Source organism: Dysgonomonas termitidis, from assembly GCF_042654545.1.
GTDB classification, from domain to species: Bacteria; Bacteroidota; Bacteroidia; order Bacteroidales; family Dysgonomonadaceae; genus Dysgonomonas; species Dysgonomonas termitidis.
Genome location: NZ_JBHSGN010000095.1, coordinates 1 through 57,671, shown reverse-complemented (window position 1 = coordinate 57,671; position 57,671 = coordinate 1). Strand labels below are relative to the sequence as shown.

Genomic DNA, 57,671 nt, shown 5'->3' with positions numbered 1-57,671 from the left:
ATTGCTGCCGGTAATACCGATAACAGGTATTTCAAACTGACTGCGATGATATGCCGCAATACGCTGCAACGCAGCCAAGGTATTCGTTACCACAAGGAAGTTCGCATCCTGATAATTCTCCCAATCGGGAAGTATCTGCGAAACAACAAAATTACGGACACCCAGCTCGTACAGTTCATTGATGTATTTGTGCCCGTCGTTATTCTTTGTGGATAAGGCAAAGAATAATGTTTCAGCCGGATAAAACACCTGTCTGCTATCAGTCAGTAATATGCTTATATCCGCATCATTCAGGTCGGAAGCAATAGCGTCAAGTATTTTGGCTATTTTATGAATGGAATATTTCATTTCTCTCTTCTTTCTATTTATAGTCGACTCTCTAATTCAGAGGCTTCGGCACTACAGCAAATGTATGGATATTTCTCGTTGAAGGCTTTAATCTTTAACAAAGTTTGCCTTAAAAAATGCTTATACTCATGGGTTTCAGCATTGAAAGGCCGATGATTGAGAGCAAGATATATCTTGTTCCATTCTTCTATTACCGGATGGGCTTCGGCACTAAAATATGTATAGGAAAACCGTTCCCATATATATTTAATCGCCATCGTATTCGGATGTGTCATATCGTCATTGTAGAAGCGGTAATCACGCAGTTCATCAAGGACAATTTCGTAGGAGGGAAAGTAGTGTAATCCATCCATTTTTTCTCTTAGCTTGTCAATAGCAAGAAGTAAGACCGACTTACTAAGCTGGTTCTCATGCGCTCCATCTTTCATATGACGAATGGGGCTTACCGTAAATATAATCTGGAGGGCCGGGTTTATCTGCTTCAATTCACCTATCAAAGATTCCCAGTCACCCGCAATATCATCAACAGAAAGACGGTATCTGTCAAAATCCGATGCGGGCAGTTTATGACAATTACCTACAATCATATTATATTTCTTCGAACGGAAGACGTATGCCGTACCGAATGTGATGAACAGAATATCTGTCTGCCGTAAATCAGCAGAAGATTTTTCGATTTTTGTGTTTATTTCCCCAATACATTTATCTATATCTATATTAGAAAATACACTATGATGGTAAAAGCTATGATAAAGTCCTTTGTATTCGAAAACATCGTTTACGGTGAATTTCTTTTTTTCGATGAGCAGCCTCAAAGCCTGACTGATCGATTTGGGATTGTAAAGTACACCGAACGGATTGAGATTTACATTGAATTTATTGTCGATAAGCAATTTTCCGATATTTTCTATAAAGCAGGAGCCAAACATTAACATACTGCTTTTATGAGAAATAGCCAATCCGGATTTGAGTATCTCTATTTTTGTCCTGAATTCCATTTTTTAGATAAGATAATGGTTGTACAAAAATAAGAAAAAGGAAATTAAGAAACGGGTATAATCTTACGATATATTTTATATCTTGATATTTTCAATACAGAATCCCGTATGGCTTTAAGTCCAGGATCTTTTTCAGAATACCCTTTTGGAAACGGTCATATGGTATAACAGTGCCTAGCGTTCTTTGAAATCATTTTTATGTAAAACTCGCAGAACCATCTCTCGCCGCTGGCGGGATATCGTAATACCCGAACCATCTTTCATCAGAATATATCCCCCATCGGTTTTCACAAAGCTTTTTACTTCATTCAGGTTTATCAGATGGGATTGATGTACCCGAAGGAAATTTATAGGAGAGAGTAATTCGTCGTATTCTTTCAGAGTCTTTGAGATCAATAATTTCTCACCACTCTTGAGATAGAAGAATGTATAATTCCCGTCCGATTCGCACCGGATAATATTCATAATCTCAACGAATTCAATTTTATCGGACAGAGGCAGGGCAATCATTTTCTTATTATCCTGTTTACTCCTGTTATTCAACAAATTAAGCATTCGTGTATTATTTTGTTTACCGCGTATTGTTTCTATTGCCTTATCCACTGCTTTCAATAACTCCATCGTATCTATTGGTTTTACAATGTAATCCAATGCCGATATCTTTATTGCTTTAACTGCATAACTGGTAAATGCTGTCACAAAAATCACTTCGAAATCAAATTTGGAAAGACTCTCCAGCATCGAGAAACCATCTCCGCCTGGCATCTCGACATCAAGAAAGACCAGATCGGGTTTTAATTCTACGATATTCTGCCGGCCTTCAAGCGCCGACGAACATAGAGCAACTATCTCAACTGCAGGACAGTATTCTGAAAGAAGCCGCTGTAGGTTTTCACGATTATTTTGCTCGTCTTCTACGATAATTGCTCGTATAGGAGTATTTGTCATTAATATTTTAAGTTTTAAACCGGTATTGATATTGTAACCTTGCACCCGGTGATTTTGCGATCTGTTTCAATATTCTCTATTTGCAAGCCGATCTCCAGTTTCAGCTCCTTGTTTAACAGCTTCAGCCGTTCACGTATTGCCTGTAGACCAAATCCTGCTTTCGCCGCATCTTCCGACACAAAATAACCATTTCCCGTATCTGTTACAGTTACATACAGCACTTGTCCAGTCATGGTAAAGGTCAACTTTATATGCCCACCTCCCTCAGGAACAACCCCGTGTTTCACGGCATTTTCAACAATCGGCTGAATCAACATCCCAGGTATTTCCTCGTTCTCCACGTCGATGCTTTCATCTATATCAATAGTATACCTGAAAGGTACACGCAACTGTTCGAGGCGAAGGTATAATTCCAGTTGCTCTATTTCTTCCGACAGAGTAATCAGTCTCTTCTCCGATGTTGATAATACCAGACGAAGCAGTTTTGCAAAGTTAACCAAATAGTCATTCGCTTCTTTATCCTTCTTCTGATTTATAAGATTCTGAATGGAACCTAGAGCATTGAAAGTAAAGTGTGGATTCATCTGGGCACGGATAGCCTTCAGTTCAAGTTCTGAAATATGCCTTTTGATACGTTCTCGGCGTTGGATTACCAGCCGTACTATGAAAAATGTAAGTATTACAGAGAAAAGCGAAGATAAAATAATAGGCGCCAGAATACCGCTCGAAGCGGTACTCTGATTCTTTTGTTTTTGAATATCTTCTTCTATTACCGATAAGATAAGAATACCTGAGTCGTTATAGTTACCCAGTACCCTATCCAAAATAGTCCCATCACTTCTCATTATGATATAACATCCTTTTCGAGTAATAACTTTATCATAATAATCGCGTAATTTATCATCGGGTACAAAAGTAATATGCTCCTGCACATTGTTATTTTTTTCAAAAAGGGATTTTCTTGATTCGGAAGTTATTACGCAGGATGTTATTTTATCCCGCAGATAATCATTTTCCTTATCCGATTCTTTATAGGGATTCTTCAGTTTAAGGCTAAAGGATTCTGTTAATCCTTCATCGACAAGCAATACGATATAACTATCAGATGCATTTTTCAATGGTATATAGTTCTGAATTGCCAGATCAAGATTCTTAATATTAGCTCCGGGTTCTACTTTTTCCACCTGTTCATGCATAGAGGTTACGCTTTTACGCAACTCGGGTTCAGTGCATTTTCTCAGAAAATCGTCATATTCTCTTTGGCTATCCTCCAGATGAAAGCCTGTCATCAGATATTTCAGTGTCTCAGAGGTCAGATAAAACCGTGGATATCCCCAGAATATGGCATCAGCAAAGTAATATCTGGGAATATGTTCTTGAAGAGACCTCATTCCGGTAAGCACATCATCATTTGTTTGCCAAGCTTTGTAGCTATAGTAGCTGTCCAGGAACTCTCCATAGGTATAAGGCTGGTACAGATAGTCGGTAGTAGGAAATATACTCCCAAATTCTTTACTCGTCCAGTCTATCTGATACTGTGGAGGCATTGGTCTCATAAAGTCCCCGATATTCTGCTGCGTTATAACATTATGCATGTTCACTTTTTCGGACAAATACCAATAGTTGTATGATAGCTCTGCCGATCTTATCCAATAAGCATTCATTTCTTTGTAATAAGTTTGCAGCAGGGCCTGATGTTTGGCTTTTCCTTTGTCTAAAAAGTCGTCTATCTGTTGCTGAGTAATTTTCCATATTTCACCATAGTTCCGCAACCCTTTTTCCTCCTTATAGAACTTTACGATTTGGTGAGTATAGGCAGAATTGGCTCCGCCCCTGCCTGTAAATGAATAGTCATTTTTTACAGTATTATATTCTATCTGTATTGAATCATCAGGTGTGACGTCCAGTAAAAGGCTATTAAGTTCCATCCTTTTTGGTGAGGGCAGGAAGAACTCAAAAGTGTATGAACCATCAGATGATTTCTTTACGGGCCTGATTCTTTCGCCATCATTGGTTATAAAGACCCGATCTCCGGCTACATCTTTAGGGGGTGTATATACCAGATGTATATTCGGTTGAAGATAGAATGAAGCAGAAACTATTTGTACAAATGTAGGGGCTTGAGCATTCTGGGTAGTGACCGAATCTCTTAAATCGACAAACCACGACATCAGATTGCCTTCTCTGCTCTTTTCGATCCAATTGTGAAAGAATCCTTGAGCCGCAGTTCTCAGAACTGCCTCAAAATCTAATGTCAAATCTTTCGGAATACCACCTCCTCTGATTTTCACCCCCGTTGTTATCTGTAGTAAATCGCTATACCACCTTTTTCTGTCACGTGTGAATATTCCGCTTTCTTCGGGAATAGGGAGGAAGTTTGTACTTACTCTTCCATCCTTTATACTTGCGGAAAGGATAACGTTATTATCTCTAAATAAATAGAATATGCTTTCACCATTTGCATAACGACTAAAGAAATAAGAGTCGTAATAATTATATGTTTTAAATGGGCTGTATGAATTTGGATCATATTGATCCTTATCCTGAAAATGCGCAAACCAATTGGTAGGTTTGATTCCAAATCTGACAGAATCTTTATCTACAGAAAACACATTGAATTGTACTTCTAACTTTTGTACCTGGTCGAAATCCCATATCGAATTATGGCCGGCAACTCCATCCGATACAGTTACTTTGAGAGTGAATGAGTCACCTTGTTTCAAGTCGTTTAAAGTCCGGACCTCTCTGGCATGGATAAATGCAGGGATTAACGCTAACAGTACAATCAATAGTCTTGTTTTCATAATAACAAATTTAATTAATAACTTAAATCTCAAGTCAAATCTATGATTTAATATTATTCTGGAATGTTGTTATTATTATATAGCTATCCGGAGTTATTAAATGGTTATAAGAAGTTATTATCCGAAACAAGTCCCTCCGCATGGTCATACCAGTCAATATAGCGATGAATAAACCTTATTTATAAAGTCTTGAAAATGTTTTCATATCGTAGGTTTATGGGATTTATGTGTTTCCGGAGTAATGGTATTTATTTATCAAACAGCTATAAAAAAGAAAAGGTTGTCATCCCGACAACCAATCTTCATTGTTAACCTTAAATCTAATACTATGAAAAACACATTACAAAGATAAGAGGCGTTTGGGAATATTCCAAATAATCTCAAGTGTTATTTTAACAGTTTAAATTTGTTTAACGGAGACCTTCGGAATACCAGCCGAATTGTTAAATAACCTTGCTTATTATAAACAAATAAAAACGACCCATAACTGAGCCGTTTTTATATAATATACTGATAATAAACCTCAAACACTATCTATTCACAATATCCATAGTATCTGAAGCAATCATAAATTCTTCATCAGTTGGCACAACCATTACCTTTATTTTAGAATCCGGTGAGGTGATTACCGCCTCTTCTCCGTAAATCTTCAGATTTTTCTCCCTGTCGAGTTTTATTCCCATAAACTCTAAATCAAGACAGATTTCTTCTCTAAGATAAACGGCATTTTCCCCTATACCTCCGGTAAAAAGCAAAATATCAAGACCACCCAAAGCTGCAGTATACGCCCCGATATACTTCTTGATACGGTAGAGGAACATATCATAAGCTAATTTGGCCTTTTCGTTTCCTTCTGCAATAGCTGCCCGGATCTCGCGCATATCGGATGAAACACCTGAAACGCCGAGTAATCCGCTATGTTTATTTACCAGAGTAGAGATAGCCTGTGTACCAATATTTTCTTTTTCCATTACGAATGAGATAATACCAGCATCTACATCACCCGAGCGTGTACCCATCAATAAGCCTTCCACCGGAGTCATACCCATGGAGGTATCTATGGAAACACCCCCTTTAATAGCAGCCAGGGAGCCGCCATTACCGATATGCGCCGAAATAATCCGTTGCCCCTCATAGGGAACATCCAGTATTTCGCATGCTTTACGGGAAACATAACGATGGCTTGTGCCATGGAAGCCATAGCGGCGAATAGCGTATTTCTGATAAAGCGAGTACGGCAGACCATACATATAAGCCTTAGGCGGCATTGTCTGGTGAAAAGCAGTATCGAATACCCCAACCTGAGGAATATCTCCCATCAGTTCCTTAACAGCATAAATACCTGCAAGGTTAGGCGGATTATGCAACGGGGCAAGTTCGATACATTCCTCCATCTTCTTAATCACTTCATCCGTAATGTACACACTGCTGTTGAATTCTTCTCCGCCGTGTACTACGCGGTGACCTACGGCATCTATTTCACTTAATGATTTTATACAGCCATATTTTTCACTGAGAAGGACTCCGAGGATATATTCTATACCGGCCTGATGTTCGAGTATTTCTCCTTCAAGGACAACTTTATCTCCATTGTCTGCGGGAAATTTAAGGAATGAACCTTTCAGCCCTATTTTCTCTACACCTCCCTGAGCCAAAACTTCCTTGCTTTCCATATCGAAAAGCTTATATTTTATAGATGAACTACCACAGTTCAATACTAATATCTTCATACTGTTAAATTAAATTGTTTGGACCAAGTTGTTTTCCTGCTTCATCATAGATGTAGAATCCCCTACCCGAAGATATGCCTAACTGCTTAGAGCGATACAGACGCCATAGAATAGGAGCAGCCTTATATTTTTTATCACCGTACTCATGGAACATATCCTCCATCATCATTACCAGTTTCTCTATACCTATTATATCGGCAATATGGAAAATACCATACCGCTGGCCGTAGATAATAGTAAATTCCTTGTCGATATCTTCGATAGAAGCCACGTTCTCCATCCATATCTGGCATGCCTCATTGAGCATTATAATCAACAGGCGGAAACTCACCAGACCGCTACTTTCATGAACCGGAATCGGAAGATACTTTATCATATTGGCAAACAGATAGATCTTATCTATTGCCTCCTGTGATGTAAATGTACCTCTTACTACTTCAAGCAAGCGGGCCTCTGTATGGGTAATAGGAAAGTGAAGACTTATACAGCGTTCTTTGTGCGTCAGTTCGGCCGCCAGCTCACTAATAATAACCGTAGTGGCGTTCGTAGCAATAATCGCATCGGGCGCAAGCACCAGTTCCAGATTTCTGAAAACCTCCTTACGAAGTTCTGTACTGCGTTCTCCGTTTGCTTCGTAACGGATACATTCTATCACAAAGTCACATCCTTTAAGGTCACTGTAGTTGAGTGTGCCTTTTATACGCCCCATAGTAGCGCGTTTTTCACTCTGAGTCAACCCCCAGTTTTCAATCTTGGTATCCAGTCCATGACCTATATCTTTGAGGGCTTCCTGAATTCTGTCTTCCGAAACTTCAATGAAGACAACCTCCATCCCCGACAATGCCGTAAGGCTAACAATATGCCTGCCATCACGACCACAGCCGACAACTCCGATTTTGGAGAAAAGAGACCGTTTTTTATGTTTATTGCTTAACCCGTATTCTTCAATAGGTTCTATGATTTCTGCCATATATAATTTATTGATTGTTATTTATTTTTTGCCGCTATGGCCTGATTTGCCGCTATGGCTACCATATTATAAACATCGCTCACAGAACAGCCGCGCGAAAGGTCGTTTACCGGAGCTGCCATGCCTTGTAAGATAGGACCAACAGCTTCTGCATTGCCTAAACGCTGAACAAGTTTATATGCAATATTCCCTACCTCCAGCGAAGGAAAAACAAGCACATTTGCATGCCCCGCAACCTTACTATCCGGCGCTTTCTGCTGGCCTACAGACGGAACCAGAGCAGCATCTGCCTGTAATTCTCCGTCGATATTCATTGCAGGGTCAATTTTCTGCGCAAGCTGGGTTGCCTCTATCACCTTGTCAACCATAGGATGTTTCGCACTTCCTTTTGTAGAGAAACTCAATATAGCCACGTGCGGTTCTTCACCTACCAATGCACGAGCTGTGCGGCCTGTCGCAACTGCAATTTCTGCCAACTGGGACGCAGTAGGGTCAGGTGTAACAGCGCAATCCGCTACTACGAGCAATCCGTCTTTACCGTATTGTTTCTGAGTGGTAAACATTAAGAAGGCACCTGAAACAACGCTGATACCGGGTGCTGTCTTTATAATCTGAAGCGCAGGACGAAGCACGTCTCCTGTCGTATTTTGCGCGCCGGCTATCTCTCCATCGGCATCTCCGTTCTTTATCATCAGACAACCGATATACAATGGATCTTCGGCTAACTTAGCTGCTTGCCCGATTGTCATTCCCTTGGCCTTTCTCAATTCGAAAAGAAGATTCGTATAAGCCTCTTTTTTCTCATAGCTCTGAGGGTCAAGAATGGTTGCTTTACCTATATTTTTCAGGTTTAAACTCACAGCCAGGTCCTTAATCTCTTTTGTATCCCCTATAAGAATAATATCTGCAACTCCATCTGCAAGTAACTGGTCGGCAGCTGTAATAGTTCTCTCCTCTGTTCCTTCGGGAAGGACAATACGTTGTTTGTTTGCCTTGGCCCTTTCTACAATTTGTTTAATTAAGTCCATATAATAGATGTTTTTACTTGTGTTCTTGTGTAAGTAGTATATGCCGCCTTTTTATGCGTGCGCAAATATACTAAAAAATGCAATCTCCGGTTTGCATTTCCGAATAAAAATAATTGTTTTAAATGCAAAATATGCTAAAAAACAGCCTGATATCAACGCATAAAAAGTACCCGCCTGAATAAGCCTGAAATAAGCAATTAGCTATATGTGACTCTTTCAAAAAGGTAACATATGTTTCAGTCAACAGTTAGCAGTCAACATCTTGTATCCCGTATCTTGTCTACTCGTATCTTGTTTACTTGTAACTCGTAACTGCCCAAAGGGCGAAGTAACTCGTAACTGCTTTAATCAATACTTCAAAGAACTATCAGCTAACAACTAAAGGCTAATAGCTTATTATATAGATAAATCTTCCCAATAAATATAACATAAATGACTATAAGCATACAGTAAAAGTTTTCTATCGCCATTTCCAGTTCAGGTCTTCAACAAAAGATACGTGGCTATACTCATTATATCGCAACAGGTGTGTCCTCACCTCTTCCACATTATTTATCCGGTGTTTAGGGATTATAATAGTTACCTCATAGCTCATCGTAATAAAAAAGTAATATCCTGTTTCAATTATCGCATCCATATCATTTACGCTAAAATGACGATGGCCTTTCTTCGTCTCGAGTTCTATAACATCATTTCCGAACAAAAGTTTTGTATTGTAAGGAAAGTCAGCCCGTGAACTTTCAGATATATGCTTTCTGTACATCCGTTTATAAAACCATACCGACCACCATGGATAAATAGCAAAAAAGAAAACAGACGACCCCAGAAAAAAATAGGAGAGTAAACGATAGCCTTCATCGAAAAACAATAAAAGCCCACACAGGAACGACAGACCCATAATTTTGTATTTTTCTTTTTTACGCTGTTTTATTTGCATCTCATCCTTAGAGGCAAAATACATCTGTAGTTGCAGGAAGTCTTCCTCGTCAAAATCGTAGTTCAATTCTAGCATTGATAAGCTTTATAGAAAAACTCCCATTGTTCTATGATCTACAATGGGAGTTTTATATTATTGTTGTTTTTTCTCCTTTTCTTCCGACTGCGCGATAAAATCTTTCAATTTCTCCACCATATTTGCGCTTCCGCAATAAAACGGTGTACGCTGATGAAGTTCGGTAGGCTGCAACTCCAATATCCGGTTTACACCATCTGTCGCACTCCCTCCGGCCTGTTCGGTAATAAATGCCATAGGGTTACATTCATACAACAGTCTCAGTTTTCCTTTCGGTGACTTGTGAGTAGACGGATAAAAATAGATACCGCCTGTAATCAGATTACGGTGACAATCGGATACCAAACTGCCTATATACCGGGCAGAATAAGGCCGGTCTTCCTTTTCTTCCTGGCAATATTTAATATAATCTTTTACTCCCTGTGGAAAATGTACATAGTTCCCTTCGTTCACTGAATATATCTTAGCATTTTTAGGGCATCTCATATTCGGATGCGACAGGTAGAAACTGCCTATCGCCGGATTCAGCGTAAAGCCGTTTACCCCGCGTCCGGTTGTATATACTATCATGGTAGATGTACCGTACAGAATATATCCTGCCGCTACCTGGTTGACTCCCGGCTGGAGAAAATCTTCCATCGTTACGGGCGAACCTATCGGGGAAATACGCCGGTAGATAGAGAATATAGTGCCCACAGATACATTCACCTCTATATTGGAAGAGCCATCCAATGGGTCCATCAGTACCACATATTTATTGTTGTGCCCTTCGTCCAGTCCCTGTATGGTTATAAAATTATCATTCTCTTCCGAAGCGATACCACAAACAATCTCCCTGTTGACCAATGTTTGTATGAATACCTCATTGGCATATACATCCAGTTTTTTCTGCTCTTCACCTTGTACATTAACGTTACCGGCAGCACCGAGTATATCTACAAGCCCGGCTTTATTTACCTTATAGCTTACTACTCTGGCAGCAAGCAGAATGGAATTCAGAAGACGGGAAAGCTCTCCTGTAGAGTACCTGAAATCTTCTTGTCTCTCAATAATAAACTCGTCAAGAGTTTTTCTTGCGATATTCTTCATACTATTAAATGAGTTATGTTATTAATGCTTCAAAGATAGTGATTATTTACATTGTTCAGCGGGTTCCCCTATAAGGTTTATTTATTAATGAATAAATAGTTTCTATGCCGGATGTGATCAGATGCCCATTGCTTTTCCCTCTATTTCTTACGACTGATCCGCATAAGCAATACTATATAAACAAAAAGACAGGGGACGGCTTTTACAAGCCGTCCCCTATTCTATTATAAAAGATTTTCAATACTTATTTCGCATCGCTGCCACCAGAAAGTTTTTCTTTAAGAGCTGCCAGTTCTTCGATATCACCTAATGTGGTTTTTTCCATATTAGAAGATTGACTTACTGTTTCGTCTTTTTCTTTCTTCGCGGTTTTTCTGGCTTTCTTTTCAGCTGCTGCTTCTTTAGATTCCGGTCTTTCGTCTTCGAACACACGGCTATGAGAAACGATAATTCTCTTAGAGTCCTTGTTGAATTCGATTACCTTGAAGTCTAATTTCTCGTCTACTTTCGCTTGAGAACCATCTTCTTTTACTAAGTGTTTTGGAGTTGCGAAACCTTCTACACCATAAGGAAGAGAGATTACAGCGCCTTTATCAACCATTTCAACAACCGTACCTTCGTGTACCGAACCTACAGTAAAGATAGTTTCGAACACATCCCAAGGGTTTTCTTCCAGTTGTTTGTGACCAAGACTCAAACGACGGTTTTCCTTGTCTATTTCAAGCACCTGTACTTCGATATCAGCACCGATAGCAGTTACTTCGCTAGGGTGTTTGATCTTCTTGGTCCAGGAAAGGTCAGAGATATGGATAAGCCCGTCTACACCTTCTTCTATTTCAGCGAATACACCGAAATTAGTGAAGTTGCGGACTTTTGCAGTATGTTTGCTTCCCACAGGATATTTTTCTTCGATATTTTCCCATGGATCCGGTTTCAATTGTTTGATACCAAGAGACATCTTACGTTCGTCACGGTCAAGGGTAAGCACTACAGCTTCTACTTCATCACCAACTTTCATAAAGTCCTGTGCGCTGCGCAGGTGCTGCGCCCAGCTCATTTCTGAAACGTGGATCAGACCTTCTACGCCCGGAGCGATTTCGATAAATGCACCGTAATCAGCCATAACCACAACTCTACCTTTCACCTTATCACCAACTTTAAGTTCAGCGCTAAGAGCATCCCATGGATGAGGAGTAAGCTGTTTCAAGCCGAGAGCGATACGTTTTTTGTCATCGTCGAAGTCAAGGATAACAACGTTGATTTTCTCGTCCAGTTTAACCACTTCTTCCGGATGCTGAACACGTCCCCAAGAAAGGTCTGTAATGTGGATAAGTCCGTCTACGCCGCCAAGGTCGATAAATACACCATATGATGTGATGTTCTTAACTGTACCTTCAAGTACCTGACCTTTTTCAAGTTTCGAGATAATATCTTTCTTCTGTTGTTCAAGTTCAGCTTCGATAAGAGCTTTGTGAGAAACAACAACATTTTTGAATTCGTGGTTGATCTTAACAACTTTGAATTCCATTGTCTTACCAACGAATACATCGTAGTCGCGGATAGGCTTCACGTCGATCTGAGAACCCGGCAGGAATGCTTCGATACCGAATACGTCCACGATCATACCGCCCTTAGTACGGCATTTGATGTAACCTTTGATGATTTCATCTTTTTCAAGAGCCTCGTTAACACGATCCCAGGAACGTGTAGCACGTGCTTTCTTGTGGGAAAGGATAAGCTGTCCTTTTTTATCTTCCTGGCTTTCGATGTATACTTCTACTTCGTCACCAATTTTCAGATCAGGATTGTAACGGAATTCATTCATTGATACAACACCATCTGATTTGTAACCGATATTAACTACAACTTCACGTTTGTTCATAGCGGTTACCTTGCCCATTACCACTTCTTTGTCGTTTACTTTGTTCAGCGACTGGTCATAGGTTTCTACAAGTTCTTCTTTGCTCTTACCTGCATAAGAGTCTCCTTTTTCGTACGCATCCCAGTCAAAATCTGCAACCGGTTGTACATTTTTTAAATTGTCAATCATTCAAATCCGATCTGGCGCCTGTCCTGATCAGTATCATTAAAAAGTTAAACATTTTTTGCTTCGAAAAGCGGTGCAAAGATATTGTTTTTCAGAATATAAAGCAATTTTGAAATATATTTTAATAATCTTTTTTATTTATGGGCACTATCCACGCTTAATATCTTTGTGTCAAAGAAAGCCTGCTCATTATGCAATAAACAGCCCCAGCCCGTAATAAAACAGCATAGCCATAACCGCGCTTACAGGAATAGTCAGAATCCAGGCCACAAGCAAGTCTTTTGTCACTCCCCAGCGCACAGCTGAAAGGCGTTTTATGGAACCTACGCCGATAATGCTACCGGTGATTACATGTGTTGTACTTACTGGCACATGCAACACTTCGGTAATAAACAGTGTCAATGCACCTGCCGACTGGGCACAAAAACCTTCTATGGGTGTAATTTTGGTAATACGGTTACCCATTGTTTTCATTATCTTCCATCCTCCGCACATGGTACCGACTGCTATTGCCGTAAAACAAGCCAATGGCACCCAATCGTGCATATCGGCCATTGAATCCATCTGCAGCCATGGATGTACATCGGCATTCGTTTGGGTAAATGCGATCAGGGCAGCGGCAATGATACCCATCACTTTCTGCGAATCATTGAGACCGTGTCCTATACTAAGCAACGCGGATGATATAAGTTGCAGCCTTTTAAACCAGCGGTCGGCTTTGTTCGGTTTAACCTTTTTCACGAGATGAAGTGTCAGCAATGTAATAAAGTTACCGCCAACCATACCTATCAGCGGAGCTACAACAATAAACAATGCTATAACGCCTATCACTCCTGCATGCACAGCCTGAAAACCCGAGGCGGCAATACCGGCTCCGGCGAATCCGCCGATAAGCGTATGAGATGAAGACGAAGGGATACCCAGCCACCATGTAATCAGATTCCATGTGATAGCAGCCACCAGTCCCGCAATAATAACATGCGAAGGATTGGCTATAAAACTCATATCCACGGTTTTGGAAACGGTATCGGCAATACCGAAACCTCCGATAATGAATTTGGCTATAAAATAAGCGACAAAGTTGAAGAATGCAGCCCAGATAACGGCTTGGGTAGGAGTAAGAACTTTTGTGGATACGACTGTAGCTATTGAGTTAGCCGCGTCATGAAATCCATTGATAAAATCGAAAATAATGGCTAAAACAATAATTATTATCAGTAATGTCATTTCTACGTTGGTTATGAGTACTTAACAATCATTGTCTTTATAATCTTCCCGACAGCTTCAGAGGCATCTGTAGCCCGCTCCAGTTCGTGGAGGATATCTTTAAGTTTTATAACTTCGATGGCGTCCGTTTCATTCTCAAACAGGTCGATAAGGAAATGCTCATACACATCATCCGCCTTTTTCTCAATAACGCCTAATTGTTCGCAATATTCTTTAATCTTGGTCGTACTCTTCTTCAGGATATCCAGCTCATCAATCGCCTGAACCAGGAAACCCGCAGATTCGCGCACAAACATGGCTAGACGGATTGCGGCTTCGGGCATTACTTTCGGGCTGTAAAGCATAATGCGTTTAGCACAACTGTTGATCAAATCAGTCACATCATCCATTGTTGACGAAAGATGGTTGATATCTTCCCTGTCGAACGGAGTGATAAACGTTTCATTCAACTCTTCAAAAATTTTGTTTTGGATAGCGTCTGCCTTGCGTTCCTGTTCTTTGATTTTCTTGTAGTATTCTACAGCATCATTGTGGTTAGTTACTTGAACACATTCGATAATCAGGTCAGATGCAACCAGAATTATCTGAGCCATCTCGCTCATTAGCGGAAAGAACTTGTTTTCTTTAGGTTTAAACCTATCGAAGAAATTATTTTTCATAAAAATTTAAATATATCCATATTTGAAAAGGATTGCAAGAAAAATGCAACACCAAACGCCTGCAAAGATAAAAAAAAATCTATTCTGCGAAAGCTTTTTTAACATAAAAATAAAAACGATATCTACCTCTGAATTTGGCGGTTAGCCCTATTTATATATTTTCATTCAAATTGTATATCCCCGAAATATAAAGGCATGTGAAAATTTGGAGTTTCTGTCCCTACCGGATTCCATGAAAGAAAGTGCGGGAGAGTCAGATTATCTCCGCATTTATAAAAATTCCCACGCGCTTTTACACCGCTGAATGTCTCCAATCCGGATTGCCAATAGACCGAAACCGGAACAACGACCAACATATTCCACTTAAAATCTCCCCGCCTCTTTCCGAAGGGCTCCGTACCCAGGCTCGGATACCGTTTTACCGAAGATAATAATGCCGGGGCAGCATGTACAGGATCGGCCTTGCCTTTCCTGTACCCTAAGAGCACTTTGCCGATACAGGACATTTCCAGATTGTAATAATGGAGAGAGTCCCCGAATGATATGAAAAACTCAACGCATGAATCTTTCCAGACAGGACCGTTATCTTCACTCGCTTCAGCCAGAATTTCACTTTCTTCCACAAAGAATTGCAGGAACAGGTGTGTTCCGTTATGAGCTATCCTGAAAGCAGTTTTCGGCTTGGACGGATAAAGTTCCGGCCAATTTACGCAGGATATCTCATGTTCGGGAACTTCCTGCATGCATTCTGTTATATTTGCACAATTACTGGCATCTGCCACATCAATCAACGGAACAAACAGCATATGGTATTCGATTTAGATTTTATATAATTATCTTATCTTTTATAAACTTTTGTTTATCTGCTCAATATATCCCAATATCTCATCTACTCCCAGCCTATGCTCGGCAGATGAATAAAATACAGGGGGGATTTCTTCCCATGTTTCTTTCAGCCTATCTGTATATGCTTCTGAATTTTTCTTCAAGGCGCCTTTGCTCAATTTATCTATTTTCGTGAACACAATAGCAAAAGGCACACCTTCTTCTCCCAGCCAGTTCATAAATTCGATATCTATCTGCTGCGGCTCGTGACGGCAGTCCAACAATAGGAACAAGCAGGTTAGCTCTGCCCTGTTTACGATATAACTGTCTATGATTTTCCTGATTTGTTCTCGTCCTTCTTTCCCCCGCTGGGCATAACCGTACCCGGGCAAATCGACCAGATACCACTCATTATTGATTATGAAATGATTTATCAATTGTGTTTTCCCCGGCTTGGAGGAAGTCATAGCAAGACCTTTCCTGTTTGTCAGCATATTAATAAGTGAAGATTTACCGACATTGGAGCGCCCGATAAAGGCATATTCGGGTTTCCCATCCTGAGGACATTTGCGGTAATCGGTATTACTTATTACAAACTGAGCATCTTTTATAATCATTATCTTATTCTCTTTTATGAAGTAGAACTACAAAAATAGTCTAAAAATATGAATATCTTTGCTTTCTGAACATAACATCTTATATATTGGTTTAACATAAAACATAAAATCATGACAGCAAAGAAAGTCATCATAACAATCGCGGTCATCATTGTGGCCGGCTTTCTCATTTTCGGATATGTCTGGTACTTTGTTCCTTTCAGCGACTCGGGTGTGAAAGCCGGCATACTGAATAATGTAAAGCACAAGGGTATTATTTTCAAAACATATGAAGGAGAGCTTATACAATCCGGATTCGGTCAAGGTATGCAAGGACTTCAATCCAACGAATTCCAATTTTCGATAGACGATAAAGGCCTGGCTATAAAACTGATGGGCATGAGCGGACAAAACGTAAAACTCCACTACAAAGAATATTACGGCAGACTGCCCTGGCGTGGCTACTCAAAATTTGTTGTCGACAGCATCGTTTCCGCAGATCCTGTAATACCAGATCAGTCAAATGAAATTCCACCTCTTGTAACTCAATAATTTATGATAAGAGACGTAACCCCGGACGACGCAAAAAAAATTGCGGAGATTTACAATTATTATATAGAAAAGACCATTGTTACTTTTGAGTATGATATGGTAAGCGAACAGACAATAAAGGACCGTATAAAAAAAGTAAAAGATAAGAACTTCCCTTATTTTGTCTATGAACAAGACGGCATTGTTGTCGGCTATGCGTATCTTAGCAACTGGCGCGAACGGGCCGCATACGATATAACCTTGGAAACCAGTGTATATCTCGACCACAAAGCAACCGGGAACGGAATCGGCAGTATCCTTTATCAGGAACTGATAGACAGGGCGCGTAAGATAAATCTCCATTCCCTGATAGGAGTCATATCCCTGCCAAATCCCGAAAGCCGGAAACTGCACCGGAAATTTAATTTCGAACTGATAGGAAATTTTAAGGAATCGGGAATAAAATTCGGGAAATTGATCGACGTGGAATTCTGGCAACTCATATTATAAACGTTTGCGCAGATTATTCACGGGATAAACCACTGCAAGAAGGCTTATCAGGCTTACTGTGACAAATATGAGCAGGACATCCAAAGGTTCCACTACTACCGGATAAGCATCCATAACGAATGTCCCGGGTGTAGAGCCAAGTTGTAGCAGCCCGAAATGTTGCTGCAACAGGCAGATTATAAGGCCCAATATTATCCCGGCAATCGTACCCACAAAGGTTATCAGACAACCCTCGAACAGAAAAACTTTCAGTATAAGTTTATTATCAGCTCCTAAGTTTTTCAGGATTCTTATATCTTCATTCTTTTCTATAATAAGTATCGTCAATGATCCTACGATATTAAAAACCGCAATCACCAATATTATAGCCAGTATAAGGAAAGTAACCCATTTCTCAATGCTTACCATACGAAACAGGTCCTCCTGTTGTTCGAAGCGGTTTTTAACAAGATAATCATTACCTAAAATGGACTTGATTTTAGCCTGGACCTTATCTGCTTCGGCTGCATTTTTCAGCTTTATATCAATAGAAGACACTTCGGTCTCATACCTCAACAGTTCGCGTGCAAGGTCTATGGATACAATCATCATCTGATCGTCATACTTTGCCTGATTCAAGGCAAATACCCCGCTGATAAACACACTGCCACGATCGAATGCCGTAGATGGGTTGGCCGGATTAACTCTTACGTTCCTCTTAGGCACATAAATCTCCACGGGATCGACAAAGTTGGCACGTACACCGAGAAACATCGCGAGTCCGGCCCCTATTACTCCGTTATCTATATGCCACTCGGTCAAAGAATCGGGTTCCATGCTCCCAGCCGTACCGGAAGCATCTTCCCGCAATAAGAAACGGCCGTCTATAATAAGCTTGTCTATGTTCGCGATATTTTCGAACTTCTTCGATACCCCCTTTAGTATGATAGGTTCCTGACGATCCCCGTTTTTCAACAGGGCGTTCTCTTCGAGCGTTTCGGATGTAAACGCTATTTCGTCTATCTTTTTCACTTCCCCGATCTGAGGATTGGCCGGATTAAACACCTTGCCTTGCGCAGGGGTAATTTGCAGTTCGGGATCAAACGCACTGAATGTCTGGGATACCACCCCGGTGAACCCGTTAAATACAGAAAGGACACAAACCAAAGCCGTTGTTGCCAAAGCTATCCCGAACACCGATATCATGGATATGATATTGATGGCATTATGCGACTTTTTGGCGAAAAGATAACGCCGGGCTATGTGAAACGAAAGGTTCAAGTTCTATTCTTCCTTTTTAAGGTCGCAGACCGATTTATTACTTTTTATCTGCAACAATAATAGTCGGTTTAAGGGATGTTGCATTAAATTCTTTCTTTTACTTATTATCTGAGTTCAGCAGTTTATCTATATTCTCCAGATAATCGAGCGAATCGTCCAGATAAAAGCTCAATTCGGGAATCACGCGTAACTGTTTGCCAACCTTCTGGCCTAAATCGAAACGCAAAGCCTTTACATTCGTCTTGATATTAGCAAGCAGATCTTTCGCCTGTCCGGATGGAAAAATGCTCAGATATACTTTTGCCAATCCCAGATCGGGGCTGACACGCACCGTGCTCACAGAAACGAGTACACCCCGCATCTGCTGAGTCTGTTTCCTGAATATTTCACTTAGTTCCTTCTGAATAAGGCGGTTTATTTTTTGCTGTCTGGTAGTATCCATGTTATATTATTTTGGGTACAAAGGTAATACTTTTCAGTTAACAGTAATCAGTTAACAGTTAACAATGGTTATCCTTTATTCTGCAAAGATAAAATACCGACCGGCTATTTTTTCCAGATCAATGTCAACCCATCCCGTACAGGCAGAATAACTTTCTCCACCCTTTCATCTTCAGCAAGCATATCATTAAAAGCCTGTATTCCGATAGTCTGCTTATCTGACTGCTTCGGAGTCTCCAGCACATGCCCGTCCCACAGGGTATTATCGGCTATAATAAGCCCACCCGGACGTACTTTATCGAAGATGAGATTATAATATTCTATATAGTGGCGCTTATTGGCGTCTATAAACACCATATCGAATATGCGGTCTATATTGGGGATAATCTCCATCGCATCACCTATATGCAGATGTATCTTATCTTTCAACTTTGTCTTATGAAGGTATTTCATGATGAAATCTTCCAGTTCGTCATTTACTTCAATAGTATGGATTTCCGCATCATCGGCGGCGCCCTCTGCCATACAAAGGGTTGCATAAGCTGTATATGTGCCTATCTCCAGGATATATTGCGGCTGCATGATCCGGCAAAACATATTCAACATCCTCCCTTGCAAATGCCCCGACAGCATACGCGGCTTTAACAGATTTACATGTGCATCCCTGTTGAGCTGTTTCAACAAATCCCCTTCATCATCTATATGGGAGAGAATATAATTTTCAATGGCTTCGTTTTTGTCTAATGACATTGTTTATTACGATAAAATTAGGTAATCTAACACAGGTTAAAGATAATCATTTCGTAATTATTTTCAGAAAACAACAATACTTTCCAATATATTTCTTAATTTTAAGACATTACACCTTTAAAATCTATAGAAGTATGAGCAGAGTGATAGATAAAAATTCGGCGCCTCATTATTTCTGGGGCGACAAATGTAGTAGTTGGATTCTCATGAACAGGGATTCTTTATCGGTGAAAATTGAAACCATGCCCGCCGGAACACGGGAGACTTTGCACTTCCATACCTCCTCACGGCAATTCTTCTTTGTACTGAAAGGTCCGGCAATCTTTCACATAGACGGTAAAAAAGTTACGGTAAAAGATCAGCAAGGTATTCTGATAGAACCTATGATGAAGCATTATATTGCAAATGAAACATCGGGGCCGATAGATTTTATACTCGTATCCCAACCGGACAATGACACGACTAACGACAGAACGGACGTGGAATAAAATATAAAAAGGATGCCTGATCAGGCATCCTTTTTATTCTAACGAACTCATTAGCCCACAAACAACTACCATCATCCCAAAAATTGTCTTTTATTATATCTACATAAGGGAGGGGATGCCATGAGGATGTGTTGCTAATTACTGAACTTATCTTTCCGGCCATTCGTTAATTGTATATATGTTATTTGTTAATTAAAAAATAATGAACATGAAATCAAAAATGCCCGTTATGCTGCTGATTATTGCCACTTCATTTATTTGTCCACTTCCAACGGAATCATGCACTGGCATAACTTTGAAAAGTAAAGCAGAAACTACTATTGTTGCGCGCACTATAGAATGGGGCGGAAGCAATCTGAACAGTCAGTATGTTATTGTACCCAGAGGGCATACCAAACAATCATATATCCCCGGAGGAATCGGCGGCATGTCTTTTACATCCCGTTATGGATATGTGGGCCTGGCTGTCGAACAAAAAGATTTTGTAGCCGAGGGGTTAAATGAAATGGGACTTTCGGCCGGACTATTCTATTTTCCCAACTACGGAAAATATGAAAACTATGATACTGCAAAAAAAGAAAAGAGCATAGCTGACTTACAACTCGTATCCTGGCTGCTAGGTGAATGCAAAACAGTAGACGAAGTAAAAGAAGCCGTGAAAAAAGTATGCATCATAAGTATCGACCCACGAGCCTCAACTATTCACTGGAGATTTACCGATACATCGGGACGCCAACTTGTGCTTGAAATTATAAATGGTACTCCTCTGTTTTACGAAAATAAACTGGGGGTACTTACAAACTCTCCGGGTTTCGAGTGGCATATGACGAATCTCAATAATTATGTTAACCTTTTTACGGGTACAGCTCCTGCAAAACACCTGGGAAGTACAGAATTAATATCTTTTGGCACAGGAAGCGGCTTTCTGGGTATGCCCGGAGATATAACGTCTCCATCCCGGTTTGTCCGTGCTGCTTTTTATCAGACGTCAGCGCCACAACAAAATACCTCTCTGAAGACTGTTCTCCAATGTTTTCAAATATTAAATAATTTTGATATACCGGTAGGAATAGAATTTCCGATAGGGGAAGTACCCTCCGATATACCCAGCGCCACACAATGGACTTCAGCTACCGATATGGAGCACCGCATTATTTACTTCCGCACCATGTATAACAGTACTATCAGAAGTATCGATCTGAACACTATTGACTTTTCCAATGTCCTATATAAGGCAACACCAATGGATATTATAATGCAGCAACCTGTAGATGTAATAAATATAAATCAGAAAACGGACATATAATAAAAAAGGATGCTTGAACAAGCATCCTTTTTGTTTCAGTAAAGCGACAAATCAAAACGTATCATTCACGGCTCATCGCTTATAACTCTTACACCTTAATCTACCGGCACTTCGAAAGCGTCGCCTGCATCTACTACACGGCCAACACCATTGATTTCAAGGAAAGAAGTTCCTTTACCTTCTCCGAATGAACCGCTAAGGTAAGCAACCTGGTCATCTTTCTTAACCAGCCCTTTGTCTAACATAGAGTTAAGAGCCTTCAGGAAATATTGTTTATGTTGGTGAGTTGTAAACCCTGTCGATTCCTGATAGCTTGCCTGTATCCCGTAGCATACTGAAAGCTGGCGGGCAACTTCGTTGCTGCAGCAAACAGCGTAAACAGGACATTTACTGCGGAATGCAGCGATCGTACGGGCTGTACGGCCGGTATAGCTATCTGTGATAATGGCAGCCAGACCCAGCTGAGTTGCGGCTTTTACAGCTTGTTTTGCAAGGAATGATGTAGTATCATATTCCTCATCCTTAAACGGAACCGGAATAACTTTTTCGTCCAGTTTAGATTGCTCTGTAGTAGCACATATCTGAGCCATTGTACGAACAGCTTCCAACGGATATTTACCGTAAGCGGTTTCACCGCTCAACATCACTGCATCCGTTCCGTAATATACCGCATTGGCGATGTCTGTTACTTCGGCACGTGTAGGACGTGGATTCTCTATCATTGTGTGCAACATCTGGGTTGCTACGATAACCGGTTTCTTATACTCAATAGACTTACGGATAAGCAAACGCTGGATTGCCGGAATTTTTTCCTGTGGTACTTCGATACCAAGGTCACCGCGCGCAACCATCACGCCATATGCCGTTTCAAAGATTTCGTCGATATTGTCAACACCTTCCTGATTTTCGATTTTAGCGATAATCTTGATCGGGCTGTTATATTCGTCAAGGATTTTTTGTACATCCAGAACGTCTTGCTTGTTTCTTACGAATGAGTGAGCGATAAAATCCGCTTTGTTTTCGATCGCGATTTCGATACTTCTTTTATCTTTAGCCGTGATAGAAGGAAGGTTTACACTAACTCCCGGTATATTTACACTCTTGCGGTTGCCGATAGTTCCATCGTTCTGAATTTCACAAAGAAGGTAATCAGCCGTTTTATCTATCACTTTCATTGCAGTTTCACCATCGTCAACGAGAAGAACGCTACCTACAGGCACATCCTGTACGATACTTGGATAAGAAACACCGATTTGCTCTTGTGTGGAAAGGAAATCCAAATCTCCGACAACTTTAATTTTATCGCCTGTTTTTACAATGATCTTTTCTCCCGACGCATTTTTAGCTGTACGTATTTCCGGACCTTTAGTATCCATCATGATACCAATGTAAGGAGATACTGCGCGTACATTTGTCATTACTTGAATAAAGCCTTCTTCAGTCATATGGGCCGAATTCATTCTAACAACGTTGATTCCGGCGTCGTACAACGACTTGATGAAATCAACATCACAACGCATGTCTGAAATTGTAGCTACAATTTTCGTTTTCTTCTGAGTCATAAATGCAATTTAATTAAATGTATATAGTTCTTTTTTTGTTCTAATCTTCTCAGGCCTTTTTTACCTTTCGAAAAAAGTCTATTGCAAGTTCGTATGAGAATAGTCCCAAGCCGGCTATCGATCCTTTACATGCTGCCGCAATCATTGATTTGTGCCGGAATTCCTCCCGTGTGTGGATATTGGATATATGCACCTCCACCACCGGAGTATTCACCGCCTTGATAGCATCATGAAGGGCAACGGATGTATGCGTATAAGCTCCCGCATTCAATATGATTCCGTCAAATGAAAAGCCTGCCTCATGTATTTTATCGATCAGCGCCCCTTCGTGGTTCGATTGAAAATACGACAGTTCGCAGTCCGTGCAGGTTTGTTGTAATTGAGAAAAGTATGTTTCGAAAGAAGTATTCCCGTAAACATCCGGTTCCCTTTTACCCAACAAATTCAAATTTGGCCCGTTTATTATCAGTATCTTCATTTTTATCAGCTATTTAGCGCCGAATTCAGCTATTTTATTTGTTTAGAGGACAAAAGTACTACTTTTCTTTGAAACAAGTGACTAATATTTTACAATTAACGTAAAATTACAATCATTACTTCAAATCCTTCAGCGCCTGTATAATATCAGCCTGTAAATCTGAAACGTCTTCCAAACCGACCGACAGACGCATCAGATTATTTTCTATCCCCATCACTTCTTTCAGTTCCGGCGAAAACGTACCGTAAATAGTGGATTCGGGATGGATTATCAATGTTTTGTTGTCAAACAGGTTCGTTGCACGGCGGATAATTTGCAGCCTGTCCATAAATTTATAGCATGCTTCTTTGCTCTCAAGGCTGAAAGTAAGCATTGCCCCCGGATTCCCGCTAAACAGGTCATCCGATATTTTCTTATATGGCGAACTCTCCAGCTTCGGATAGCCCACTTTCACCACTTCCTTTTGGCCGGAGAGGAACTGAGCCAGCTCGTACGCAGAAGCAGATACCCTTTCGTAGCGCAATTGCAGTGACTCCATACCTAAAGCCTGTAAGTAAGCAGCCTCAGGGTCCATCGCCGCACCTATATTACGGGCTATCTCACGCTTTAGTTTAAAAGAGAACTGTGACATACCGCCTTTATGAGCTACGGCAGCCAACCGTTTATTGTGTGCCCAGTCGAATGTACCGTAGTCGAGGATGGCTCCGCCTATAGTAGTAGCGCCTCCGGATATATATTTTGTAGTCGATACCACTTCTATATCCACCCCCGCTTTGCGGGCATCGAAACCACACCACGGGATGATGGTAGTATCTACGATCATTGGCACATTGCGCCCCTTCAGCACCTTCGATATTCCGGGCAGATCGGCTATTTCCAAATGTGGGTTCGTTATCAGTTCGCAGAAGAAGGCACAGGTATTTTCATCAATAGCTGAGGCTATTTCTTCGATATTATCGGTATTCACAAAACGTACTTCGACACCAAAGGCAGCAAGTGTAAATTTGAATAACGAGAAAGTATTACCGAACAGATGCGGCGAAGTCACAATATTGCTTCCGGCATAAGCTATTGTAAGAAATGTATTGGATATAGCCGCCATACCGGAAGCTACCACCATCACGTTCTCAGCGCCGGATGCCGCTTTCATCTTACGTTCGAGATTTTCGACCGAAGGGTTCGTTATCCGGGTATAGGTATGGGATGCCACTTCTTCTTTATACTGAAATGCAGCAGCAATACTTTCCGAATCGGAAAACTCAAAGGCTGCATTACGGTAGACAGGCATCGCTATAGCCCCGTGTACATCCTGTTTGTTAAACTTTTCGCTGATAATGCGGGTAGAGAATTTCTTGTTTTGAGAGTCGTTTTGAGCCATTGTCTATGACATTTGAAAAATTAAAGCCCAAAGGTAAAAAAGTATTAGGAAATTATTATTACAATACGATGAAATATAATAGTAAATACCATAAATATGGCAGAGGCACTACTCCCAGAAATCGAAGAAATGATGGACAGGCCCGTGCCCCTTCCCTATTTCATAACCGGCTCCGGCGGTGATCGCCTTATTTATATAATCTTTTGCATGCTTTACCGCACCGGTCAGGGACAATCCCCGGGCCAGGAACGCGGCTACGGCAGAAGAGAATGTACAACCCGTCCCATGCGTATTCTTTGTATGGATACGCTGCGAACTCAGTTCTATTATTTCATTTGTTTCAGCATTGTAGAAGACATCCGTCAGTTTGTCCCCGGTCAGATGCCCGGCCTTCAGCAACACGGACACCCTGTTCCCAAAGGAAAGGTCTTTAATGACTTTTGGCAGCTCCTCCTGACTCCTGATCTTTTTCCCCAATAAGATTTCAGCTTCAGGAATATTCGGGGTAATAACCCTGACAAAAGGTATGAGTTCGCTTTTCAATGTTTCAATAGCCTCGTCCTGTAAAAGTTTATCGCCCGATGTGGCAACCATTACAGGGTCGAGAACAATATTCTTTATACTGTACCGCGACAATGTATCCTTTACAGCGAGTATGAGCTCCGAAGAGTGGAGCATTCCTATCTTTATCGCGTCCGCCCCGATATCATCCAATACCGATTTAATCTGTCCCGATACAAACGGGACGGGGATAGGATGCACATCCGTTACACCTATTGTATTTTCATCTACTACAGCCACAATCACCGTTGCCCCGTAGCAACCGCAAGCCGAAAATGTTTTCAGGTCGGCCTGTATCCCTGCTCCCCCGCTGGGATCACTTCCCGCAATGGTAAGCGCAATTTTATAGTGTTTCATAATGAGTTCCTCCAACCTCCCCTAAGGGGAGACTTAATCAGTGTATTTAATTCTGTATTTTTATATTTACTTACCCCCTCCTCCGGGGGACAGGGGACTTACACAGGCCATTTCTCCAATCGCCATGCACTGTCCCAGAATATCCATTCCATTCTGGAGCACATTACATACGCATCGGTCATCGCCTGCTGTTGTTCCGAGGTACATCTATCCGCGAGTTCGTCACAAATGGAAATAGCAGTTTTTACCGACTGTTCGAATTCTTCCCCGCCATATGTATTTATCCATTTCTGATATGGATTCCCGCCCATAGTCTGGTGTTCGAGGATATAATCCCCCACTTCTTTGTAAATCCAAAAGCAAGGTAATACAGCCGCGGCAATTACTTCCACAGGAGCATTTGCCAGTTGCCTCAAAAGGAATGAAGTATATAGCAAACAACCCGGAGAAGGCACCGGTTTGGATGTGGAAGATATTTTACTGACGAAGCTTTCGTGCAGCGCTTTTTCTACAGCTATACTATCTCCGGCAAAATGAATAAATGCTTCGATATGTTCGGGACGACTAAGCTTTGAGGCCAACCCGGTCAATACTTTTCCATATTCGGCCAAATATAGCGCATCCTGTTGGATATAGAACATGAATTTTTCATTATCCAGTGTGCCATCTATCAATCCCCGAATAAAGGGTTGCTCTAATATTTTTTCGTATATGGGTTTAGCTTTATCCCATGCCTGTTTACTCCATTTCATAACTTTGTATTTTTTGATCTGTTTACGATTTCTTTTAGCTGACGGGCTGATTGCCGCGGATCAGGAGCCGACATAATAGCCGACACTACCGATATTCCATTCGCGCCTGCCTGTATTATATCCTGCGCATTCGTCTGGTTGATGCCTCCTATTCCCACACCGGGATGTCCGGATATGCGGGTTATTTCACGTATTCCTTCCAGACCCAAAGCTGTCGCGGTATCGGTTTTGGTTAGCGTACTGAAAACAGGAGAAATCCCGATATAATCTACGTCCAGATTATTGGCTTCGATTGCATCTTCGACACTTTCCACTGACAGGCCGATAATCTTATCTTTGCCCAGCAGTTTACGGGCAACGGTATATGGCATGTCCTTCTGTCCTATGTGCAAACCTTCAGCATCGCAGGCCAAAGCAATATCCAGCCGGTCATTTATAATAAGAGGTACATTGCAAGGTTTCAATATTGACTTCAATCTCATCGCCATATTATAAAAATCCTGTGTAGAAGCATCCTTTTCCCTCAGTTGCACCATCGTCACCCCACCTTTGACAGCTTCCTCAACAACCGTCTCCAACGGTCGACCAAGTGAAAGCGAACGGTCGGTAACCAGATACAGGCTCAAATCGAATGACAACATAATTACGATTGCTTTATATTATTCCTTATGGCAGCCTCATCAAGATTGTAAAGCTCATCCAAAAAATTGACCTGCAAACTTCCGTTTCCGGAAGACTTACAGGCGGCAATTTCTCCGGCAACACCCATAACAGCCATACCATGTGTGGCGGCTTCCAGCATATCGCCATTGATTGCGGCAAAGGCCGCGACAACCGCCGTAGCCGTACAACCCATCCCCGTAACACGGGCCATCATCGGATTACCATTTTCTACGGTGCGGGTATTCTCTCCATCGGTAATATAATCTGTCTGTCCACTGACAACGACTACCGCACCTGTTTGCCGGGCCAGAGCCTTAGCCGAATCGAGCGCAGAATCCGAAGAATCGGTACTGTCAACACCTTTAGTCTGTACATTGGCATTCCATAAAGCCATTATTTCGGAGGCGTTTCCCCGTATAACTGAAGGTTTACACTCTTCAATTATCTGTTTACATACTTTTGTCCTGTATGAGGTTGCTCCTGCTCCTACCGGGTCGAAAACGATGGGAGTATTCTTTTTTAACGCTGTCTTACCTGCTGTTAGCATGGCCTTCACCCATTCAGGCTCAAGAGTTCCGATATTTATTACTAAAGCAGATGCTATACTTGCCATTTCGGCAACTTCTTCGAGCGAATGCGCCATAACAGGAGACGCACCTATTGCCAGCAGGCCGTTAGCTGTATTGTTCATCACCACATAATTTGTGATGTTATGAATCAAAGGGGATTTACTTCTGACAGTATTTAAATCCCTCACTAATTTTTGAATATCAATCATATCCGGAAATATTAAAATAAAAAGCCGCTTCGAATAGTACGAAACGGCTTATAGATATATATTTGTTATTAACTGCTAATCTAAAATACGACCGTTTTCCTACGATGCCCATTACAGCATATCAGGTTCAAGGGTTTAATCTCAGCTCTTTTAAAAAAAGAACACCCCTAACAGTGACATGCAAACTTAACGAAAATTATTGGAGAAACAAGTCGTATTTTCAAAGAAGTTTATCTATATAATAAGCTATTAGCCTTTAGCTGTTAGCTTATAGTTCTTTGAAGTATTGATTAAAGCAGTTACGAGTTACTTCGCCCTGCGGGCAGTTACGAGTTACAAGTTAGTTCACTGTTTACTGTTCCCTGAAACAAGTGTTACCTTTGTTACCTTTTGCGCCTTAGCGTCTCTGCGTGAAATACTGTTTACTGCTAACTGTTTACTGTTAACTGATATATCTGTTACGTTTTGTTTTTCTTTTTATTTACAGGCTATATAAAGATTAGCAAAGCTGCTAATGGTATCAGCATAACGGACTTTCCCAGATAGAACGATACACCCTTTGCTTTTCTAGGAGAGTTGTCACCTAAAGAAAGTTCTCCGGTAAAACTGTAATTATTCCAACCGGAATTGGAATTATGATTGAAAGTCCAGAAGTCATCCTGAGTAGAATCAGGAAAATAGAACAGTTCCTGGCAGTATCCGCTCAATTTCCTTCTCTTTATTTTTATTTTATCAACAGTGCCTATACAATTAACCTCACAGTGGTAAACTATATCTTCTTCCTGTCCAAATTCGTTCACCGCCCTGAATTTATAATAAGTATAGCAATCTTTCATGTAGTATTTGCCATTGCTGGCTTTTGCAAATTCGAAACGCCCTACTTTCCTCAGTATCCGGACCATCTTTCCCAGATATCTTTTTGCAGGTTGCGAGGCCAGGATAGAATCGACCGATTCTATCTCCATCGACTTAATAGTCATATCGCTTTTATTGATCCGCACCTCTCCATTCGCCCAGCCTTCTTTCCCGGCCAGAGGTTCTATATTCAGTATGATGAGAGAACTGTCGGATGTATATGTACGTGTTGTTTCATTGTTAATACTTTTACCGAACGAGAGCAGGTGCGAAGCATGATACTCGGCCCCGTAAAGTTCTGACGTAGGAGTTACGGATTTTTGCAGCCGCCTGATATCTACGATATTGTATGTATAAGGTATCCGCTCCTTTTTTAAGGACTTCTTCAATATTTTTTCATCCAGAATGGTTGTGTATTTGAGGTATATCTCGTTTTGGAGGGTGTCGGTAGTTTTTGTTTGCAGGAAATGTAACAAGTATCCGATGGAGTGGTCTGTGACCAGATTCCTTTTGGTATTGAGCATCACTTCCTCCAGCAACATATCGGCATCATACGGGTTGATAACAACCGGATTGAGGGAGACCGGATTGAGTTCCATCATAACAGTCGGCTGTTGGCGCAGAGCAGACTTCAATACTGATCTGGATTTGTAGCCGATGGATTGAAAGTAGATGACATCCTCGCTGGTTGCGGGTATAGAGAATTGTCCGCCGGCATTGGTATATGCATATTCTTTCGATGAGGTTCCGTATTGGACAATAACGTCCGGAACAGGCTTCTTTGTATCCTTATCCACAACAATGCCTTTGATGGGTGCTTGCGCAAAGGTATGTATGCATAGAAACAAGAGGGGAAGAATGATGGCTCTTTTCATCTGTTCGCTATTTAGGTTGTTATCAGATAAACGTTATTAAGCGATATTTATTGAGGTATTCTGTGACAAAAATCAAATTTATATCTTTCGGAATCAAAATCAACAACTATATGCTCTTTTTTATACCTTTGCTCAGAATATTTAAAATTGACGATACATGGCATTCAATATTGCGGATATACTACCTATCATTATCATAGTGCTCACAGTGCTTACCAGTATCAAGGGGTTTAATGACATGGCCTTCTTCGACAGATATAAATTCCAGGTGGGAGCTATATTGGGAAAATCGAAGCAGTGGGACCGGTTATTGACTTCAGCAACATTGCATGGCGATTATATGCATCTCATTTTTAACATGATGACTTTATATTTCTTCTCCGGTGTAATCATACAATCTCTGGGTATCTGGCAATATCTGACAATTTACTTCTTATCCATCATAGGAGGAGGCCTGTTGTCTTTGTGGGTTCACCGTAAGGAATATTATTACAGCGCCATCGGGGCTTCGGGTGGAGCCGTAGGTGTCCTATTCGCCGCTATCGCTTTGTTTCCGGATATGACGCTCGGTGTGATGTTCATCCTCCCCATGAAAGGATGGCTTTTCGGCATACTCTATCTCGGATATTCCATATACGCGATGCAGACACGACAAGGGAATATCGGACATGACGCACATCTCGGAGGTGCGGCTGTAGGGCTTATCCTCGCTGTGGTTTTTGCACCGGTAATACTCCAGATCCATACATTATATATCGGAATAATGATACTGCCGTTGATTATTTTGGCATATCTTGTTTTAAAAAAGAAATAAATTGTATATTTGCTACGTTTTTTAACACAAACAGAATGACAACTCAAACTGTCTTAGTCTGTAAAAACTATTTCGTTCATTGAACATAGCACTTATTACTTTGTTATAAGTTATACATATATTTGTAAGTAAAAAGCAACAATAATGAACAGCGAGAAAGACCTTATACAGTACGACGAAGATGATGCGGTAAAGTTTATACAGAACTATCTTCCCCAGGAAATGAAAGGAAAATATACGAACGATGAGATAAATTATATCATCGATATAGTGTATGACTTCTATGATGAAAAAGGATTTATGAATGATGAAACCGATGAAGAATCGGTAGTAGACATCGATGAAGATGAAATTGTCGCCTACGTCCTGAAATATACAAAGAAGGATAAAGTGAATAATTTCGCGGAAGATGAAATAGCCTTTATCATACAGGGAGAACTTGCTTATTGCGATTCTATCGGAATATTTGAATAGAGAAAATATCACAAACAAAAAGTATACAAATAATTATTAAAATTTTATCAATTATGAAACAGTTTTCAATTCTTGCAGCAATATTTATGAGTTGCGCAGTTATATTTTCTAGTTGTGGAGCTAGTGATACAGTAAAAGGCGGTGGTATCGGAGCAGGTGCAGGCGGAGCTCTTGGTGCTGGCATCGGAGCCATTATCGGTGGCGGCAAAGGTGCTGCATGGGGAGCAGGTATCGGAGCTGTAGTCGGAGGTACTGCAGGTGCTGTTATCGGGAACAAAATGGAAAAACAAAAGAAAGAATTGGAACAAATCAATGGAGCCCAGGTTGAGTCTATCAATGACGGGCAGGCTATCAAAGTTACTTTCGAATCAGGAATCTTGTTCGCTACTAACTCTAGCACACTGAATTCCGCTTCTCAAAGTGCATTGACAAGTTTTGCAACATCCTTGAAAAACAACCCTGATACAGATGTTCAGATATACGGTCACACCGATAACACCGGTAGTGATGCCATAAACAATCCATTGTCTGAAAAACGTGCACAATCGGTTTACAATTTCCTTCAATCTAAAGGAGTTTCAGGCAGCCGTATGGTATCCCAAGGGTTCGGTTCCACCCAGCCTGTTGCCGACAATAGCACTGTTACAGGAAGAAGCCAGAACCGTCGCGTTGAAATCTACATCCTTCCTAATGAGAAGATGATCAAAGACGCAGAACAAGGAAAATAAAAGCGTTGAAATTATAAGTAAGGAAGAGGGTTGTTCGTAAGGATAGCCCTCTTTCTTATATAGCCGGATTTTCTATATATTAAAAACAACAGAGAACTTTTTTAACATTCCGTATGTTATATAAATGATTGCTTTTGTAAAAGCAACTAACTGCAGGAGATTGAAGACTTCACAATATTAACAAGTAAATATAAGAAAATATGGGATTTATATGGTCAATCATAATCGGTATACTAGCCGGGTTCATAGCCGGTAAAATAATGAAAGGTAGTGGTTTTGGTCTTATCCTTAACCTTATAGTCGGAGTCGTCGGAGGATTGCTCGGAGGATGGATATTTACGTTGCTTGGTCTGGGTGTAAATGGTATTATAGGTAATCTGGTAATGTCCACAATCGGCGCTATTGTGCTGCTTTGGATAATATCCCTGTTTAGCCGGAAGAAAGAATAGAATTACTAATTGATAAAAGACGGATAATTATGAAGAAAGTATTGATAGGAGCAGCCCTGGGGGCAGCAGCAATTTACGCAGTAAGCAGACTGTATAAGCAAGGTAAATTAGACGGGTTTTGCGACGATATGAATAAATTTGCCAGCAAAGCAAAACGGAACCTGAAAAATGTTGCCGATGTAGGTAAGAATCAGGTAGAATACATCAAAGACCGCGTTGAATATGAATTAAATAACGCAAAAGAGAGTAAATAATACGCAGATAAGAAAATATAAGAATGGGTAGCTTAGCGGTTACCCATTCTTATTATATATAGAGGATGTTATTTCGTCTCTGCCTCCTGTTTCTCTTTCAAGTGTTCTCCCAAGAATTTCTCCATAGCACGATAGAAATCGAATCTGTTTTCCTCGTTATGAAATCCGTGACCTTCATTATCCTTTACCATGTATTCGGTTTCTATTCCTCGTTTTTTCAGAGCCGCCACCATCTGGTCCGATTCGTCTTTATTTACACGTGGATCGTTTGCACCCTGCGCTATAAATAGTGGAGCTTTTATATTATCTACATGAAATACCGGAGAAGAACCGGCAAGCAGAAGGCTGTCTTTCTTTGGATCACCTACCATTTCATACATCATATCCAGCATCGGTTTCCAGTATGGAGGTATCGTATTCAGGAATGTAAACAGGTTCGATACTCCTACATAGTCCACTCCGCAAGTGTAGAGATCAGGGGTGAATGTAAGGCCTGCTAAAGTAGCGTATCCACCATAGCTTCCACCATATATGGCTATTTTATCAGGATTGGCTATCCCTTTTGCTTTCAGCCATTCCACACCGTCCGTAATGTCGTCCTGCATTGTTTTCCCCCATTGCTTAAATGATATTTCCCAGAATTTTTTACCGAATCCGGTAGAACCCCGGAAATTCATCTGGAACACGGCATACCCCCTGTTTGCCAGGAACTGTATCTCAGGATTGAATCCCCATCCGTCGCGGGCCCAAGGCCCTCCATGCGGGTTAACCACTACAGGCAGGTTCTTCGCAGTCTCCATGGTATATCCTTTCGGCAGTGTCAGGTATCCTTCTATTTCCAGACCATCACGTGTTTTATATGTAACACAGTTCATTGTAGCCATGTTGTTTTCATCCAGCCACGGGTAAATATCGGCGATATGTGTCAATACGTCTTTTTCCACATCATAGACATAATAAGCTCCCGGTGTCTTGTCATTGTATGTGCGGACAATAAGCATATTCTCATCCTTATTTTTGCTGTTAATGCCAAACGGCCTGTTTTCTACCTTAGAGGATATCTTATCATATATGCCTTTCAATTTATCATCAAAGAAATGGCGTTTTATACCATCGTGCCCCTGATATGCAACCAGCTGCAACTTCTTGTCCTTTAGAGAATATGATGCTCCGGATATATCGTATTTATCATTTTCATAAAGCTTTTCATCTTCTTTCATTGTCTGAGGATCGAATATGATCAATGCATCTTTGTCTCTGCCGATATTCGATGTCGCATACAGTTTCTGGTTATCAGATGTAAAGAAATACGGATCGAGGGTTTCTTTAAAGCTGGTGGTTATAAGTACCTTGAAAGCGTCCTCTTCTTTATCCCTGTACAGAAGGCTCTGATTCACTCCGTCAAGTGCCATGGCAACGCGTAATTTGCCATCATGGTCGGTCATCCATCCCTGAATATTTCCCGGATTTTCGGCAAGCATTGTCAACTCTCCGGTCTCAATATTCAAACGGTAAGGATCGAATATCTGAGGGTTTCTTTTATTCAGCCCGATAATGACTTCACTGTCTATCTCAGGCAGGTCATCAATGATTTGAGTCCGCACTTTTTCGAATGCAGTAAGTGGCAGAGGGTTACTGCCGTCTATATTAACGCCATAAAGCTGATAGTTTTCGTCACCTCCGGTATCTTTCAGGAACAGGATGCGATTATTATTACCCCACAAATATCCGGCAATATCCCTCTCTGTTTCCGAGGTAATTCTTATCGCTGAATCTTGTCCTATTTTCTGCACATAGATATTCATCCTCTTTTGGTAAGGAGCGGTATAAGAATAGTACTTCCCGTCAGGAGATATCTGATAAGAAGATTTTTCGGGATTCCTGAAAAAATCTTCCAGAGGTAAGACCGGAGCAGCTACCGGAGCCTTGTTGCATGAGGTTGCCAACCCCAGGGTCAAACAGAATAAAACGATGATGTTCAATGAGAATGATTTCCTTTTCATAGTTAAGATGATTTTATTACTACTATAAGTACTTGTCGTACAAATGTATTAAAAAATCACAAGAATATTTTTTTATTTAAAGAAGTTGCTCCGGTAGATTTTCAGGCAATCAGTATATTTCCCAAAAAAACGGGAAAAATCCGGTTGATTCGCTAATCGACCGGATTTCTTATATCCACATCTTTAGTTCTTGAAGCTCAACTCCCCATCCTTCATATCTATTATAATTGGATTTTCTTTATCCACTGTTCCGGCGAGCAGTTGCCTTGATAATGTATCCAGAACGGTTCGTTGGATAACACGCTTAACAGGACGTGCCCCGAACTCTGGATCATAACCCATTTGCGCTATCCCGGCAATAGCTTCTTCTGTAAATTCCAGTTTCACCCCGTTGCCTTTCAGCATTTTCACTACGCTTTCGAGCTGCATGCGGACAACCTGTTCTATCTGTGCCAGATTTAATGGTTCGAACATAACTGTCTCGTCGATACGGTTCAGGAATTCGGGACGCATATTCACTTTCAGCATATCCAGCACTTCCCGTTTGGTTCTCTCTACTACTTCTTCATGGTTCTTGGGTGTTATTCCCGCGAAGTTTTCACGAATCAATGGGGAGCCCATATTGGACGTCATGATGATGATTGTGTTTTTGAAGTTTACCACACGGCCCTTATTATCGGTCAGACGCCCATCGTCCAATACCTGCAACAAGATATTGAAAACATCGGGATGCGCCTTTTCTATTTCGTCGAACAATACTACCGAATACGGCTTACGGCGGATAGCTTCTGTCAATTGTCCCCCTTCGTCATAACCTACATATCCCGGAGGTGCCCCGATAAGCCGGGTAGCACTGAATTTTTCCTGATATTCGCTCATGTCGATACGGGTCATCATATTCTCGTCATCGAACAGGAATTCGGCGAGGGCTTTCGCCAGCTCGGTCTTGCCGACACCTGTCGTACCCAGAAAGATAAACGAGCCTATGGGACGTTTGGGGTCTTGCAGTCCTGCACGGCTACGGCGTATCGCATTTGATACGGCAGAAATAGCTTCATCCTGTCCCACAACACGCCTGTGCAATTCCACTTCGAGGTTCAGTAATTTCTCCCGTTCGCTTTGCAGCATCCTGTTGACAGGGATGCCTGTCCAGCGGGAAACCACATCAGCAATATCATATGAATCGACTTCCTCTTTTATCATTGCCTGATTTCCCTGCATTTCATGTAGTTGTCCCTGCAATTTACCGATACCATCTTCCAATTCTTTCAGTTTGCCGTAACGGAGTTCGGCAACCTTTCCGTAATCGCCTTCGCGCTCGGCCTTTTCCGCTTCGAATTTGGTATTTTCTATCTCTATCTTATTCTGCTGGATCTTATTGATGACTTCCCTTTCCGATTGCCATTTGGCTTTCAGGTCTTTTTCCTCATCTTTCAGCCGGCTTATTTCTTTCGATAGCTCTTGTTCTTTCAACTTGTCATTCTCACGGCGTATAGCTTCACGTTCTATTTCGAGTTGTTTGATACGGCGGCTCTTTTCGTCCAGTTCTTCCGGTACGGAATCTACTTCCATACGCAGTTTTGCCGCAGCCTCGTCCATCAGGTCGATAGCCTTGTCGGGCAAAAAGCGGTCGGATATATAACGGCTCGACAGTTGCACGGCAGCAATAATAGCCTCGTCTTTGATACGCACCTTATGGTGGTTTTCATATTTTTCTTTCAGTCCCCGCAGGATGGAGATTGCATCGGCCTCACTTGGTTCATCCACCATTACAGTCTGGAAACGGCGTTCCAATGCTTTGTCCTTTTCAAAATATTTCTGATATTCGTCAAGTGTAGTAGCACCTATCGAACGTAACTCCCCACGGGCCAGAGCCGGCTTTAAAATATTGGCAGCATCCATGGCTCCCTCACTTTTACCTGCGCCCACCAATGTATGTATCTCGTCGATAAATAAGATAATCTCCCCTTCCGATTTGGTAACTTCGTTGACTACAGATTTCAGCCGTTCCTCGAATTCTCCTTTATATTTCGCCCCTGCAATCAGCGCGCCCATATCCAGAGAATAAATCTGTTTGCTTTTCAGGTTTTCAGGAACATCACCCCGTACAATACGATGCGCAAGCCCCTCGGCAATAGCGGTTTTACCCGTACCCGGTTCGCCTATCAGTATAGGATTGTTCTTGGTGCGGCGACTAAGTATCTGCAACACACGGCGTATCTCATCATCGCGGCCGATAACGGGGTCCAGCTTTCCGTCCTTGGCTCTTTGAGTCAGGTTTATAGCATATTTTTCCAGTGACTGATAAGTATCTTCGGCAGTCTGGCTGGTTACATTCGTGCCTTTACGTAGTTCATTGATGGCCGGTTGCAGTTCCTTTTCGGATATACCTGCATCTTTGAGCATCTGCGCCGCCGTGCTTTTGCCTGATAATACACCTAATAATATATGTTCGAGGGAAACATACTGGTCACCCATCTTCTTTGCATATTCGGCAGCTTTATCCAGTGCAGCATTGCTTTCGCGGCTGAGGAACGCCTCACCTCCTCCCGAAACCTTCGGAAGGGAATCGATCTCCTTGCTTAACACATTCGTCAAATGACCGGGATTTGCTCCCAGTTTCTGAAAGAGGAAATTCACGACATTCTCCCCGGTCATGATTACTCCCATAAGTATGTGTGCCGGTTCTATAGACTGCTGGCCTTTTTCTTTTGTGATCTCAATGGCTTTTTGTATCGCCTCCTGAGATTTGATTGTAAAATTATTGAAATTCATATGTTTAGTTTTTCTGTTTGCTTGTATTTTATATAACTATTGTCTGTTTACACTTGTTCAAAATATTTGCCAGGCTGATGTTTTTGACAAAATGTCAGATAATAATTAATTATTCGCCGGTAGCTGATCGTTTCCGGTCTTGTATTAGTGATGCTTACTAAAAGTTGACAAAGTTGACACTTTTTACAGTAAACAGTTAGCAGTAAACAGTATCGTGGTTTGTCATGCTGAGAGAAACGAAGCATCTCGTCAGGGAGTAGTTAATAACCTGTCTCTCGTGTCTTTCTCCAAAAAGGTAACAAAGGTAACAGATATATCAGTTAACAGTAAACAGTTAGCAGTAAACAGTATTTCACGCAGAGACGCTAAGGCGCAAAAGGTAACAAAGGTAACACTTGTTTCAGTGAACAGTAAACAGTGAACTAACTTGTAACTCGTAACTGCCCGCAGGGCGAAGAAATAACATTCGCCGAAGCGAAGGCGAGGCAAACTCGTAACTGCTTTAATCAATACTTCAAAGAACCATAAGCTAACAGCTAAAGGCTAATAGCTTATTATATAGATAAACTTCTTTTGAAAAAGCTACCGATCCGCTTTTTTATTTATACCCGTAAATTCTTAATTAAAGAAAAATTCGCACTATTTTTAATCAAAATCAGACATTCGATTGTTTCTATAAAATAAGCGAATTAAATTAACAACCGATTTATAAAAACCCGAGGATTATGGAAGATTTTGAACTAAATGATAAAGAGACGAAAGAACTTAAAGCTTTGAAACGAAAAAACAGAAGGCAGAATGCCTTCTGGGTATTAGTTGCCTTGCAGGCAGGGTCACTGCTGTTATCTTATTATTTGGGCAGATCTCATAAATAACAGCCCCTGATAAAAAACAATATGGAGTAAGGCATTAATATACTTTTGCCTTACTCCATATTATTTTCTTATCCTAAGCCGGAAAACTTATTGCAGGCTCTGTATTTCCTGATTGCGGGCTTGTACTTCCAATGGAGGAATCTGTCGTTGCAATTGATCCTGTTTCTTTTCCAAATCGATGATTTCTGTTGTCATCGTACGCCGGGCTTCCTGCGAAGACTTACCGTATATACTTCTGAGATTATCCAGTTTCTCAGATACAGACTTCAAGTCCGATTTCATCTGCACCACTCTGAAATATGTATCACGGGCAGTTTTATCCTTAAAATCGGCAAGTTTGTAATATGTATTTCCGTCATTGATTACAAATTCAAAATCACGTATCACTTTTACCTCCTCTTTAGGCGCCTTACGGGCAAGGGCGATTAGCTGCGAATAATTTTGTCCTTTCAGCCATGTATCTTTTATAGATGTGATACGGGCCCTGCCGGCCATATATTTTTCATCGTCGCTCTCTACGATTTTCACGATCTTGTTCGGAATAAAGGTATAAATGCATACTTTACCTTCGGGTTGGAACCTGTCGGAAGCAAACCATCCTATCCCTTTCTCTTCATCCACAACCATCATATAATCATTGTAAAGCGAGTTGAATGGCATATTCAGGCGTTCGGGCGCAAGATAGGTATCGTTATTCATATTGTAGCGCGAAACAAACAGGTCATATCCTCCCAGGCTATCATAATCTTTTGCTGAAAAATAAATAGTAACCCCGTCGGCCATGACGTAAGGATAATTAAGATCGCCTGTCAGGTTGAAATTGGTAGCCGAGAGTCTCTTCTCATTACCATACTTATCCAATAATTTCTCCATTGAATATAAAGTGTACGAACCGTTCCTTTCCGGCTGCGCATAATATATCTTCGTTTCCTTTTCATTAAAATAGACAGTAGATTCCACCCGCTTGTTGGAAGTAAAAACCTTATCAAAATAATCAAGGCGTCCCGAGCTATGACTCAACTTGTAGGCCGACAGGAAAGTAGTTTTATCCACTACCACGCTGTCTATTATCTGTATATCCTCAGTATTGGACACCACACGGTTCAGGCGTGACATCTCTTTGCGTTTCTCTTCGAGGCGGGCACGTGCGTCATCATCTTTCTTTTTCAGCATGGATTCATACTTATTGAAAGCTTCGGTAGCTTCGGCAAACCGGAACTCGCCTGTGTACAGTTGTCCCAGATAATAAAACGAATCCTGTATTCTTTTTTGTGATGCAAACAACAGGTTTTTCTCTGCCTGTACCCGGTCGCCACCTGTTTCGAACAGGCATACCCCATACCAGTGGTTGATATTAGCATCGTTGGGCTTAGCCGCATATTCTGCCTCAAATACAGGGAGAGCCTTTGCATATTCCCCTTTCAGGTAAAGGTCTTTTGCTTCCGCCAATGTCTGAGAAAATGCAACTGGTAAGCAACAGAAGGAAAGCACTATATAAATAAATACCGATTTCATAAATTGACTACTGATTATTAATGATTTCAAAGATAAGAATTTAAAATTATAAGATATTATAAGTGATGTATAGAATTTAACGATGCACCCCGAAATCGCAGCTGTTTTTATAGCTTTAATTGCCGAAATAATAAATAGATATGTAGTCTTTGTTTTCAAAATTTGAGTTACTTTTGCGTCGCAAAATATTAATGCTATTACAATTATGAATCTTGCCGGCTTATATACAATATTATTATTGGTCGTATCCAATGTGTTTATGACCTTCGCCTGGTACGGGCATCTGAAAATGAAAGAATATTTATGGTTCGCCGCACTCCCTCTCTTTGGTGTGATATTTATCAGCTGGGGTATCGCATTTTTCGAATATTGTTTTCAGGTTCCGGCAAACCGCCTGGGTTTCCAGGGTAACGGAGGGCCTTTTTCCCTGATGCAGCTTAAAATTATCCAGGAAGTTATTACTCTCACCGTTTTCGTTCTCTTCAGCACGCTGGCGTTTAAGACTGAAACGTTCAAATGGAACCATGTACTTGCTTTTGTCTTCCTTATTGCGGCAGTATATCTGGTTTTTAAGAAGTAGATTCAGTCCGGTCTCTTGTTGCGCAGGATAGACACTACAACTACACCCCCATAATACCGGAGGTCAGACTGGTAAAAACACAGCCTCTAAGTTAATAAGTTATTTTTTAGGAAGTGGTTTGCCCTAAAAAGGGATTATATTTGCACCCAAATTAAAATCTATGAAAAAAGATATACATTGGAAAGTAAACCGCTTCGACGAATTTACGATAAACGAATTATATGATATATTACATCTGCGGTGCAAGATATTCGTGGTAGAACAGGATGCGCCCTACCTCGATCTGGACTATAAGGACCAGAAAGCGCTGCATCTGCACGGCTACGTCGACAATAAACTGGCTGCCTATTGCCGCATATTCAGATCCGGCGATTATTTTGACGAGGCCAGTATCGGTCGTGTAATTGTAGCAGAGGAATACAGGAAATACGGCTATGGGAACGAACTGATGAAAAAGGCCATCGGACTGGAAGAGTCTGTATTCGGTGAAACAAAGATCACGATATCCGGGCAATTATACCTGAAAAGGTTCTATGAAAGCCTTGGTTTCAGACAAACAAGTGAGATGTATCTCGAAGACGGCATACCGCATATAGAAATGAAGAAAGAATAAAATCCTTGCGAAAAATATTGGAATTTAATATTTTATCCCTAAATTTGCAGCCCGAAAACAGAAAGGAGGTTTAATGATCTTTTGAACAGAACATAATTGATTTATAGTCAGATACTGCTTACAGAGCAGCGTTCGGGAGATTATTATACAAAAACCACCTAATAAAAATTGTATGGGAAAACATACCCCACTAATTAAATTGCATTAAACAAAACAAAAAATAAATAAAAAATAAAACGACAATTATGATCATTGTTCCATTAAAAGAAGGCGAAAACATTGAAAAAGCCCTGAAGAAATTCAAAAGAAAATACGAAAAAACAGGTGTAGTAAAAGAACTTAGAAGACGTCAGGAATTCCGCAAGCCATCAGTGGTGAAAAGAGAACAAAAATTGCACGCCGTATACGTTCAGGCAATGCACCGTTCGGAAGAATAAAATACTATTGTCTTTTTCGCATAAAATTATTAACTTCGTCATTCAGGATTGAAATTCGGATAGATGATGTTACTAATTGACAAATATAGCAGATATCTCCGTTATGAAAAGAACTTCTCTTTACATACGGAGATTTCTTATTCCACAGACCTTCATCAGTTTACCGGATTCCTGCAAGAACACTTCCCGGACATAGATATAAAAAGCGTGGACAGCGATATAGTCCGCATGTGGATCGTATCGCTTATGGAAGCAAAAATAGCGGCACGGTCAGTAAACCGCAAGCTGAGTACGCTTAAATCGTTCTACAAATATCTGTTGCGGATAGGCGAAGTTTCGGCAAACCCGGTAAAAAAGATCACAGGCCCCAAAACACCAAAACCCATCCCTTCATTCGTGAACAACGGGGATATGGAGAAAGTATTGGAAGAATCAAACTTCGATAACACATTCGAATCGCTCCGTAACCATATAATGATCGAGCTGTTTTATGTTACGGGAATTCGCCGGGCGGAGCTGATCGGACTAAAAGATACCGATGTGGATTTCAGCGCCGAAACAATACAGGTGACAGGGAAGCGTAATAAACAACGCCTTATTCCTTTCAGCGACGGGATGAAGGGAATGCTTGAACAATACCTGAATGCAAGGAACGGGGAAATAGGAAACTTATCCGGCTACTTATTTGTTAAGAATGACGGGCAGCAACTTTACCCAATGCTTGTACACAGAATTGTGACAGAGAATCTGAAACAAATACCGACTCTTTCAAAAACGAGTCCCCACGTCCTCCGTCACTCATTTGCAACAAGCATGCTAAACAACGGCGCGGATATAAATGCGGTAAAAGAACTATTAGGACATTCAAGCCTTGCGGCTACAGAAATATACACACACACTTCATTCGAAGAATTAAAGAAGATTTATAACAAGGCTCATCCGAGAGCCTAAAAGTAAAGGAGGAAATATTATGAATATTGCAATTCAGTCAGTGCACTTTGATGCAAGCACTCAATTAAAAGACTTTATAGAAAAGAAATTATCTAAACTGGATAAATTTTCTGACCTGATTGTAGACGCCGAAGTAATACTTAAAGTAGTAAAACCGGAAGTTGCGAATAACAAAGAAGCATCAGTAAAACTAAATATCAAAAGCGGAGAACTCTTTGCCAATAAGACTGCCGACTCATTCGAAGAGGCTGTTATGCAAAACATAGAAGCCCTCGAAAAACAGATACTCAAAGTCAAGGAGAAAACGCAAGCCAAATAATAACAAACATTTATCCATCCGCTTTCTATTCAACGGATAGAGGAATATGTACCAAAAGAAAGAACTCCGGAAAAATAAATACATAAAGTATTGTTATTCTAAAAAATAATTTCTAATTTTGTCGCCGTTTCGCTATTAAAAGTCGTAATGGCGGCAAAATTTGTTGTTATGCCTCTTTAGCTCAGCTGGCCAGAGCACGTGATTTGTAATCTCGGGGTCGTTGGTTCGAATCCGACAAGAGGCTCGGATAAAAGGAAAAACAAGAAGTTGTTGTAAACCTGGAATGGTTCCGCACCAAAACTTCTTAATTCTTTTCAATAAACAGGCTGGTACCTTATAATATACTATAAGGGGAATTGGAAGGAAATTTCTTTACTGTCTATGCCAATGTAGCTCAGTGGTAGAGCACTTCCTTGGTAAGGAAGAGGTCACGGGTTCAAGTCCCGTCATGGGCTCTGATTTATTTTAGTGAATTTATTCAAATAGAATTTAAATATATACATTTAACTAAATAATAGAAGATTAATTATGGCAAAAGAACATTTTAACCGGGCGAAACCGCACGTAAATATCGGTACAATCGGTCACGTTGACCACGGTAAAACTACTTTGACTGCTGCTATCACTAAAGTATTGGCTGACAAAGGTCTTTCTCAAGCTCGTTCATTCGATTCAATCGATAACGCTCCTGAAGAAAAAGAACGTGGTATTACTATCAACACTTCACACGTTGAATATGAAACAGCTAACCGTCACTACGCTCACGTTGACTGTCCCGGACACGCCGACTACGTAAAGAACATGGTTACTGGAGCTGCTCAGATGGACGGTGCTATCATCGTAGTTGCTGCTACTGATGGTCCGATGCCTCAAACTCGTGAACACATCCTGCTTGCACGTCAGGTAAACGTTCCAAAACTGGTTGTTTTCATGAACAAATGCGATATCGTCGAAGACGAAGAAATGCTAGAACTAGTTGAACTTGAAATGAGAGAACTTCTTTCATTCTATGAGTTCGACGGCGACAATACTCCGGTTATCCGCGGATCTGCTCTGGGTGCACTTAACGGTGTTGAGCCTTGGGTTAGCCAGGTAATGGAACTTATGAACGCTGTGGATACCTGGATTCCACTTCCTCCACGCGATGTTGATAAACCATTCTTGATGCCGGTTGAAGACGTGTTCTCTATCACAGGTCGTGGTACAGTAGCAACAGGTCGTATCGAAACAGGTAAGATCAAAACAGGCGAAGAAGTTCAGATCATCGGACTTGGTTCAGAAAACAAAAAATCAGTTGTTACAGGAGTAGAAATGTTCCGTAAGATCCTTGACGACGGACAAGCCGGAGACAACGTAGGTCTATTGCTTCGTGGTATCGACAAAGACGAAATTAAACGTGGTATGGTAATTTGCCACCCAGGTAAAATCACCCCTCACACTAACTTCAAAGCTGAGGTTTATATCCTTAAGAAAGAAGAAGGTGGACGTCACACACCATTCCACAACAAATACCGTCCTCAGTTCTACCTGCGTACTCTTGACGTTACCGGTGAGATCACTCTTCCTGAAGGAACAGACATGGTTATGCCTGGTGACAACCTGACTATCAACGTAGAACTTATCTATCCGGTTGCTTGTAACGTAGGTCTTCGTTTCGCTATCCGCGAAGGAGGTCGTACAGTAGGTGCTGGTCAGATTACAGAAATTACTGCATAAGGATTTCAATCTATAATAATAGAGTCGGTTTGCGATATAACCGGCTTTAATTTACGGGCGTAGTTCAGTGGTAGAGCGTTGGTCTCCAAAACCAAATGTCGGGAGTTCGAATCTCTCCGCCCGTGCTAAAAAAACTCAAGAAGAGTAATGAAAAAAATAATTAATTACATTAAAGATTCTTATAACGAGCTTGTATACAAGGTTTCTTGGCCTACTCGTGCAGAACTGACCAACAGTGCGGTAATTGTCATGATTGCTTCCATAATAATGGCACTAATCGTTTGGGGTATCGATTCTGCATTTGAGTCTATTGTCAAGTTTTTCTATAGTCTTTAATCCTTATCAAAAGCTATGACTGAAATCGAAAAAAAATGGTACGTCCTGCGTGCTGTTAGTGGAAAAGAAAATAAAGTCAAAGAGTATCTTGAAGCTGAGATAAAGAAATCAGACTTAGGAAAGTATATCTCTCAAGTTCTTATCCCTACAGAGAAGACTTATATCATGCGTAACGGAAAGAAAGTTCTGAAAGAAAGAGCTTATCTTCCCGGCTATATCTTGATCGAAGCTGCCCTCATAGGAGAAGTTATCCATGAATTGCGTAATATAAATTACGTAGCCGGTTTTTTACCGAATACAACCAACCCTCAACCGTTGAGCCAGTCTGAAGTAAACAGGATACTGGGCACTATGGACGAACTGGACGAGCAGGAAGTAGGCATGGATGTTCAATACATTGTCGGAGAAAATGTAAAAGTGACCAACGGTCCTTTCTCAGGATTTTCGGGAATCATTGAAGAAGTGAACACTGAGAAAAAGAAACTGAAAGTAATGGTAAAGATATTCGGGCGGAAAACTCCACTCGAGTTGAATTACATGCAAGTCGAAAAAGAGCAGTAAGATTGGTTACGCAACTCTGAATGCTTTAATCTTAAGTTTTAACAAAACTAAAAATTAAAAACAAAAATGGCTAAAGAAATTGCTGGACAATTAAAATTACAAATTAAAGGCGGTGCAGCAAATCCATCTCCTCCTGTGGGACCAGCTTTAGGTTCTAAAGGTATTAACATCATGGATTTCTGTAAGCAATTTAATGCCAGAACTCAAGACAAGGCAGGTAAAATATTACCAGTGGTAATTACTTACTATGTTGACAAGTCTTTTGATTTTGTTGTAAAACAACCACCGGTGGCAATTCAATTACTGGAAGCCTCTAAGGTGAAAAGCGGATCGGCAGAACCTAATCGTAAGAAAGTAGCTGAAGTTACCTGGGAACAAGTAAAAGCTATCGCTGAAGATAAGATGGTCGACCTTAACTGTTTTACAATCGAATCAGCCATGAGAATGGTTGCTGGTACAGCAAGAAGTATGGGTATTACTGTAAAAGGGGCTTTCCCTGATGTTCAATAATTAAACTTCAATTGAGAAATGGGTAAACTTACTAAAAATCAAAAGTTAGCTTTCAGCAAGATTGAAGCAGGGAAACTATATACATTAACCGAAGCGTCAGCTCTTGTAAAAGAAGTTACGACAACTAAATTCGACGCCTCTGTCGATTTGGATGTCCGCCTAGGTGTAGACCCACGTAAAGCTAACCAGATGGTGAGAGGCGTAGTGTCTCTTCCTCATGGAACAGGAAAACAAGTTAGAGTTTTGGTATTATGTTCTCCGGATGCTGAGGCTGCTGCTAAAGAAGCAGGTGCCGACTATGTTGGATTGGACGAGTATATCGAAAAAATAAAAGGTGGTTGGACTGATATCGATGTTATCATCACTCAGCCAGCTATCATGGGTAAAGTTGGTGCTCTGGGACGCGTTTTAGGACCTCGCGGTCTGATGCCTAACCCTAAGAGCGGAACTGTGACTGTGGATGTTGCAAAAGCTGTGACAGAGGTTAAATCAGGTAAGATCGACTTCAAGGTAGATAAAGCCGGTATTATCCACGCTTCTATCGGAAAAGTATCTTTTACTCCTGAACAAATCAAAGATAACGCGAAAGAGTTTATCGCTACGCTTATCAAACTGAAACCGACTGCAGCAAAAGGAACTTATGTGAAGAGTGTTTGTCTTTCAAGTACTATGAGCCCGGGTGTAAAAATAGACCCTAAATCAGTAGAAAATTAATCAAAAATTGACTGAAAATTATGAGAAAGGAAGATAAAAGCACTATCATAGAAACTATAGCAGCGACAATCAAAGGATACGATCATTTCTACCTTACCGACATTGCTACTCTTAATTCCGCTAAAACAAGCGATTTGAGAAGAGAATGCGCTAAGCAGGAGATCAAACTGATGGTTGTAAAGAACACTTTGTTGCAGAAAGCCCTGGAAAGCCTTGAAGGCGACTACTCGGAGCTGAACGCTTCATTGAAGGGAAACACTGCTATCATGTTTTCTAATTCGGCTAATGCTCCGGCAAAGCTGATTGCTAAATACAAAAAAGAAGGAATTCCTTCGCTTAAAGCAGCATATGTTCAGGAAAGTTTCTATGTGGGTTCACAAAACCTGAGCGCACTGGAAAATATCAAGAGCAAAAACGAGCTTATCGGCGATGTTATTGCAGCCCTTCAATCCCCTGCCAAGAATGTTATTTCGGCCCTTCAATCGGGTGGAAACACTATCCATGGCGTCTTAGAGACACTATCTAAGAGATAATATTAAACAAAAGAATAATAAACAATTTTAATTTATACAAAAATGGCAGATATCAAAGCTATTGCAGAACAACTAGTAAATTTGACAGTAAAAGAAGTAAGCGAATTAGCTGAAATTCTAAAAACTGAATATGGTATTGAACCGGCCGCTGCTGCTGTTGCAGTTGCTGCAGGACCAGCCGCTGCTGCTGAAGTGGTAGAAGAAAAAACATCTTTCGATGTAATCTTGAAAGCAGCAGGTGCTAACAAACTACAAGTTGTTAAAGCTGTTAAAGAACTTACAGGACTTGGTTTGAAAGAGGCTAAAGATCTAGTAGATGGTGCTCCTGGTGAACTTAAAAAAGGAGTAACTAAAGATGAAGCTGACGCATTGAAAAAACAATTAGAAGAAGCTGGAGCCGAAGTTGAACTTAAGTAAAGATAAGTCCTGAGAAAGGATATTTGGTTAGGAACCTTCCTCGAAGAAGGTTCTTAACCTTTTTGCGTCAAAAGTAATAAGTTCAATAAAATAGGTTATCCATGTCTTCAATAACAAATCAAAGAGTCAATTTCGCTTCAATTAAAAATCCGCTTCCTTATCCGGATTTTCTTGAAGTACAGTTAAAGTCATTCCGCGACTTTCTGCAACTTGATACCCCTCCTGAAAAAAGGAAAAACGAAGGCCTATACAAAGTTTTTGCTGAAAACTTTCCTATAGCCGATACACGAAACAACTTTGTATTAGAGTTTTTGGACTACTTCATCGACCCTCCGCGCTATACCATTGATGAGTGTATCGACAGGGGATTGACATACAGTGTTCCTTTGAAAGCAAAGCTAAAACTTTATTGTACAGACCCTGACCACGAAGATTTTGATACAGTTATCCAGGATGTATACCTGGGACTGATTCCATATATGACTGAGAAAGGTACCTTTGTCATCAACGGAGCAGAACGTGTTGTAGTATCGCAGTTGCACCGTTCACCCGGTGTTTTCTTCGGACAAACGATGCATGCCAATGGTACAAAGCTCTATTCAGCCCGTATTATTCCGTTCAAAGGTTCCTGGATCGAATTTGCTACCGACATCAACAATGTCATGTATGCATACATCGACCGTAAGAAAAAATTACCGGTAACAACATTGCTTCGCGCTATCGGATTCGAAAGCGACAGGGACATCCTTGAGATTTTCGACCTGGCCGAAGAAGTTAAAGTTACAAAACAAAATATCAAGAAGGTACTAGGCCGCAAGCTTGCAGCCAGGTTACTGAGAACATGGATGGAAGACTTCGTGGATGAAGATACCGGTGAGGTGACTTCAATCGAGCGTAACGAGGTCATTCTTGAACGCGAAACAGTTCTGGACAAGGACCATCTTGATCTGATCGTAGATTCGAACATTGCTTCTATCTTATTGCATAAGGATACGCAGAATATTTCAGATTTTGCCATTATCTACAATACATTGCAAAAAGACCCGAGTAACTCGGAAATAGACGCGGTTCGTCATATATACAGGCAACTCCGCAGCGCTGAACCGGCTGACGATACCAGTGCACGCGAGGTTATCAACAACTTGTTCTTCTCTGAAAAACGCTACGACTTAGGTGAAGTAGGACGTTACAGGCTGAACAAGAAATTAGGTTTGACTACAAGTACCGATATCCGCGTATTAACGAAAGAAGATATTATTGAAATAATCAAGTTCCTGATCGAGCTGATTAATTCAAAAGCGATCGTTGACGATATCGACCACCTGAGCAACCGTCGTGTACGTACAGTCGGTGAGCAACTTTTCAACCAGTTTGGAGTTGGTCTTAACCGTATGGCACGTATCATTCGTGAAAGAATGAATGTACGCGATAATGAAGTATTTACGCCGATCGATCTGATCAATGCGAAAACTATTTCATCCGTAGTAAATACATTCTTCGGAACGAATGCACTGTCTCAGTTTATGGATCAAACCAATCCGTTGGCCGAGATCACTCACAAACGCCGTATGTCGGCGCTGGGACCGGGCGGTCTTTCCCGTGAAAGAGCCGGTTTCGAAGTGCGTGACGTTCACTATACTCACTACGGACGCCTTTGTCCTATCGAGACTCCGGAAGGCCCGAATATCGGTTTGATTTCTTCCCTTTGCGTATATGCTAAAATTAACGATCTCGGATTTATCGAAACTCCATATCGTAAAGTGGCCAACAGCAAAGTAGACCTGTCTCCGAACGGTATTGTTTATCTTGCCGCCGAAGAGGAAGAAGACAAGCTTATAGCACAGGGGAATGCTCCGTTGAACGACGACGGCTCGTTTATCCGCTCACGTGTTAAAGCTCGTCAGGATGCCGACTATCCGGTTATTGCCCCCGAAGAAGTGGAATTGATGGACGTATCTCCTACGCAGATTGCATCTATCGCCGCTTCATTGATTCCGTTCCTCGAGCATGACGATGCCAACCGTGCACTGATGGGATCGAACATGATGCGCCAGGCCGTGCCATTGATGCGTACCGAAGCCCCTATCGTGGGAACAGGTATCGAAGGGCAGCTTATCCGCGACTCACGTACACAGATCGTGGCAGAGGGTGCGGGAGAAGTTGTATATGTGGATGCAAGCACTATCAAGATTAAATATGACCGTACAGCTGACGAAGATTTTGTAAGCTTCGACGATGCTGTAAAAACATATAATATACCTAAATTCAGAAAAACTAATCAGAATACCACTATCGACCTTCGCCCTATTTGCCGTAAGGGAGACAGGGTTGTTCTGGATCAGATCCTGACGGAAGGATATTCAACTGAGCAGGGTGAGCTGGCTATCGGTAAGAACCTGAAAGTGGCATTCATGCCATGGAAGGGGTATAACTTCGAGGATGCTATCGTACTTAACGAGCGTATCGTGCGCGAAGATATATTCACTTCTGTACACGTAGAGGAATTCGTACTCGAAGTACGTGATACCAAACGTGGTGTGGAAGAGTTGACTTCCGATATTCCCAACGTAAGCGAAGAGGCAACAAAAGACCTGGACGAAAGAGGTATCATCCGTATCGGTGCCCGTGTAAGCCCGGGAGATATCCTGATAGGTAAGATCACGCCGAAAGGAGAATCCGATCCTTCACCTGAAGAGAAACTGCTCCGCGCCATCTTTGGTGATAAAGCCGGTGATGTGAAAGACGCTTCGTTGAAAGCTTCTCCATCTCTGAAAGGAGTTGTTGTGGGTACAAACTTATTCTCGAAGGCATCAAAGAAAGGTAAAACAAAACTTTCGAGCAAGGCCCTGCTTCCTAAGCTGGATGAAGAGTATGAAGAAAAAATAGCGAAAGTAAAATCCGTATTGGTTGACAAGCTATTGATCTTAACAGATGGTAAAACATCTCAGGGAGTAAAAGATTATCTTAATGTAGATATCATTGCCAAGGGTTCCAAGTTTACGAAGAGCGCGCTGGACAATATCGATTACGAATCAGTACAGGTGAGCAGCTGGACAGCAGATGAGCACAAGAATGAATTGATAAAAGATGTAATCGTAAACTTCCTGCGTAAATACAAAGAACTGGATGCCGAGTTGAAACGGAAACGCTTCGACCTGACTATCGGGGATGAACTTCCTTCCGGTATTGTTCAGATCGCAAAAGTTTATGTGGCTAAGAAACGTAAAGTCCAGGTAGGTGATAAGATGGCGGGACGCCACGGTAACAAAGGTATCGTGTCGCGTATCGTTCGCCAGGAGGATATGCCTTTCTTACCGGACGGAACACCGGTCGATATCGTATTGAATCCGCTGGGGGTACCTTCTCGTATGAACCTTGGGCAAATATTCGAAACAGTATTAGGTTGGGCCGGAAAAGAGCTTGGCGTGAAATTCGCCACTCCTATTTTCGACGGGGCAAGCCTCGACGATATGAATTCATGGACAGACAAAGCCGGAGTTCCACGTTATGGTAAAGTCCGCTTATTCGATGGCGGTACAGGAGACCAGTTCGACCAGCACGCAACAGTAGGTATTATCTATATGCTTAAACTGGGGCACATGGTTGAAGACAAGATGCACGCCCGTTCTATCGGACCTTACTCTCTTATTACGCAACAGCCTCTTGGAGGTAAAGCTCAATTCGGGGGTCAACGTTTCGGAGAAATGGAGGTTTGGGCACTTGAAGCATTCGGTGCGGCTTACATCCTGAGAGAAATCCTGACTATCAAGTCCGACGACGTTGTCGGCCGTTCCAAAGCTTACGAAGCTATTGTGAAAGGTGAGCCGATGCCACAACCGGGAATACCTGAGTCCCTGAACGTATTGCTACACGAAATGCGTGGTCTGGGATTAAGCGTATCGCTTGACTAAACAATATTAGCCGTTAGCTTTTGGCTTTTAGCCTTTAGCTAACGGATTCTAAATACTCTAACAAACAGCTATTGGCTAATAGCTAACAGCGAACAGCTTTTAAAGGAAAAAAGTAATATGGCTTTTAGAAAAGAAAATAAAGTAAAGAGTAGCTTTTCAAAAATAACCGTGAGCCTTGCCTCTCCCGAAGAAATTCTGGAAGCATCGAGCGGGGAAGTTTTGAAACCCGAAACTATCAATTACCGTACATACAAACCGGAACGTGACGGGCTTTTCTGCGAACGCATATTCGGGCCTGTAAAGGATTACGAATGTCATTGCGGTAAATACAAAAGAATCCGTTACAAAGGTATTGTCTGCGACCGTTGCGGTGTTGAAGTAACAGAAAAGAAAGTTCGCCGCGAACGCACAGGTCACATCCACCTCGTAGTTCCGGTAGCTCATATCTGGTATTTCCGTTCTCTGCCTAACAAGATGGGTTATCTGTTGGGTATCCCTACCAAAAAACTGGATTCAATCATTTACTACGAACGTTATGTAGTGATCCAATCGGGAATCGCGGTAGAAGAAGGAGTAGCAGAAAAAGACCTTCTTACAGAAGATGAATACCTGAACATACTGGATAAGCTGCCTAAAGAAAATCAACTGTTGGACGATACCGATCCTAACAAGTTCATTGCCAAAATGGGAGCAGAGGCCGTTTACGATTTGTTGTCACGTATCAATCTTGATTCGCTGGCGAACAATCTGCGCCACAAAGCCAGTACAGATACATCCCAGCAACGTAAGAACGAAGCGTTGAAACAACTTCAGGTTGTAGAAGCATTCCGCGGGTCGAAAGGGAAGAATAAACCGGAATGGATGATCGTTAAGATTGTTCCTGTTATTCCGCCGGAACTTCGTCCGCTTGTTCCGCTGGATGGCGGCCGTTTTGCCACATCCGACCTGAATGACCTGTACCGTCGCGTTATTATCCGCAACAACCGTCTGAAAAGGCTTATCGATATCAAAGCACCGGAAGTGATCCTGCGTAATGAAAAACGTATGCTTCAGGAAGCTGTCGATTCATTGTTCGATAACTCACGTAAGTCGAGCGCGGTTAAGACAGATGCTAACCGCCCGTTGAAATCGCTTTCCGACAGTTTGAAAGGTAAACAAGGACGTTTCCGTCAAAACTTGTTGGGTAAACGTGTCGACTATTCGGCCCGTTCGGTAATTGTCGTTGGTCCTGAATTGAAGATGCACGAGTGCGGTATTCCTCAGGATATGGCAGCCGAGCTGTACAAACCGTTTATTATCCGTAAACTGATCGAACGCGGTATTGTTAAGACAGTAAAATCAGCGAAGAAAATAGTAGACCGCAAGGAACCTGTTGTTTGGGACATCCTCGAACACGTAATGAAAGGACATCCTGTATTGCTCAACCGTGCCCCCACTCTTCACCGTTTAGGTATCCAGGCATTCCAGCCGAAGATGATCGGAGGTAAGGCAATCCAGTTGCACCCACTATCGTGTACGGCGTTCAATGCCGACTTCGATGGTGACCAGATGGCTGTTCACTTACCACTAGGTAATGAAGCTATCCTCGAAGCACAGATGTTGATGCTTGCATCCCACAATATCCTTAACCCTGCGAATGGCGCGCCTATTACCGTACCATCTCAGGACATGGTTCTCGGATTATATTATATCACTAAGATACGCAAGGGCGCTAAAGGCGAAGGCCTTATATTCTACGGTCCGGAAGAAGCGATCATCGCTTATAATGAAGGACAAGTAGATATACACGCTCTTATCAAAGTATATGTAAACGACCTGGATGAGAATGGAAACGTTGCGAAACTGATGCGCGAAACTACTGTCGGCCGTGTTCTTGTCAATGAGAAAACTCCGGTTGAAGTGGGCTTCATCAATGAAGTGCTTTCCAAAAAATCGCTTCGTGATATCATCGGTAATGTGATCAAAGTAGCCGGAGTTGCTAAAACAGCGCAGTTCCTCGACGATATAAAAGACTTAGGATATACAATGGCATTCCGCGGAGGTCTGTCGTTCAATCTTGAGGATGTAATCATACCGGAAGAAAAAGACGAGCTGGTGCTTCAGGGTTATGACGAAGTAGAACAGATAATGAATAACTACAACATGGGATTCATTACCTACAACGAACGTTACAACCAGATTATCGACACGTGGACTCACGTCAACTCCAGATTGTCAAATATCCTGATGAAACAATTATCGGAAGACAACCAGGGATTCAACTCTGTATATATGATGTTGGATTCGGGAGCCCGTGGTTCGAAGGAACAGATCCGTCAGTTATCAGGTATGCGTGGATTGATGGCCAAGCCACAGAAGAGCGGAGCTGAAGGAGCTCAGATTATTGAGAATCCGATCCTTTCCAACTTTAAAGAAGGCCTGTCGGTGCTGGAATACTTTATCTCTACCCACGGTGCGCGTAAAGGTCTTGCGGATACAGCTTTGAAAACGGCCGATGCCGGTTACTTAACCCGTCGTCTGGTAGACGTTTCTCAAGATGTGATCATTAATGAAGAAGACTGTGGTACACTTCGCGGACTTGTTTGTACAGAGTTGAAAAACAACGAAGAAGTTGTGGCATCCCTTTACGAACGTATCTTAGGTCGCGTATCCGTTCACGATATACAACATCCTTTGACTGGTGATCTGATTGTTAAATCAGGTGAAGAGATCAAAGAAGATGCTGCGATAAAAATTCAAAACTCTCCGATCGAAAGTGTTGAAATCCGTTCGGTACTTACTTGCGAATCCAAAAAAGGTGTTTGTGGAAAATGTTACGGACGTAACCTTGCCACAGGACGTATGGTTCAGCGGGGTGAGGCTGTCGGTGTTATCGCCGCGCAATCTATCGGTGAGCCGGGTACACAGTTGACACTCCGTACGTTCCACGTTGGGGGTATCGCATCCAACATCGCTACCGAAAGCAGCATTGTTGCTAAATATGACGGTGTACTGGAAATTGACGACCTGCGTATCGTAGAAGCGGTAGACGAAGCCGGTAAAAAGACTCAGATCGTTGTCAGCCGTCTGGTTGAGCTTCGACTGGTTGATCCGAATACTAAAATTGTCCTTCTTACTCACAATATACCTTATGGTTCCAAACTTTACTTTAAAGACGGAGCCAGGGTGAAGAAAGACGACCTTATCTGCGAATGGGACCCGTTCAACGCGGTTATCATATCCGAAGCCACCGGACGTATCAAGTTTGAAAATGTTATTGAAAATGTGACATACAAAGTTGAGTCGGATGAACAGACAGGCTTGAAAGAAAAGATCATCGTTGAATCACGTGATAAGACTAAGGCCCCTGAAGCTCATATCCTCGACGAGAAAGGAAATATGATAAAGATGTACAGTTTACCGCTAGGCGCCCACATCGTAAAAGATGATAACGACACTATCAAAGCCGGTGATGTACTTGTTAAGATTCCTCGTGCCGTAGGTAAAGCGGGTGATATCACGGGAGGTTTGCCTCGTGTAACAGAATTATTCGAGGCCCGTAATCCTTCCAACCCGGCTGTTGTGTCTGAAATCGACGGAGAAATCTCATTCGGTAAGATCAAGCGTGGTAACAGGGAGGTTATTGTTACCTCCAAACTCGGAGAAGTGAAAAAATACCTTGTTCCTCTTTCGAAACAAATCCTGGTACAGGAAAATGACTTCGTAAGAGCAGGTATGCCACTATCAGACGGGGCAACCACTCCATCGGATATTCTGGCTATCATGGGACCTACCGCCGTTCAGGAATATATTGTAAACGAAGTACAGGACGTATATCGTCTGCAAGGTGTGAAGATCAATGATAAACACTTCGAAGTAATTGTACGTCAGATGATGCGCAAGGTAGAAGTGATCGATCCGGGTGATACCCGTTTCCTTGAACAACAGGTGATCGACAAATACGAAGTGATGGAAGAAAATGACAGGATCTGGGGTAAGAAAGTTGTACTGGATGCCGGAGATTCTGCTACATTCGAACCGGGACAGATTGTGACAGCACGTAAGCTGAGGGATGAGAACTCTATGCTCAAACGCAGAGACCTTCGTCCGGTAGAAGTGCGTGACGCAATTCCGGCCACAGCCAACCAGATACTTCAGGGTATTACACGCGCCGCTCTCCAAACCCAAAGCTTTATGTCTGCCGCTTCGTTCCAGGAAACTACAAAAGTACTGAACGATGCTGCTATCAACGCGAAAGTGGACAGGCTGGAAGGATTGAAAGAGAATGTAATCTGCGGACACTTGTTGCCAGCAGGTACAGGCCAGCGCGAGTTCGAAAAACTTGTTGTAGGAACAAAAGAAGACTTTGACAGGATTGCTGCTACAAGAAAGACTGTTGTAGATTTTGATGCCGTAGAATAATTAATTTATTCTTTTATATAGTTAGATAAAGGGGCTGAGTAATCGGCCCCTTTGTTTTTGGTTATCATTCATCAGATTACAAATCCTGATAAAATTAAAGTAGGTGATTGTAAATCCCCTACAACGAAGTATTACCAATTGAAGTTCAGATTTTCAGTATATCCATAGTCATCATAACTGAATTTTGTCGGATAACCTTTCTCATTTAAAGTCCAATCAAATATGTATGTAGAATCATATTCTGGTTCTCCAACATATCCATCTGTCATTTTTAAAGGCAGTTTTTTGGTTGCTCGACCAAGCAGACCTGCATAATAAGCATAGTCCATTTCATCCAAATCAATACCAAAAGTCATATCAAATAGCATTATACAACCTTTATTTTCAATACCGGCAGGGTATTTGTCGGATGTGTAAGTGATAGATGAAGTATAAATACCCTCCTCCTTATCGTCACCTTCCATCTTCACATTTGTAATATTACCACCGGCATATGTGATAGTAGTAACTTCATTATCACCTTCGCTTCTTTTCATATAATTAAGTTGATTATCACTGTTATATTTAAATTCCCAAGTCTCGGAAGAATTGTCCGCATATGTTTGTATAGCGCTGCTTACAAAACCATTATTCCCAATTTTCATATCAACAGTATAACTTTCTCCCGAATAATTCAGGTCTATATATCTCATTATTATGATGTTATTATCTGCTGTCGATTTCAGTTTTGACGAGTATTCAAAAGTAACTTTCATTTCGCTATTAGACATTTCCTGAAGCAATCCATCTACATTATATTTGATTGTTAAAGACCCGATATTTTTTGGTAAATCTCCCGTGAATACATTTTTAGGGCCAAAGTCAACAATATTTCCGCCATCAATGTTATCATCATCGCCACTACAAGAAGAAAAAGATAAGCTTGCTAAAATAAGTGTTAATAAGAATAATAGTTTTGCTATATTCATAATAATAAATTTATAAATTAATAATAGTTAGAAAATTATCATATTTTTTGTCTCCAGGATTTTCCATACGCACATAAAAAAAGCGTGGACAAAACTCCAATTATCTGCTGTGAGGTTCTCGACTACCATCCGTCAAATAAATGAGTAAAGCCCACGCCTATGGCGTGAGCGTCTTCGCTTTACTTTTGACGGATAATGAAATTGTCGAGATTTCACAGCCAAAATACAAGCTATACGCTTTTTCCTAATATCTTAAAATATGCGCAGTTTCGACGCTCCTATTCCATAGGCAAAAAAGTTTGGTTTATTGGCAAAAATACAAATATTATTTTACAAGACAATAGTATTCAGGCGAATCATTAGGGCAAACATGCAGAGGTTATTTTTCCCACGGAAGTTTATCTATATAATAAGCTGTTAGTCTTTAACTGTTAGCTTATAGTTCTTTGAAGTATTGATTAAAGCAGTTACAAGTAAACAAGATACGAGATACAAGATGTTAACTGATGACTGTTTACTGTTAACTGAAAAAACTGTTACCTTTGTTACCTTAAAAGTTATCACCAAAATTCGCCAAGAAAACAAACGAAAATAAAAGTGGTATGAATGAAAATAAATACACTTATATACAGCTATTTAAATTAGTTAACAAGAGTAAAAATAGATTTTTATTTTTCATTTACATAATCCTTTTTTATCCATTATTTGTTACCTGTTTGTTACTTATGACTTTTAATAATTGTTACTTTATTTGTTTTTCGTAAACTATTATGTTTCTTGTATTTACATAATATCTGATTATTAGTTATTTAAAAACATATATATCAAAAGGTAATTAATCCTTATTTTCCTTTGATATACCGTTCCTTGTTTGTATCTTGCCCCCGGTTTAATTTTTTCTTTTTTCTTTTTTCTTTCTTGATTTTTTAGTATTTAATTTAATATTGATCCTTATGACAAACAGCAGGAAACAACCCAAAGCAAAGGAGCC

At 41.2% G+C, this 57,671-nt stretch carries 53 protein-coding genes, 3 tRNA genes and 1 riboswitch (1 of these 57 running past the window's edge); of the genes, 27 read left to right on the top strand and 29 right to left on the bottom strand.

Annotation, left to right across the window (positions count from 1 at the left end; all coding sequences use genetic code 11):
* The 14 genes from ACFO6W_RS16730 to yihA all read right to left on the bottom strand — a co-directional run.
* Nucleotides 1–348, bottom strand: partial view of a bifunctional UDP-N-acetylmuramoyl-tripeptide:D-alanyl-D-alanine ligase/alanine racemase gene (locus ACFO6W_RS16730; protein WP_379998485.1) — the beginning only. It extends 2,124 nt beyond the left edge of the window; only the first 348 of its 2,472 coding nucleotides appear in the window; it begins with the start codon at nt 346–348; its stop codon lies beyond the left edge, outside the window.
* A gap of 17 nt (nt 349–365) precedes the next feature.
* Nucleotides 366–1,346, bottom strand: a complete 981-nt coding sequence (locus ACFO6W_RS16725; RefSeq protein ID WP_379998483.1) for a GSCFA domain-containing protein — start codon at nt 1,344–1,346, stop codon at nt 366–368.
* Nucleotides 1,347–1,520: 174 nt separating this feature from the next.
* On the bottom strand, nt 1,521–2,294 hold the full coding sequence (locus tag ACFO6W_RS16720; RefSeq protein WP_379998481.1) for a LytR/AlgR family response regulator transcription factor: 774 nt from the start codon (nt 2,292–2,294) through the stop codon (nt 1,521–1,523).
* A gap of 14 nt (nt 2,295–2,308) precedes the next feature.
* Nucleotides 2,309–5,098 (bottom strand): sensor histidine kinase, encoded by a 2,790-nt coding sequence (locus tag ACFO6W_RS16715; RefSeq protein ID WP_379998479.1) that lies wholly within the window; start codon nt 5,096–5,098, stop codon nt 2,309–2,311.
* 530 nt (nt 5,099–5,628) lie between these two features.
* Entirely contained in the window at nt 5,629–6,828 is a 1,200-nt protein-coding gene (locus ACFO6W_RS16710) for an acetate kinase (protein ID WP_379998477.1), read from the bottom strand.
* 4 nt (nt 6,829–6,832) lie between these two features.
* Nucleotides 6,833–7,798 carry a 3-hydroxyacyl-CoA dehydrogenase family protein gene (locus ACFO6W_RS16705; RefSeq protein ID WP_379998475.1) on the bottom strand — a complete coding sequence of 322 codons (966 nt, stop codon included), beginning with the start codon at nt 7,796–7,798 and terminating at the stop codon, nt 6,833–6,835.
* A 17-nt stretch (nt 7,799–7,815) separates the two neighbouring features.
* Nucleotides 7,816–8,826, bottom strand: coding sequence for a phosphate acetyltransferase (gene pta, locus ACFO6W_RS16700; RefSeq protein WP_379998473.1), 1,011 nt, complete (start codon nt 8,824–8,826; stop codon nt 7,816–7,818).
* Nucleotides 8,827–9,286: 460 nt separating this feature from the next.
* Complete coding sequence (locus tag ACFO6W_RS16695) at nt 9,287–9,838, bottom strand: YcxB family protein (RefSeq protein ID WP_379998471.1); 552 nt, start codon at nt 9,836–9,838, stop codon at nt 9,287–9,289.
* A gap of 57 nt (nt 9,839–9,895) precedes the next feature.
* The gene (fbp, locus tag ACFO6W_RS16690) at nt 9,896–10,927 is read right to left on the bottom strand and encodes a class 1 fructose-bisphosphatase (RefSeq protein WP_379998469.1); all 1,032 of its coding nucleotides are present in this window, start codon (nt 10,925–10,927) and stop codon (nt 9,896–9,898) included.
* A gap of 244 nt (nt 10,928–11,171) precedes the next feature.
* Nucleotides 11,172–12,974, bottom strand: coding sequence for a 30S ribosomal protein S1 (rpsA, locus tag ACFO6W_RS16685; protein WP_379998503.1), 1,803 nt, complete (start codon nt 12,972–12,974; stop codon nt 11,172–11,174).
* Between the two features lie 189 nt (nt 12,975–13,163).
* Nucleotides 13,164–14,201 carry an inorganic phosphate transporter gene (locus ACFO6W_RS16680; RefSeq protein WP_379998467.1) on the bottom strand — a complete coding sequence of 346 codons (1,038 nt, stop codon included), beginning with the start codon at nt 14,199–14,201 and terminating at the stop codon, nt 13,164–13,166.
* Between the two features lie 11 nt (nt 14,202–14,212).
* Nucleotides 14,213–14,860, bottom strand: a complete 648-nt coding sequence (locus ACFO6W_RS16675) for a DUF47 domain-containing protein (RefSeq protein ID WP_379998465.1) — start codon at nt 14,858–14,860, stop codon at nt 14,213–14,215.
* 161 nt (nt 14,861–15,021) lie between these two features.
* Entirely contained in the window at nt 15,022–15,666 is a 645-nt protein-coding gene (locus ACFO6W_RS16670; RefSeq protein WP_379998463.1) for a carbohydrate-binding family 9-like protein, read from the bottom strand.
* 39 nt (nt 15,667–15,705) lie between these two features.
* Nucleotides 15,706–16,302, bottom strand: a complete 597-nt coding sequence (gene yihA / locus ACFO6W_RS16665) for a ribosome biogenesis GTP-binding protein YihA/YsxC (RefSeq protein ID WP_379998461.1) — start codon at nt 16,300–16,302, stop codon at nt 15,706–15,708.
* Nucleotides 16,303–16,413: 111 nt separating this feature from the next.
* Between yihA and ACFO6W_RS16660 the strand changes: the two genes are divergently transcribed.
* Both ACFO6W_RS16660 and ACFO6W_RS16655 read left to right on the top strand, forming a co-directional pair.
* The gene (locus tag ACFO6W_RS16660) at nt 16,414–16,833 is read left to right on the top strand and encodes a hypothetical protein (protein WP_379998459.1); all 420 of its coding nucleotides are present in this window, start codon (nt 16,414–16,416) and stop codon (nt 16,831–16,833) included.
* 3 nt (nt 16,834–16,836) lie between these two features.
* Nucleotides 16,837–17,322, top strand: coding sequence for a GNAT family N-acetyltransferase (locus tag ACFO6W_RS16655; protein WP_379998457.1), 486 nt, complete (start codon nt 16,837–16,839; stop codon nt 17,320–17,322).
* Here ACFO6W_RS16655 and ACFO6W_RS16650 read toward each other — a convergent pair.
* The 3 genes from ACFO6W_RS16650 to ACFO6W_RS16640 all read right to left on the bottom strand — a co-directional run bounded on the left by ACFO6W_RS16650 (nt 17,317) and on the right by ACFO6W_RS16640 (nt 19,773).
* Entirely contained in the window at nt 17,317–18,582 is a 1,266-nt protein-coding gene (locus ACFO6W_RS16650; RefSeq protein ID WP_379998455.1) for an FtsX-like permease family protein, read from the bottom strand. The two genes, ACFO6W_RS16655 and ACFO6W_RS16650, sit on opposite strands and share 6 nt — an antisense overlap.
* A 97-nt stretch (nt 18,583–18,679) precedes the next feature.
* On the bottom strand, nt 18,680–19,024 hold the full coding sequence (gene rbfA / locus ACFO6W_RS16645; protein WP_379998453.1) for a 30S ribosome-binding factor RbfA: 345 nt from the start codon (nt 19,022–19,024) through the stop codon (nt 18,680–18,682).
* Nucleotides 19,025–19,128: 104 nt separating this feature from the next.
* Nucleotides 19,129–19,773 (bottom strand): O-methyltransferase, encoded by a 645-nt coding sequence (locus ACFO6W_RS16640; protein WP_379998451.1) that lies wholly within the window; start codon nt 19,771–19,773, stop codon nt 19,129–19,131.
* A 134-nt stretch (nt 19,774–19,907) separates the two neighbouring features.
* Here ACFO6W_RS16640 and ACFO6W_RS16635 point away from each other — a divergent pair, with 134 nt between their 5' ends.
* Both ACFO6W_RS16635 and ACFO6W_RS16630 read left to right on the top strand, forming a co-directional pair.
* Nucleotides 19,908–20,261, top strand: coding sequence for a cupin domain-containing protein (locus tag ACFO6W_RS16635; protein WP_379998449.1), 354 nt, complete (start codon nt 19,908–19,910; stop codon nt 20,259–20,261).
* Nucleotides 20,262–20,481: 220 nt separating this feature from the next.
* Nucleotides 20,482–21,567 carry a linear amide C-N hydrolase gene (locus tag ACFO6W_RS16630; RefSeq protein ID WP_379998501.1) on the top strand — a complete coding sequence of 362 codons (1,086 nt, stop codon included), beginning with the start codon at nt 20,482–20,484 and terminating at the stop codon, nt 21,565–21,567.
* Between the two features lie 95 nt (nt 21,568–21,662).
* Here ACFO6W_RS16630 and pyk read toward each other — a convergent pair whose 3' ends face one another.
* The 8 genes from pyk to ACFO6W_RS16590 form a co-directional block, all read right to left on the bottom strand.
* On the bottom strand, nt 21,663–23,129 hold the full coding sequence (pyk, locus tag ACFO6W_RS16625; RefSeq protein WP_379998447.1) for a pyruvate kinase: 1,467 nt from the start codon (nt 23,127–23,129) through the stop codon (nt 21,663–21,665).
* Nucleotides 23,130–23,178: 49 nt separating this feature from the next.
* Complete coding sequence (gene aroQ / locus ACFO6W_RS16620; protein ID WP_379998445.1) at nt 23,179–23,607, bottom strand: type II 3-dehydroquinate dehydratase; 429 nt, start codon at nt 23,605–23,607, stop codon at nt 23,179–23,181.
* A gap of 115 nt (nt 23,608–23,722) precedes the next feature.
* Nucleotides 23,723–24,985 carry a PLP-dependent transferase gene (locus ACFO6W_RS16615; RefSeq protein WP_379998443.1) on the bottom strand — a complete coding sequence of 421 codons (1,263 nt, stop codon included), beginning with the start codon at nt 24,983–24,985 and terminating at the stop codon, nt 23,723–23,725.
* Between the two features lie 108 nt (nt 24,986–25,093).
* Complete coding sequence (gene thiD / locus ACFO6W_RS16610) at nt 25,094–25,903, bottom strand: bifunctional hydroxymethylpyrimidine kinase/phosphomethylpyrimidine kinase (RefSeq protein ID WP_379998441.1); 810 nt, start codon at nt 25,901–25,903, stop codon at nt 25,094–25,096.
* 98 nt (nt 25,904–26,001) lie between these two features.
* Nucleotides 26,002–26,655: a thiaminase II gene (tenA, locus tag ACFO6W_RS16605; RefSeq protein WP_379998439.1), complete on the bottom strand. Its 654-nt coding sequence runs from the start codon at nt 26,653–26,655 to the stop codon at nt 26,002–26,004.
* Nucleotides 26,652–27,296, bottom strand: a complete 645-nt coding sequence (gene thiE, locus ACFO6W_RS16600) for a thiamine phosphate synthase (RefSeq protein ID WP_291107137.1) — start codon at nt 27,294–27,296, stop codon at nt 26,652–26,654. The genes tenA and thiE overlap by 4 nt, the downstream gene beginning before the upstream one ends.
* A 2-nt stretch (nt 27,297–27,298) precedes the next feature.
* Complete coding sequence (thiM, locus tag ACFO6W_RS16595) at nt 27,299–28,096, bottom strand: hydroxyethylthiazole kinase (protein WP_379998436.1); 798 nt, start codon at nt 28,094–28,096, stop codon at nt 27,299–27,301.
* A 79-nt stretch (nt 28,097–28,175) separates the two neighbouring features.
* Nucleotides 28,176–28,275: riboswitch (TPP riboswitch) on the bottom strand.
* Nucleotides 28,276–28,584: 309 nt separating this feature from the next.
* Nucleotides 28,585–29,826, bottom strand: coding sequence for a peptidase associated/transthyretin-like domain-containing protein (locus ACFO6W_RS16590; RefSeq protein WP_379998434.1), 1,242 nt, complete (start codon nt 29,824–29,826; stop codon nt 28,585–28,587).
* A 157-nt stretch (nt 29,827–29,983) separates the two neighbouring features.
* Between ACFO6W_RS16590 and ACFO6W_RS16585 the strand changes: the two genes are divergently transcribed.
* From ACFO6W_RS16585 to ACFO6W_RS16565, 5 genes are all read left to right on the top strand, one after another.
* On the top strand, nt 29,984–30,640 hold the full coding sequence (locus ACFO6W_RS16585; protein ID WP_379998432.1) for a rhomboid family intramembrane serine protease: 657 nt from the start codon (nt 29,984–29,986) through the stop codon (nt 30,638–30,640).
* A gap of 144 nt (nt 30,641–30,784) precedes the next feature.
* On the top strand, nt 30,785–31,114 hold the full coding sequence (locus ACFO6W_RS16580; RefSeq protein WP_379998430.1) for a hypothetical protein: 330 nt from the start codon (nt 30,785–30,787) through the stop codon (nt 31,112–31,114).
* 53 nt (nt 31,115–31,167) lie between these two features.
* Entirely contained in the window at nt 31,168–31,842 is a 675-nt protein-coding gene (locus tag ACFO6W_RS16575) for a YiaD family glycine zipper/OmpA-like lipoprotein (RefSeq protein WP_379998428.1), read from the top strand.
* 200 nt (nt 31,843–32,042) lie between these two features.
* Nucleotides 32,043–32,291 carry a GlsB/YeaQ/YmgE family stress response membrane protein gene (locus tag ACFO6W_RS16570; RefSeq protein WP_291107119.1) on the top strand — a complete coding sequence of 83 codons (249 nt, stop codon included), beginning with the start codon at nt 32,043–32,045 and terminating at the stop codon, nt 32,289–32,291.
* Nucleotides 32,292–32,320: 29 nt separating this feature from the next.
* Nucleotides 32,321–32,545 carry a hypothetical protein gene (locus ACFO6W_RS16565; protein ID WP_379998427.1) on the top strand — a complete coding sequence of 75 codons (225 nt, stop codon included), beginning with the start codon at nt 32,321–32,323 and terminating at the stop codon, nt 32,543–32,545.
* A gap of 68 nt (nt 32,546–32,613) precedes the next feature.
* On the opposite strand, the gene ACFO6W_RS16560 is transcribed toward ACFO6W_RS16565, so the two are convergent.
* Both ACFO6W_RS16560 and clpB read right to left on the bottom strand, forming a co-directional pair.
* A complete protein-coding gene (locus ACFO6W_RS16560; protein WP_379998426.1) occupies nt 32,614–34,548 on the bottom strand; it encodes a S9 family peptidase in 1,935 nt (644 codons plus the stop codon).
* Between the two features lie 183 nt (nt 34,549–34,731).
* Nucleotides 34,732–37,323, bottom strand: coding sequence for an ATP-dependent chaperone ClpB (clpB, locus tag ACFO6W_RS16555; protein WP_379998424.1), 2,592 nt, complete (start codon nt 37,321–37,323; stop codon nt 34,732–34,734).
* Between the two features lie 725 nt (nt 37,324–38,048).
* Between clpB and ACFO6W_RS16550 the strand changes: the two genes are divergently transcribed.
* Complete coding sequence (locus ACFO6W_RS16550; protein ID WP_006800180.1) at nt 38,049–38,198, top strand: hypothetical protein; 150 nt, start codon at nt 38,049–38,051, stop codon at nt 38,196–38,198.
* A gap of 87 nt (nt 38,199–38,285) precedes the next feature.
* On the opposite strand, the gene ACFO6W_RS16545 is transcribed toward ACFO6W_RS16550, so the two are convergent.
* On the bottom strand, nt 38,286–39,713 hold the full coding sequence (locus ACFO6W_RS16545; RefSeq protein WP_379998422.1) for a tetratricopeptide repeat protein: 1,428 nt from the start codon (nt 39,711–39,713) through the stop codon (nt 38,286–38,288).
* Between the two features lie 205 nt (nt 39,714–39,918).
* Between ACFO6W_RS16545 and ACFO6W_RS16540 the strand changes: the two genes are divergently transcribed.
* The 17 genes from ACFO6W_RS16540 to rpoC all read left to right on the top strand — a co-directional run bounded on the left by ACFO6W_RS16540 (nt 39,919) and on the right by rpoC (nt 55,712).
* On the top strand, nt 39,919–40,293 hold the full coding sequence (locus tag ACFO6W_RS16540; protein WP_379998420.1) for a DMT family protein: 375 nt from the start codon (nt 39,919–39,921) through the stop codon (nt 40,291–40,293).
* A 160-nt stretch (nt 40,294–40,453) separates the two neighbouring features.
* The gene (locus tag ACFO6W_RS16535) at nt 40,454–40,906 is read left to right on the top strand and encodes a GNAT family N-acetyltransferase (protein WP_379998418.1); all 453 of its coding nucleotides are present in this window, start codon (nt 40,454–40,456) and stop codon (nt 40,904–40,906) included.
* A 245-nt stretch (nt 40,907–41,151) separates the two neighbouring features.
* Nucleotides 41,152–41,343, top strand: a complete 192-nt coding sequence (rpsU, locus tag ACFO6W_RS16530) for a 30S ribosomal protein S21 (protein ID WP_379998416.1) — start codon at nt 41,152–41,154, stop codon at nt 41,341–41,343.
* A gap of 63 nt (nt 41,344–41,406) precedes the next feature.
* On the top strand, nt 41,407–42,294 hold the full coding sequence (locus tag ACFO6W_RS16525; protein WP_379998414.1) for a tyrosine-type recombinase/integrase: 888 nt from the start codon (nt 41,407–41,409) through the stop codon (nt 42,292–42,294).
* A 19-nt stretch (nt 42,295–42,313) separates the two neighbouring features.
* Complete coding sequence (gene hpf / locus ACFO6W_RS16520) at nt 42,314–42,613, top strand: ribosome hibernation-promoting factor, HPF/YfiA family (protein ID WP_379998412.1); 300 nt, start codon at nt 42,314–42,316, stop codon at nt 42,611–42,613.
* Between the two features lie 170 nt (nt 42,614–42,783).
* A tRNA-Thr gene (locus ACFO6W_RS16515) sits at nt 42,784–42,857 on the top strand.
* Between the two features lie 139 nt (nt 42,858–42,996).
* A tRNA-Thr gene (locus tag ACFO6W_RS16510) sits at nt 42,997–43,068 on the top strand.
* A gap of 73 nt (nt 43,069–43,141) precedes the next feature.
* A complete protein-coding gene (tuf, locus tag ACFO6W_RS16505) occupies nt 43,142–44,329 on the top strand; it encodes an elongation factor Tu (RefSeq protein ID WP_379998410.1) in 1,188 nt (395 codons plus the stop codon).
* A gap of 53 nt (nt 44,330–44,382) precedes the next feature.
* Nucleotides 44,383–44,454: transfer RNA gene (locus ACFO6W_RS16500), tRNA-Trp, on the top strand.
* A 22-nt stretch (nt 44,455–44,476) separates the two neighbouring features.
* Nucleotides 44,477–44,665, top strand: coding sequence for a preprotein translocase subunit SecE (gene secE / locus ACFO6W_RS16495; RefSeq protein WP_006800207.1), 189 nt, complete (start codon nt 44,477–44,479; stop codon nt 44,663–44,665).
* 15 nt (nt 44,666–44,680) lie between these two features.
* Nucleotides 44,681–45,226, top strand: coding sequence for a transcription termination/antitermination protein NusG (gene nusG, locus ACFO6W_RS16490; protein ID WP_006800206.1), 546 nt, complete (start codon nt 44,681–44,683; stop codon nt 45,224–45,226).
* 66 nt (nt 45,227–45,292) lie between these two features.
* On the top strand, nt 45,293–45,736 hold the full coding sequence (gene rplK, locus ACFO6W_RS16485) for a 50S ribosomal protein L11 (protein ID WP_379998407.1): 444 nt from the start codon (nt 45,293–45,295) through the stop codon (nt 45,734–45,736).
* Nucleotides 45,737–45,754: 18 nt separating this feature from the next.
* A complete protein-coding gene (rplA, locus tag ACFO6W_RS16480; protein ID WP_006800204.1) occupies nt 45,755–46,450 on the top strand; it encodes a 50S ribosomal protein L1 in 696 nt (231 codons plus the stop codon).
* Nucleotides 46,451–46,470: 20 nt separating this feature from the next.
* On the top strand, nt 46,471–46,983 hold the full coding sequence (rplJ, locus tag ACFO6W_RS16475) for a 50S ribosomal protein L10 (RefSeq protein WP_379998405.1): 513 nt from the start codon (nt 46,471–46,473) through the stop codon (nt 46,981–46,983).
* A gap of 42 nt (nt 46,984–47,025) precedes the next feature.
* Nucleotides 47,026–47,400, top strand: coding sequence for a 50S ribosomal protein L7/L12 (rplL, locus tag ACFO6W_RS16470; protein WP_379998403.1), 375 nt, complete (start codon nt 47,026–47,028; stop codon nt 47,398–47,400).
* Nucleotides 47,401–47,501: 101 nt separating this feature from the next.
* Nucleotides 47,502–51,311 carry a DNA-directed RNA polymerase subunit beta gene (gene rpoB, locus ACFO6W_RS16465; protein ID WP_379998401.1) on the top strand — a complete coding sequence of 1,270 codons (3,810 nt, stop codon included), beginning with the start codon at nt 47,502–47,504 and terminating at the stop codon, nt 51,309–51,311.
* A gap of 117 nt (nt 51,312–51,428) precedes the next feature.
* Nucleotides 51,429–55,712: a DNA-directed RNA polymerase subunit beta' gene (gene rpoC / locus ACFO6W_RS16460; RefSeq protein WP_379998399.1), complete on the top strand. Its 4,284-nt coding sequence runs from the start codon at nt 51,429–51,431 to the stop codon at nt 55,710–55,712.
* Nucleotides 55,713–55,843: 131 nt separating this feature from the next.
* Here the strand turns inward: rpoC and ACFO6W_RS16455 are convergent, their stop codons facing one another.
* Nucleotides 55,844–56,680, bottom strand: a complete 837-nt coding sequence (locus tag ACFO6W_RS16455) for a DUF4595 domain-containing protein (RefSeq protein ID WP_379998397.1) — start codon at nt 56,678–56,680, stop codon at nt 55,844–55,846.
* Between the last annotated feature and the right edge of the window lie 991 nt (nt 56,681–57,671).

What these genes read in the sequence shown, in the direction of transcription:
- ACFO6W_RS16725 (WP_379998483.1), bottom strand. Translation starts at nt 1,346, where the DNA reads ATGGAATTCAGGACAAAAATAGAGATACTCAAATCCGGATTGGCTATT.
- ACFO6W_RS16720 (WP_379998481.1), bottom strand. Translation starts at nt 2,294, where the DNA reads ATGACAAATACTCCTATACGAGCAATTATCGTAGAAGACGAGCAAAAT.
- ACFO6W_RS16715 (WP_379998479.1), bottom strand. Translation starts at nt 5,098, where the DNA reads ATGAAAACAAGACTATTGATTGTACTGTTAGCGTTAATCCCTGCATTT.
- ACFO6W_RS16710 (WP_379998477.1), bottom strand. Translation starts at nt 6,828, where the DNA reads ATGAAGATATTAGTATTGAACTGTGGTAGTTCATCTATAAAATATAAG.
- ACFO6W_RS16705 (WP_379998475.1), bottom strand. Translation starts at nt 7,798, where the DNA reads ATGGCAGAAATCATAGAACCTATTGAAGAATACGGGTTAAGCAATAAA.
- pta (WP_379998473.1), bottom strand. Translation starts at nt 8,826, where the DNA reads ATGGACTTAATTAAACAAATTGTAGAAAGGGCCAAGGCAAACAAACAA.
- ACFO6W_RS16695 (WP_379998471.1), bottom strand. Translation starts at nt 9,838, where the DNA reads ATGCTAGAATTGAACTACGATTTTGACGAGGAAGACTTCCTGCAACTA.
- fbp (WP_379998469.1), bottom strand. Translation starts at nt 10,927, where the DNA reads ATGAAGAATATCGCAAGAAAAACTCTTGACGAGTTTATTATTGAGAGA.
- ACFO6W_RS16680 (WP_379998467.1), bottom strand. Translation starts at nt 14,201, where the DNA reads ATGACATTACTGATAATAATTATTGTTTTAGCCATTATTTTCGATTTT.
- ACFO6W_RS16675 (WP_379998465.1), bottom strand. Translation starts at nt 14,860, where the DNA reads ATGAAAAATAATTTCTTCGATAGGTTTAAACCTAAAGAAAACAAGTTC.
- ACFO6W_RS16670 (WP_379998463.1), bottom strand. Translation starts at nt 15,666, where the DNA reads ATGCTGTTTGTTCCGTTGATTGATGTGGCAGATGCCAGTAATTGTGCA.
- yihA (WP_379998461.1), bottom strand. Translation starts at nt 16,302, where the DNA reads ATGATTATAAAAGATGCTCAGTTTGTAATAAGTAATACCGATTACCGC.
- ACFO6W_RS16660 (WP_379998459.1), top strand. Translation starts at nt 16,414, where the DNA reads ATGACAGCAAAGAAAGTCATCATAACAATCGCGGTCATCATTGTGGCC.
- ACFO6W_RS16655 (WP_379998457.1), top strand. Translation starts at nt 16,837, where the DNA reads ATGATAAGAGACGTAACCCCGGACGACGCAAAAAAAATTGCGGAGATT.
- rbfA (WP_379998453.1), bottom strand. Translation starts at nt 19,024, where the DNA reads ATGGATACTACCAGACAGCAAAAAATAAACCGCCTTATTCAGAAGGAA.
- ACFO6W_RS16640 (WP_379998451.1), bottom strand. Translation starts at nt 19,773, where the DNA reads ATGTCATTAGACAAAAACGAAGCCATTGAAAATTATATTCTCTCCCAT.
- ACFO6W_RS16635 (WP_379998449.1), top strand. Translation starts at nt 19,908, where the DNA reads ATGAGCAGAGTGATAGATAAAAATTCGGCGCCTCATTATTTCTGGGGC.
- ACFO6W_RS16630 (WP_379998501.1), top strand. Translation starts at nt 20,482, where the DNA reads ATGCCCGTTATGCTGCTGATTATTGCCACTTCATTTATTTGTCCACTT.
- pyk (WP_379998447.1), bottom strand. Translation starts at nt 23,129, where the DNA reads ATGACTCAGAAGAAAACGAAAATTGTAGCTACAATTTCAGACATGCGT.
- aroQ (WP_379998445.1), bottom strand. Translation starts at nt 23,607, where the DNA reads ATGAAGATACTGATAATAAACGGGCCAAATTTGAATTTGTTGGGTAAA.
- ACFO6W_RS16615 (WP_379998443.1), bottom strand. Translation starts at nt 24,985, where the DNA reads ATGGCTCAAAACGACTCTCAAAACAAGAAATTCTCTACCCGCATTATC.
- thiD (WP_379998441.1), bottom strand. Translation starts at nt 25,903, where the DNA reads ATGAAACACTATAAAATTGCGCTTACCATTGCGGGAAGTGATCCCAGC.
- tenA (WP_379998439.1), bottom strand. Translation starts at nt 26,655, where the DNA reads ATGAAATGGAGTAAACAGGCATGGGATAAAGCTAAACCCATATACGAA.
- thiE (WP_291107137.1), bottom strand. Translation starts at nt 27,296, where the DNA reads ATGTTGTCATTCGATTTGAGCCTGTATCTGGTTACCGACCGTTCGCTT.
- thiM (WP_379998436.1), bottom strand. Translation starts at nt 28,096, where the DNA reads ATGATTGATATTCAAAAATTAGTGAGGGATTTAAATACTGTCAGAAGT.
- ACFO6W_RS16590 (WP_379998434.1), bottom strand. Translation starts at nt 29,826, where the DNA reads ATGAAAAGAGCCATCATTCTTCCCCTCTTGTTTCTATGCATACATACC.
- ACFO6W_RS16585 (WP_379998432.1), top strand. Translation starts at nt 29,984, where the DNA reads ATGGCATTCAATATTGCGGATATACTACCTATCATTATCATAGTGCTC.
- ACFO6W_RS16580 (WP_379998430.1), top strand. Translation starts at nt 30,785, where the DNA reads ATGAACAGCGAGAAAGACCTTATACAGTACGACGAAGATGATGCGGTA.
- ACFO6W_RS16575 (WP_379998428.1), top strand. Translation starts at nt 31,168, where the DNA reads ATGAAACAGTTTTCAATTCTTGCAGCAATATTTATGAGTTGCGCAGTT.
- ACFO6W_RS16570 (WP_291107119.1), top strand. Translation starts at nt 32,043, where the DNA reads ATGGGATTTATATGGTCAATCATAATCGGTATACTAGCCGGGTTCATA.
- ACFO6W_RS16565 (WP_379998427.1), top strand. Translation starts at nt 32,321, where the DNA reads ATGAAGAAAGTATTGATAGGAGCAGCCCTGGGGGCAGCAGCAATTTAC.
- ACFO6W_RS16560 (WP_379998426.1), bottom strand. Translation starts at nt 34,548, where the DNA reads ATGAAAAGGAAATCATTCTCATTGAACATCATCGTTTTATTCTGTTTG.
- clpB (WP_379998424.1), bottom strand. Translation starts at nt 37,323, where the DNA reads ATGAATTTCAATAATTTTACAATCAAATCTCAGGAGGCGATACAAAAA.
- ACFO6W_RS16550 (WP_006800180.1), top strand. Translation starts at nt 38,049, where the DNA reads ATGGAAGATTTTGAACTAAATGATAAAGAGACGAAAGAACTTAAAGCT.
- ACFO6W_RS16545 (WP_379998422.1), bottom strand. Translation starts at nt 39,713, where the DNA reads ATGAAATCGGTATTTATTTATATAGTGCTTTCCTTCTGTTGCTTACCA.
- ACFO6W_RS16540 (WP_379998420.1), top strand. Translation starts at nt 39,919, where the DNA reads ATGAATCTTGCCGGCTTATATACAATATTATTATTGGTCGTATCCAAT.
- ACFO6W_RS16535 (WP_379998418.1), top strand. Translation starts at nt 40,454, where the DNA reads ATGAAAAAAGATATACATTGGAAAGTAAACCGCTTCGACGAATTTACG.
- rpsU (WP_379998416.1), top strand. Translation starts at nt 41,152, where the DNA reads ATGATCATTGTTCCATTAAAAGAAGGCGAAAACATTGAAAAAGCCCTG.
- ACFO6W_RS16525 (WP_379998414.1), top strand. Translation starts at nt 41,407, where the DNA reads ATGATGTTACTAATTGACAAATATAGCAGATATCTCCGTTATGAAAAG.
- hpf (WP_379998412.1), top strand. Translation starts at nt 42,314, where the DNA reads ATGAATATTGCAATTCAGTCAGTGCACTTTGATGCAAGCACTCAATTA.
- tuf (WP_379998410.1), top strand. Translation starts at nt 43,142, where the DNA reads ATGGCAAAAGAACATTTTAACCGGGCGAAACCGCACGTAAATATCGGT.
- secE (WP_006800207.1), top strand. Translation starts at nt 44,477, where the DNA reads ATGAAAAAAATAATTAATTACATTAAAGATTCTTATAACGAGCTTGTA.
- nusG (WP_006800206.1), top strand. Translation starts at nt 44,681, where the DNA reads ATGACTGAAATCGAAAAAAAATGGTACGTCCTGCGTGCTGTTAGTGGA.
- rplK (WP_379998407.1), top strand. Translation starts at nt 45,293, where the DNA reads ATGGCTAAAGAAATTGCTGGACAATTAAAATTACAAATTAAAGGCGGT.
- rplA (WP_006800204.1), top strand. Translation starts at nt 45,755, where the DNA reads ATGGGTAAACTTACTAAAAATCAAAAGTTAGCTTTCAGCAAGATTGAA.
- rplJ (WP_379998405.1), top strand. Translation starts at nt 46,471, where the DNA reads ATGAGAAAGGAAGATAAAAGCACTATCATAGAAACTATAGCAGCGACA.
- rplL (WP_379998403.1), top strand. Translation starts at nt 47,026, where the DNA reads ATGGCAGATATCAAAGCTATTGCAGAACAACTAGTAAATTTGACAGTA.
- rpoB (WP_379998401.1), top strand. Translation starts at nt 47,502, where the DNA reads ATGTCTTCAATAACAAATCAAAGAGTCAATTTCGCTTCAATTAAAAAT.
- rpoC (WP_379998399.1), top strand. Translation starts at nt 51,429, where the DNA reads ATGGCTTTTAGAAAAGAAAATAAAGTAAAGAGTAGCTTTTCAAAAATA.
- ACFO6W_RS16455 (WP_379998397.1), bottom strand. Translation starts at nt 56,680, where the DNA reads ATGAATATAGCAAAACTATTATTCTTATTAACACTTATTTTAGCAAGC.